The organism is Streptomyces sp. NPDC050610 (assembly GCF_040654875.1).
Classification (GTDB): Bacteria; Actinomycetota; Actinomycetes; order Streptomycetales; family Streptomycetaceae; genus Streptomyces.
The window spans coordinates 1-56,510 of sequence record NZ_JBFAIV010000004.1 but is presented as its reverse complement, the minus strand read 5'-3'; the positions used below and the strand labels follow the sequence as shown (position 1 = coordinate 56,510).

Below are 56,510 nucleotides of genomic sequence, written 5' to 3'. Positions count from 1 at the left end.
TCTTCCCGACGCTGACGCCGGTCAACGCGACGCTCGCCTCGTTCTCCACGTACGCGGTGGCGTTCGCGGCCCGGCCGCTCGGCTCCGTGATCTTCGGCCACTTCGGGGACCGCGTCGGCCGCAAGTCCGTACTCGTCGCGTCGCTGCTGATGATGGGCCTGTCCACGGCCTTCGTCGGGCTGCTGCCCGGCTACTCCACGCTCGGCCTCTGGGCCCCGCTGCTGCTGGTGCTGCTGCGCTTCGTGCAGGGCATCGGGCTCGGCGGCGAGTGGGGCGGGGCGGCCCTGCTGGCCGTGGAGCACGCGCCGCGCGGCAGACGCGGACTGTACGCGGCGTTCCCGCAACTCGGCCCGTCCGTGGGGTTCTTCGCGGCCACCGGAGTCTTCTGGCTGCTGTCGTCGGCGCTGAGCGACGCCGCGTTCCGCTCGTGGGGGTGGCGCGTCCCCTTCCTGCTGTCGTTCCTGCTCGTGGGGGTCGGCCTGTTCGTCCGGCTGAAGATCAGCGAGACGCCGGTGTTCGCGCGGGTCATGGCGGATCAGGAGGCCAGCAAGGTCCCCACCCTGGACGTGCTGCGCCGGCACTGGCGCGAACTCCTGCTCGGCGCGGGCGGCATGATCATCGCGTACGGCCTCTTCTACACCGCCACCACCTACTGCCTCGCCTACACCACCAAGAACCTCGGCATCGCCCGTTCCACCATGCTCGGCCTGTCGATGGTCGCGTGCCTCTTCCTCGCCGCCGGCACCTGGCTCGCCTCGACCCGCTCCGACGCCTGCGGCCGCCGGAAGGTCGTCCTGACGGGAACCGGCCTGGCGGCGGTCTGGGGCCTGGTCCTCTTCCCGCTGCTGGACACCGAGCAGCCGGTGCTGATCGCCCTGGCCATCGGCGGCGCGCTGTTCTGCATGGGCGTCGTCTACGGCCCGATGGGCGCCTACCTCCCCGAACTCTTCGGCCCCCGCGTCCGCTACTCCGGCGCCTCCCTCGCCTACAACCTCGGCGGCGTCCTCGGCGGCGCCGTCTCCCCCTTGATCGCCACCCGCCTCCAGCCCGCCTGGGGCTCCGCGTCGGTGGGCTGGTACGTGAGCGCCATGGCCGTGGTCTCGCTCCTGTGCGTACTGGCCCTCCCGGAGACGCGCGAACGCGAACTGGGCTGAGAGGACCTGGGCCGAGGGGACGCGGGCTGGGCGGCCGGGAGGGTTCGTATTCGGCCACTGCCCGCCGGGGGACGGGGCCGGCGCAGCCGCCGACGGGGCTCGTGTTCGCCCTCCGTACGCCGTGCGCGCCCGGCATACTGGGGCGCGGCGGACATCGCCACCGCTCGCCCGCCCGCCCCGCCCGCTCGCCGTGTTCGCGAAAGGACGCCGAGGACGCCATGGGAATCACCGCTCCCCTCTACGCCCTGTACGCGAACCGGTTGCGCCGGCAGGTGGTGCAGGGCGGGAAGCTGCCCGAGCACATCGGGCTGATCATGGACGGCAACCGCCGCTGGGCGCGGCAGATGGGGATGGCCGATCCGAGCCAGGGCCATCAGCGCGGCGCCGAGCACGTCGAGGATGTGCTGTCCTGGTGCGAGGCGCTGGGGATCAAGCACATCACGGTGTTCGTCTGCTCCACCGAGAATCTGCGGCGGCGCGAGGACACCGAGGTCGCCTTCCTCATGAAGCTGATCGAGCAGGTCGCCCACGACAAGCTGTGCCGGCCGGACGCGCGCTGGCAGGTGCACATCGCGGGGACGCTCGACGTGCTGCCCGACAGCACGTCGCACGCCCTCAAGGACGCGGTCGAGGCGACCCGTTCCTGCCCCACCGGGGCGCATGTCACGCTCGCGATCGGCTACGGCGGCCGGCAGGAAGTCATCGACGCCCTGCGCGAGTTGATGACCGAGCGCGCGGCCCAGGGTCAGTCGCTGACCGAGCTGGCGGCCGCCCTGACCGTGGACGACATCGCCCAGCACCTCTACACGGCCGGGCGCCCCGACCCCGACCTCGTCATCCGCACCAGCGGCGAGCAGCGGATGTCGAACTTCCTGCTGTGGCAGAGCGCGTACTCCGAGCTGTACTTCTGCGAGGCGTACTGGCCCGCCTTCCGGGAGATCGACTTCCTGCGGGCGCTGCGCAGCTTCTCGGCGCGGGAGCGCCGGTACGGCGGCTGAGCGGGCGGCCGGGGCGCGGCGTACGGCCTCGTACGGCCTCGTACGGCCTCGTACGGACGTAGGCGCCGCCCGCGCGAGGCGGGCTCCGGCGGAGCCGCCACCGGTCTCCCCCCGCAATTCACTTCCCCGGCGTATGGCCGGACCCCCCGTGCGGCGGGAGGATGCGGCACATCGGACCGCTGAGGGGAACCGCTATGGCCGGATTCAGTGTGCAGCCGTTCTGGGAGCTGACGTTCGACGCCGACGGGGATGTGAACACCGGCCAGCGTGACGCGCTGACGCGGGACGTCGCCCGCGCGGACCTCACCGACCTGGTGCTGTTCGCGCACGGCTGGAACAACGACCGGTCGATGGCGACCCGGCTGTACGACCGGTTCTTCGCCCCCTTCCCCGAGTTGCTCGCCGGGGCCGAGGGGGTGCGCGTCGGCTACGCCGGGGTGTTCTGGCCGTCGATGCGCTTCACGGACGAGCCCATCCCCGACTTCCCGTCCCACACCGCGGCGGCGACCGCCTCCGCCGCCCGTACCGGGACCGGGCTCGACAAGGACACCCGGCTCGCGCTCAACACCGTCTTCCCGGGCCGCGTCATGACCGTGGCACGCCTGGCGGAACTGCTCGAAAAGCAGCCGGACAGCCGGTCGCGCCTCGAAGAGTTCGCCTCGCTGGTACGCCAGTTGGCGGAGGCGCCGTCGGGCAGCCCGGCGGCGAGGTTCGCGGCGGACACGGACCACGACGGGCCGGGCAGCGGCGTGCCCACGATGCTCACGGACGACCCGGTGAAGGTCTGCGAGCGGTTCACCAGCGCGCTGGCGGAGGCCGGCGACGCCCGGCCGGAACTGTTCGGCGGCGGGCTGAAGCGGCTGTGGAACGGGGCCCGCGAGATGCTGCGCCAGGCCTCGTACTACGGCATGAAGCGACGGGCCGGCACCGTCGGCCAGCTCGGCCTAGGACCGGTACTGGGCCTGCTGGCCCACTCCTCCCCCACGCTGCGCGTACACCTGATCGGCCACAGCTTCGGCGGCCGCCTGATGTCCTTCGCCCTGCGCGGCCTGCCGGAGGGCGTCGACAGCGTCAAGTCCCTGACACTCCTCCAAGGCGCCTTCTCCCACTACGCGTTCGCCGAGAGCCTGCCGCACGCCGCCGGGCGGGGCGGGGCGCTGCGCGGGGCGCAGAGCCGGGTGGACGGCCCGGTGGTGGCCTGCCACTCCAGCCATGACACGGCGCTGAGCGTGCTGTACCCGGCCGCGTCCCAGCTCGCCGACGACGCCGAGTCGGTCCTGGGCATCGGCGACAAGCGCTGGGGCGCGGTGGGGTTCGACGGCATCAAGGCCGTGGACGCGTGCGAGAAGCTGACCCTGGCGGAAGCGCTCCGCGGCCCGTTCCCCGCCACCGGCTGCGTCAGCGTCGACGCCTCGGCAGTAGTCGCCCGCGGCTTCCCGCCCGCCGGCGCGCACAGCGACATCTGCCACAAGGAACTCGCCCGCGTAGCCCTGACAGCAGGCCGCGTCATCCACTGAACGAGCCCCCGCGCCCGCGCCAGCGCGAACACGGCCGGGCGGCCCGTGCCACCACTCCAGTGGTACGAGCCGCCCGTTCCCCTCCTCGTGCCCCGGTGTCAGCGATGTGCCGGGAATTCCACCACCTGCTGGTAGGTCGGCCTGTTCTGCCAGGTGATGGACTTGTGGGTGAGGCCGCCGACCGCGCGTTGGATGATCGAGTCGGCGCACCACTGGTCGCCCGCCTTGCAGCTGTCGTCGCCCGGGTAGACCTTGGCGGCGGGTTGGGCGGCGGCTTGGCGGAGGGTGTCGAGGAGGGCGGAGCGGCAGGTGGAGAGGTCGCCGTTGCCGCAGAACTGTTTGGCGAGGCCGCCCTTGACCGGTTCGCCCAGGACGGAGCGGAGGTCCTTGTCGACGTAGCTCCACCAGCCGGTGAGGAAGGCGGAGCCGGCGTGGGAGCCGGTGGGGCCGTGGCCGGCCGAGGGGGATTCGTCGATGGTGGCGTTGGCCTGGAGGGCTTGGTAGAGGTCGCCGCCGAGCCCTGGTTCGTACTCGGCCTTCACCAGCAGCGGCCACCAGGCGTCCATGGTGCGTACGGCGTCGGCGTGCGCGTAGGCGTGCGAGCCGGGCGCGGTCTCGCGGCGCTGCGCGCCGTCCGCGCGCCAGGACTCCAACTGCTGGACCGCCGCGGAGAGTCGCGGGTCGGTGATGGGCTGCGAGCGCAGCACCTTGAGCAGGTCGGGCAGTACGTCCTCGCCCCGCAGGTCGGTGACGGCGGCGTCCTCCATGGCGCGGGTGAGGGACGCGCGCGTCACCCCGCCCTCGGCCACCAGTTCGCGCACCCGGTCGTCGAGGAGGTTGGCGCGGTGCACCGAGCCCGCCGCGAAGTTGGCGGAGGTGTAGTCGTCCGCCTGCTTGTTGTTCCAGGAGATGTAGTAGTTCTGGTCGATGTCGTTGGGGTGTTCGGTCGCCGGGGTGTAGTCGGCCGTGTTGCCGGCCGGGTCGTACCCCTTCCACTCGTACGCCTTGTCCGCCGTGATGGGCAGCGACGGGTCCACGTCCGGGTTACGCACCGGGTTCAGGCCGCTGTTGAAGTAGGCGGTGTGCTGGGCGTCCGCGTAGAACCAGTTGAAGGCGTAGCCGATGTGGTCGGCCGCGCTCTGGAAGGTCTTGGGGTCCCGTACGTAGCCGGGGTCGTTCAGCATCTGGAAGCCGATGATGGAGTCGGCCTCGTGCCGGTAGGTGGAGCGCAGCGCGGTGTAGGCGACGGGTTTGCCGCCGACGGTCGCGCGGTGGGTGACCGTGCCGTACTCGGTGCGCAGCACCTGCATGCGGTACGAGCCGGCGGCGCTGGAGTCCGCGACGGTGGGCTTCCAGGAGTTGGTGCGCTCCAGCTTCTCCATAGGAAGGCACTTGCCGCGGAAGAGGTAGTGCTCGGAGCTCTCGGTGGGTTTGCCGCCGTTCGGCTCGCAGAGGTCGACGGCGTACGTGTCGGTGATGTCCTGGCCGGCGGAGGTCGCGCTCCACGCGTAGTCCGCGCCGCGCCCGAGCTCGACGTACATGCTCACGCCCGCGAAGGACGCGCCGCGCGCGCTGATGCCGGGGCCCTGGATCTCCTGGAGCATCAGCAGTTGCGGGGCGAAGTAGCCGGTCTGGGGGCCGAAGACGGCGACGGGGTGGCCGCTCGCGGTGTGTTTGCCGGAGACGAGCAGGGCGTTGGACATGCCGTGCTTCTTGCTGAACAGGTCGCCGGGGAGCACGCCCTTGTCGAACATGCCCTGCGCGGGCTTCAGTTTCTTCGGCGCGTCGACCGGGGTCTTCGCGGGCTTCTTGGCGGCCGCCGCGCCCGTACGGTCGTAGACCAGCGGTTCTTCCTTGACCGACCCGGCGTCGGGCAGCGCGACGCCCTTGGCGTTCTTCGGCTTGCCCGCGTACGGGAAGCTCTGGCCGTCGTGCAGGGTCTGCACGGCCTCGGGGTCGTCGCGCTCGCGGAAGGACTCCCACACCTTGGTGCCCTCGGCCGTGCCGTACCGCTTCTGCGCGGCGAGCAGGGAGAGCGCGGCCTGGACCTCGCCCCCGCCGCCGTTGCCGAAGAGGCCGCCCACCACGGAGGCGAGGGCGATGAGGTCGGTGAGTTTGAAGGGGGCGATCTCGCCCTTGTTGGTGATGGCGTCGATGTGGCCGGTGAGGACGTATTCGCCGGGGAAGTACCGGCCGTCCTTGGACTGCTGCCGGTAGGCGTTGATGCCGTCGACGTACGCCTGCGCGTCCTTCATGGCCTGTTCGCCGCGCGAGCCGCTTGCGGCGATCTTGTCGACCTGCGCCTGGAGGTCCTTCTCGGTATACGGGGCGGTGCGCCAGAACTGCTGCTCAAGCCCCTGGTTGGCGGCGGCGCCGCCCGCGAAGGAGGTGAGTTCGCCGCGGCCGATGTGGCGGAAGAGGTCCATGAGCCAGAGCCGGTCCTGGCCCGCCGCGTAGCCCGCGCCGTACTCGGTTCCGTACCGCGTGGTGCCCTGGATGTGCGGGACGCCGGTCTGCTTGTCGCGGGTGATCGTGACGTCGTCGCGGGGCTTGTCGACCTTGGCGACGTTCTCCTTGGCCACGCCGAAGGAGGAGTCGTTGAAGAAGTCGCGCAGCTTGTCGTCGGTCAGCGACCGGTAGCCGCCGGCCAGGTCGCCGTACGGGCCGAGCTGGTCGGTGCTGTGCTCGGGGTGGGTGCCGAAGGCGCGGTTGCCGAGGATCTGGACGAGGGTGGCGTTGCCGTTCTCGCCGGGCGGCAGGATGTCGCCGCACTGGCCACGGCAGTAGTCGTCGGCGGAGGCGGGGGCCGTCGTGTTCGCCGGCCGGCCCGGCTGGGCCGCTCGGTTCGGGACCGCCTGCGCCGCCGGGGCGACGAGGGCCGCGCCGAGCGCCAGCAGCGCCGCGGTCGCGGTAGTTCTGAGTCTGCCGATGCGCCGTCGCATTCCTGCTCCTCCCGGTGACCGTCGCGGCGGACGTTACCGCCGGTACGGGCGCGCCGGAAGATGAGCATCGGTCACCTTTCCAAATCCTCACAACTAAGTGGGGCCAAAGCCGTATGGAACGGATCGGCCTCGGTATACGTCCATTCCACAACGGTCCGAGTCCGCTTGTCGGAGGTGGGATGCATTGGCCGGCTTCAGAGCGCTCGCACGAGAAGTGCGCAATCCACGCAACAGCACGGCGCTGCGACGGACGTCACTGCGTAAATGCCTCGAACGATTCGCCCCCTACGGACACCGGGCCACCTGGCACCACCTGTGCTCCCGTGCCGGGCTGGCCCCCGACGACCGAGGCCCCGACCCGGCCCGGCTGATCGTCGCGCTGGAGGAGCTGGAAGAGGCCCGGGCGGTCTGGCTCGCCTACGAGGCCGAGTTCGCCGCGCGTCGGCGGCGCGAGAAGCACGACGGCATCCGGCAGCCGAGCGCCATCGACGAGTGGCACCGCCGCACATGGGGCGGATGCGACATAGTGCCGTGCGCGACCCCCCTGCACCATCCGACCGCGCGCCTGGCCGAGGTGCTGCGGCGCATGATCGCGGCCATGGAGTCGGGTCCGGGCGACGGCTGCCCGGTCTGCTCGCAGGGGCCCCTCGAATGGCACGACGACTTGGAGCGCTACCCGCTGTCGGGCCCCGTCTGCACGGGGTGCGGCGTGGTGGTGCCGCTGCCGGTCCTCTCGCCGGAGGCGCTGTCCATGGCCAGGCGGCCGCAGTTCGAGAGGCGTTACGCGGGGGTCTGACCGGGGCCGGCCCCCCGTGCCCCGTCGGCCGGAGTCCGGGCGGGTGACGGGCGACGGGTGACGCGAGGGCTGGAACCGATTCTTCGCCCGCCGGGAGGCTCGGGCGGCGGGGCTCCCGGTCGGGGAGCCCCGCCCCGGCCGCCGGGCGCGGCGGGGTGGGGCTCCTTCGTCCGATCCGATGGGTGCGGAGTGCGTCTGCTGCGCTCGGAGCGCGCCCCAGGGAGTACGCGCCGGAGTGCACCCGGAGCGCGTTCGGAGCGCGTTCGGAGCGACAGGCGCGGGGCGGTGGGCCCGGCGGGGGCCTCACGCCCGTACCGAGTTGCGGGCGCCGCCGAGACGGCAGGGCGTGAGGCCCTGAACTCGTCAGGACGCCGGCGCGATCAGGCGCTGCCGATCGCCGAGACCACGATGACGATGATCCCGAGCGCCGCGAACGCGCAGCCGACGATGCCGAGCACGATCCCGGCGACCGCCTGCCCGCGACCGCCCGCCTCGCCCCGGTCCGCCTTGCGCCGCGCGGAGATCCCGAGGCACAGCGCGATGACCGGCAGGATCACGGGCAGGATCAGCAGTCCGAGGATGCCGAGCACCATGGACGCCGTCGCCTGGCCGCTGGGCGGCGGGGCCTGCCAGCCGTATCCGGCTTCGTGGCCGGGCCCGGGCGCGTAATGCGGCAGTGCGCCGGAGTCGCCGTACGGCCGTGCCCCCGGCTGCCCTTGGCTCGGCGCTCCCCAGGGGTCCGCGGGCGCGCCCTGCTGCCCCGTTGTGCTGCTGGGCTTGCCTGGCTCGTCAGCCATGTCTTCTTCTCTCCGTCTTCTCTCTGTCTTCAAGGCTTCGGAACGAAACGGACTTCCGGGCCGGGTGTCGCGCCTCCTCCGCCACGGCGGACCCGGGGCAACGCCCAGTAGCCCTGCGCCCGGCGGCGACGGCGGCCCGGCCAGGCGGTTCCGCGCGTTCTGTCGTCGGGTGCCCGCCGTCGGGATATTGATGCGAGTCCATACGGGCGGGGTACGGCCGCGCCCGGCGAAAGTGCGGCAAAGCCGGTTGCCGTTCCGGGGAATTCACGCGTTGACAGGGGAGCGCCCGCGAACCATGCTGAGCAAGCGCTTAGACATCATAGGTACCTCAGCGACGCGACAGCGCCGCACCGCATCAGCGACATCACAGTCCGCACGACTCCTCATGACTGCTCATGACTGCTTGGGAGGCCACGACATGGCAGAGCCCCGGATCTTCACCTCGCTCGACGAACTGCGTGCCGCCGTCGGCGAGGAGCTGGGCACCAGCGACTGGCTGGAGATCGACCAGAAGCGGATCGACCTGTTCGCGGAGGCGACGGGCGACCACCAGTGGATTCACGTGGATCCGGAGCGGGCCGCCGCCGGCCCGTTCGGCGCCACCATCGCGCACGGCTATCTGACGCTGGCGCTGCTGCCCGCGCTCGTACCGCAGGTGATGCGCGTCGAGAACATCAAGATGGGTGTCAACTACGGCACCAACAAGGTGCGTTTCCCCTCCCCCGTACCGGTCGGCTCCCGGCTGCGCGCCTCCGCGCGCGTCGCGGAGGTGACCGAGGTGCCCGGCGGCGTGCAGCTGACCACGACGGTGACGGTCGAGCGCGAGGGCGGCGAGAAGCCGGCCTGCGTCGCGGAGACCGTCAGCCGCTTCTACCTCTAGGTCCTCTAGGTCCTCTGGGTCTTCTGGGGCCTCCGGGGCCGCTTGGGCCTCCAGGGCCGTCGACTCTGGGGGCTCCCCCCTCCGTAACCACTCGCCCGGATCGGGCCGGGCTCACCGGTCGGCCGCGACCGCGCCGACCATCCGCAGCGCGAGGCCCGCGTAGAGCGCGCCGACCTCGTCCGGGGTGCGTCGGCCGTCGGCGTTGAACCAGCGGGCGACGTCGATGCAGAGCGAGAGCACCGCGAGCGCCGTGCCGGGGATGTCCGGCACGTCGAAGTCGCCCGTCCGCACGCCGTCCTCGATGATCGAGCGGACCGCGCCGTCGCTGCCCCGGCGCATGGCGACGATCTCGGCGTAGTGGTCCTCGGCCAGTGCGCCCAGCTCGTACTGCACGACGCGGGCGGTGGTGTGGTGCTCGGCGTGCCAGCGGACGAAGGCCCGTACGGCCTCGGTGAGCCGCTCTACGGGCGTGCCGTCGCCGTCCCGCGCGGCGGTGAGGATGTCGAGGGCGAGCCGGTGGCCGACGCTGCTGATCCGGTAGAGCAGCTGTTCCTTGGTCTTGTAGTGGATGTAGAGCGCGGCCGGGCTCATGCCGGCGCGGCCGGCGATGTCACGGGTGGTCGTCGCGTGGTAGCCGCGTTCGGCGAACGCCTCGACGGCGGCGGTCACCAGCCGCCGGGCCGCGTCGGGCGTGATATCGGCCCACTCCTCGCCCCACTGCGCCGCCGCGTTCATCGCTCGCCCCGCTTCCCCGTCCGGCCGGGGACCCTCCACCGGCCGGACGGACACCATACCTCGAAGCTGAGCAAGCGCTTAGGTGTCCGACGGGCGACCGGCACCGCGCCCGAGGTCCCGACACCCACCGGTCGCTCCGGCAGTACCTCCCCAAGGGCGCCGGCCTCCGCCGGCCTCCGTACGGCCTCCGCCGGCCTCCGTACGGCCTCCGCCGGCCTCCGTACGTTCGGCCAGGCCCTCCGGGTTCAGGCGTAGGCGTCCTCGACGGCGGCTCGGCGCACTGTGCGCAGCGTCGCCCGGAGACTGTCCAGATCGGTCGAGCCCAGGGCCAGGCGGATCGCCTGTGGTGTGTGCGTCGAGGTGGTGAACGGCTCCGCCGTGGTGACCGAGATGTGTCGGCGCGCGAGGGTCGCGGTCAGGCGGTCGGCGCGTGCGTCGTCGGGCAGCGGCAGCCAGGTGAAGTAGGACGAGGGGTGGCCGATGAGCGGGAGGCCCGCCAGCTCTTGCCTCGCTAGTGCCTGGCGGGCCTTGGCGTCGTCCCGTTTCCGCGCTTCCAAGTGGTCGACCGTGCCGTCGTCGAGCCAGCGGCAGGCGATGGCGGTGGTGAGGGCGGGGGTGTTCCAGGTGGTCGCCCGGATGGCGCGTTCGAGCGAGGGCACCACGGGTGGCGGGGCGAGGACGAAGCCGACCCGCAGGCCGGTGGCGATGTTCTTGGACAGTCCCGAGACGTAGACGGTGATGTCCGGCGCGGTCGCGGCCAGCGGCGGTGGCGGGTCCTCGACCAGGTAGGCGTACGAGGCGTCCTCGATGATGAGCGGACCGTACTGTCGCGCGATCCTGATCAGGCGGGTGCGGTCGGTTGCCTGCATGACCCAGCCCAGAGGGTTGTGCAGGGTGGGCATGGTGTAGATCGCGCGCACCGGGCGGGTCGCGCACAGTGTCTCCAGGGCGTCGAGATCCGGTCCATCGACGGTGGTGGGGATGGGTTCCAGGTCGAGATGGAGGGCGTGCGCGAGCACCTTGAAACCCGGGTAGGTGAGCGCGTCGACCGCGACGACGTCGCCGACGCCCAGCGTGGCCATGATGGTGATGGCCAGGCCGTGCTGGGCGCCGTTGGCGATGAGGATCTGATCCGCGTCGGCGGTGACTCCCCGGCGTCCGAGGTGTCGTGCGATGGAGGCTCTGTCCTGTGGACGCCCTCGATGCGGCTGGTAGCGCAGCAGCGAGTCGAGGTCACCGGAGGTGGCCACCTCACGCAGGGCCTGCCGCAGGAGATCGGCCTGGCCGGGCAGCGACGGGTAATTGAAGTTGAGGTCGACCGCGTCCGCGGCGACGGCCTGCTGATCGATGCCGTGGCCGGCGGGGACCGCGATGTCGCGCACGAACGTGCCGCGGCCCTGCTCCCGGCTCACCAGGCCCATCGCTTCCAGCTCGGCGTAAACCCGGGTCGCGGTCACCACGGCGATGCCCTCGCGGACGGCGAGGGCGCGGTGGGTCGGCAGCCGCGTCCCCGGGGCGAGGCGCCCGGTCCGGATGTCGGATGCGAGCGCGTCGACCAGGTTTTTGTATCGCGGGGCTGCCATGCGCCGGATTGTATCCATGACAATTCTTTGACTGTCCTGCTCGTGGGTCCTTACCGTCGAGTCCCATTCCTCCGGAAAGGACAGCCGTCGTGCACATAGCCATCCTCACCTTCGAGGGCTACAACGAGCTCGACTCCCTGATCGCGCTCGGTGTGCTCAACCGCGTCAGGACCGACGACTGGCGCGTCACCATCGCGGCCCCCAGCCCCAAGGTGACGTCGATGAACGGGGTGGTCATCGAGCAGATGTCCACGCTTGAGGAGGCGTGCGCCGCTGACGCCGTCATCGTCGGCAGCGGCATCGCCACCCGCGAGGTCACCGAAGACCCGGCGATCATGAACGTCCTGCGGGGCCTGGACCCCTCGCGCCAGCTCATCGCGGCGCAGTGCTCCGGCGCGCTCGTACTGGCCAGGCTCGGCCTGCTCGGCTCCATCCCCGCCTGCACCGACCTGACCTCCAAGCCGTGGGTCGTCGCCGCCGGCGTCGAGGTGCTCGACCAGCCCTTCTACGCCCAGGACAACATCGCCACCGCAGGCGGCTGCCTGGCCTCGCACTATCTCGCCGCCTGGATCATCGCCCGCCTTGAAGGCAACGGCGCCGCCGAAGGCGCGCTGCGCTATGTCGCCCCGGTCGGCGAGAAGGAGGAGTACGTCGAGCGCGCCTGGCGCAACATCGCCCCCTACCTGCCCGCTCCCGCACCGGCGCTCGTCTGACCGACCACTCGTCCGACCGGCCACGGGTCCGACCAGCCAGTCGCGAGCGACGGCCGGCCAGGAAGACGCGATCTTCGCGACCTCCGTCTTCCACGCGGTTCCGTCGATCCTCCGGTCCGGTCCGTTCGAGCGTGCCGACCGGTCGACCGATTCACTGCCCCATACACGCACTTTCCGGGGGCGGTCGCGGGACCGTCATGATCGTCCGGTATGAAAGGAGTCGCGCGCCGCGATCCCACGGCGGACCACTCCTCGTAACGCCGGAGAGAGAACGTGCAGCAAACAGCCGAAGCAGGCCGGGTGCCGACTCCCCCGTACCGGTTCCTTACCGAAGTCCTCAAGGGCCAGGGCCAGGTCACCTTCATGCCGAGCGCCGTCACCGGCCTCTTCTTCGCCGCCGCGCTCTTCGCCGCCGGCTGGGAGTACGGGCTCTACGGACTGCTGGGAACCGCCGTCGGCACCGCCACCGCCCGGCTGCTGGGCGTGGACCGGGGGCGGGTGGAAGCGGGGCTAGAAGGGTTCAACGCCTGCCTGGTCTCGACCGGTTGCGCCGTCTTCCTGGGCGCCGACCGGATCTCGTCCGTACTCCTGGCCATCGGCGGCGCCGTCGTCGTGACGGTCGTCACCGGGGCGCTGACCAACGTGCTCGCCTCCTGGAACCTGCCGACCTTCACCCTCCCGTTCTGCCTCGTGGCGAGCGCTACGACGATGGCCGCGCCGGGCTTCCACCGGGTCTGGGAGGGGGCCGCGGGCACCACCGCGCTCACCCACCCGGCGACCGGGACGACGTCGCTCACCTGGACCGAGCTGTGGCATGCCTTCTTCGCCGACATCGGTCAGATCTTCTTCATGCCGCAGTGGTACGTGGGGCTGCTGTTCCTGCTGGGCATCTTCGCCGCCAGTCGCTCCGCGGGTTTGGTGGCCTGTTTCGGCAGCGTGGTGGGCATCGGCACCGCCTGGGCGCTGGGCTCGCCGGCGGATGGGATCGCGCAGGGGCTGATGGGGTACAACGCCGTGCTCACGGCGATGGCGGTGTGCGGCGTCTTCATCGTGGCCGACCGCTGGAGCGTCGGCTACGCCGTGGTCGCGGGGGCGGCGGCCACGGCTCTGACGACTGCCGTGACGTCGTTCTTCGCGCCGTCGGGCGGGCATACGTTCACGTGGCCGTTCGTGTTGACGTCGCTGGTGTTCGTGGCCGCCGTGCCATCGTTTTCGCGCCTGCGGAGGACGTGACCGGGGCGCTGCCCCGGGCCCTGGTCCTCAAGCGCCGGACGGGCTGGGTGGTGCGGGCTGGACTGCCGGGCGCGGCAGGGCGCTTTGTTCTCAAACGCCGGACGGGCTGGATGCCGTGCCCCCGCACGCCCAATGGGCGTACAGGCTGTCCTCAAGCGCCGGACGGGCTGGGTGGTGCGGGCCGGGCTGCCGGGCGCGGCAGGGCGCTTTGTCCTCAAACGCCGGACGGGCTGGATGACGTGCCCCCGCACGCCCAGCAGGCGGACGGGCTGAGTGATACAGGTTCAAGCGTCCTCAAGCGCCGGACCGGCCGCAGTGCGGACTGGGGGATTCAGGCCGTCCGGCGGTTGAGAGCGATCTGTTCGGCTGGTGGTCGGGGTCGGTCAGAACTGGAGTGACTTGGTCTGGAGGTATTCGGTCAGGCCGTGGGCGCCCAGTTCACGCCCTACGCCCGAGCGCTTGTAGCCGCCGAAAGGCGCGAGGATGTTGAAGCGGCCGCCGTTGATGTCGACTTGGCCGGCGTCCAGGCGGCGGGCGAAGGCGGTGGCGGTGGCCTCGTCGGCGGCCCAGACGGCGCTCGCTAGGCCGTAGTCGGTGCCGTTGGCGATGCGGACGGCGTCGTCCTCGTCCTCGTACTTGAGGATCGATACGACCGGGCCGAAGATCTCCTCCTGGGCGATGGTCATGTCCGGGGTGACGTCCGCGAAGACCGTGGGGCTGACGTAGTAGCCGCTCTTCTGTCCCTCGGGGGCCTCGGCGCCGCCCGTGACCAGGCGGGCGCCCTCCTCGACGCCCTTGGCGATGTAGCCGCGGACCCGGTCCCGCTGCTTGGCGTTGACGAGCGGGCCCAGCCGGCTCTCCCCGTCGCGCGGGTCGCCGGGTACGTACGTACGCGCCGCCTCGGCCGCGAGCGCGACGGCCTCCTCGTACTGGTCGCGGTGGACGAGCATGCGGGTGAGGGCGTTGCAGGACTGCCCGGAGTTGCGTACGACGTCGGCGACGTTGACGGCCACGGCCTTCGGCAGGTCGGCGCCGGGCAGGATGACGTTGGCGGACTTGCCGCCGAGTTCGAGCGCAACGCGCTTGACGGCGGCTCCGGCGATGGCGCCGATCTTCCTGCCGACGGCGGTGGAGCCGGTGAAGGAGACCAGGTCCACGCCCGGGTGCTCGGCGAGCGCCTGGCCGGCGACCGTGCCGAGGCCGGTGACGAGGTTGAAGACCCCGGCCGGCAGGCCGGCCTCGGCCGCGCACTCGGCGAAGAGCTGGGCGGTGAGCGGGGTGTCCTCGGCGGGTTTGACGACGATGGTGCAGCCGGCGGCCAGCGCGGGGGCGACCTTGTTGGTGATCTGGTGCAGCGGGTAGTTCCAGGGGGTGATCGCGCCGACCACGCCGACCGGTTCGAGCAGGACCGTCGAGTTGCCGACCCTCTCCTCGAAGGCGTAATTGGCGGCGAGTTCGGCGTACGAGCCGGTGACCGCGACCGGCACGCCGACCTGTACCGCCTTGCTGAACGCGAGCGTCGAGCCGAGTTCGGCGGTGATCGTCCCGGCGATCTCGTCGGCGCGGGCGACCAGCCGGTCGCGGAGCGCGGCCAGTCGCTCGCCGCGCTCGGCCGGGGCGGTGGCGGCCCAGCCGGGGAGGGCGGCGCGGGCGGCTCGTACGGCCGTGTCCACGTCCGCCGCGGTGCCGGCCGGTACGGCCCCGATCTCCTGCTCGTCGGCCGGGTTGACGACGGCGATGGTGTCCTCCCCCGCCGCCGGACGCCAGGCCCCGTCGATGTACATGCCGTCGTGTGCCTTCATTGCGTCGACCTCCCGTGGAGTCTGCGGGTGCGCGGGCCGGGCGGCGCGCCCCGCGGACCGTCGGAACCGGTGCGCGGGGCGTACGCCCACGACGAGGGTGCCACGCGCCGCCGCGCCGGGGAGCGGCGCGGTCCGGCCCCGGGGCCGCCGCGCCGCGCTGCCCCATGAACTCGGCGCCGCGGGCCCGGCCGCCCTCCTCGACCGCGCCGAACCGGCGGACGCGCGGGGCCGGTAGAGGCCGGTCCAAGCGGAGTTCAGTCGAGGGTGCGGGCCAGGTACGCGCGCAGCAGTTCCTTGGTCTCCGCCACGATCGCCGGGTCCCCGGCCGGGTCGAGGCGGAAGGCGAGGCGCAGCAGGGCGTCCGCGCTCTCGACGGCGACGAGGAAGGCGACGCGCAGCCGGCCGTCGTCCGGGTCGAGGTCCAGCCGGTCGGCGAGCAGGGCGCGCAGCCGGTCGGCGACCAGGTGGTTGGGCTGGTCGGGGACGGCCGTGGCGGGGACCGGCATGCCGAACTCGACGAGGGCGAAGCCGGGGGCGCCGCGCTTCATGGCGAGGTACTCGTCGACGACGACATCCATGGCGTGCCGCCACCCGCCCTCGCGGCCGGGCTCGGCGAAGCGGTCGGCGATGCGCGCCGCGTACACGTCGAGGTTGCGGTGGGCGAGCGCCTCGGCCATGGCGCGCTTGTTGGGGAAGAAGCGGTAGACGGAACCGATGGGGACCTCGGCGCGGGCGGCGACCGCGCGGGTACTGAGCTCGTCGTAGCCGCTCTCGTCGAGGAGTTCGGCGCAGGCGTCGAGGATGCGGCCGAGCCGCTCGGCGCTGCGCCGCTGTATCGGGGTGCGGCGGAGTGGTGAGGTGGACACGCGCCCATCCTGCCGCCACCCGCGTGCGGAAGCGGAACCGGAAACGGAACCAGAGCCGGACCCGAACCGCGTACGGGCCGGAACCGCGTACGGGCCGCCGGTGCCCGGCCGCCGCCGCCCCGGCCGCCGCGCGCCCCGATGGGCCGCTCAATGTCATTGACGCGCCCGGCCCGCATTCCTATGGTCTTGCACAGGAATCGTTGAGCGTCGGGAGCACACGATGAGCGGTACGGACAACGAGCGGGCCAGGAAGACGGCCGAAGGGCTGGCGTACTCGCCCGGGTTCGGTAACGAGCACAGCAGCGAAGCCGTTCCCGGTGCGCTGCCGCACGGCCGCAACTCCCCCCAGCGCGCGCCCCTCGGACTGTACGCGGAGCAGCTCAGCGGCACCGCGTTCACGGAGCCCCGGCGCAGCAACCGCCGGTCGTGGCTGTACCGCGTCCGGCCGTCGGCGGCGCACCCGCCGTTCTCGCGGATCGACAACGGCGCGCTGCGCGGCGCCCCCTTCACCGAAGTGGAGGCGGACCCCAACCGGCTGCGCTGGGACCCGCTGCCCGAACCGGCCGCGGGCACCGACTTCCTGGCCGGGCTGTGGACGCTCGGCGGCAACGGCGACGCGACACAGCGCACCGGCATGGCCATCCACCTCTACGCCGCCAATGCCTCGATGAAGGACCGGGTGTTCAGCGACGCGGACGGCGAGCTGCTGATCGTCCCGGAGCGCGGCGCGCTGCTGCTGCGCACGGAGTTCGGGCTGCTGCACGCCGCTCCGGGCCAGGTCGCGCTGGTCCCGCGCGGGGTGCGGTTCCGCGTGGAGCTGCTGGAGGAGAGCGCCCGCGGGTACGTGTGCGAGAACTACGGGCAGCCGTTCACGCTCCCCGACCTCGGCCCGATCGGCGCCAACGGGCTCGCGAACGCGCGGGACTTCCTCGCGCCCGTCGCCGCGTACGAGGACGTCGAGGGCCCGGTCCAGGTCGTCAACAAGTTCTGCGGCAACCTCTGGTCGGCGACGTACGGACACTCGCCGCTGGACGTCGTCGCCTGGCACGGCAACCACGTTCCGTACGTCTACGACCTGCGGCGCTTCAACGTGATGGGGTCGATCAGCTACGACCACCCCGACCCGTCGATCTTCACGGTGCTGACCTCGCCCTCGGACACCCCGGGGCTCGCGGGCGTCGACTTCGTGGTGTTCGCGCCGCGCTGGCTGGTGGGCGAGGACACGTTCCGGCCGCCGTACTTCCACCGCAACGTGATGAGCGAGTACATGGGGCTGATCGAGGGCGCGTACGACGCGAAGACCGCCGGGAAGGGCGGCTTCGTGCCGGGCGGCGGCTCGCTGCACAACATGATGTCGGCGCACGGTCCGGACCGAGACACCTTCGAGGCGGCGAGCGCCGCGGAGCTCGCCCCGCAGAAGGTGTCCGACGGGCTGGCCTTCATGTTCGAGACGCGCTGGCCGGTCACCGCCACCGCGCAGGCCCTGGCGGCGGACCACCTGCAGAGCGGGTACGACACGGTGTGGCAGGGTCTGGAGCGCCACTTCCGCAGCTGACCGGAGCCGATGTGACCACCTTCGCCCCCGACTCCCTCGCGCTCAACCGCAAGCTGCCGCTCTGGTATCAGGTCTCGCAGTCGCTGCGGGCCTCGATACTGGGCCGCAGCCCGCAGGACCCGCTGCGGCTGCCCACCGAGGACCGGCTCGCCGAGCACTACGGCGTCAGCGTCCTGACCATGCGCCAGGCCCTCAAGGAGCTGGAGGCGGAGGGGCTGATCAGCCGCCACCGGCGGCGCGGCACCTTCATCGAGCCGAGCGCCCGGCGCACCTCGCCGGTGCGGCTGCTCGGCTCGGTGGACGCCATCGTCGCCCAGCAGTCCGGCGAGCGCACCACGCTGCTCGGATACGGCCCGGCCCCGGTGCCGACCGGGCTCGCCGAGTACTTCCCCGGCGTCGAGGAGACGGTCCGCTACCGGCGGCTGCGCTGCGCGGAGGGATCGGGCGAGCCGACGAACTGGGCGGAGAACTACCTGCGCCCCGACATCGCCGCCCGCCTCGACCCCGCGGACCTCGCCCGCTGGCCGATGACGAAGGTACTGCGGGACGCGGTCGGGGTGCGGATCAGCCGCATCACCGACACGGTGGAGGCACGCCTCGCGGACCCCGAGACGGCCCGGCTCCTGGAGGTGCCGCTGCTCAGCCCGATCCTGCACTACACGGGCGTCACCTACGACGAGGACGGCGCGGTGGTGGACGTGGTGCTCATCCACTACCGGGGCGACCGCTTCTCGTTCACCGTCACCATGGAGGCGCGCTGAGAGCGCCCCCGCTCCTGGCCGTTGTGCGTACGGCGTGCCGAGCGCTGCGGGGCAGCGGGACGGCGGGGCAGAGGCCAGACACCGCACAGGGCGGAAGGCGCACCGAGGGCCTACCCCGGGGCGGCGCGAACGGGGCGCAGAGGGCTCCGCGCCCCGGAACGGGCGTATGAGGCCCGCCGCAGGCCACACCCGCCGGGGCGGCACGAAAAGCACGCCGCACGCCCCGCGCCGCGCCGCACCGGCGCGAACGGGGCGCAGAGGACCGCGGCCCCGGAGCGGGCGGCGAGGCTCGCCGCGCCTCCCGTCCCCGGACCGGCACGGACCGCACATTGAGGACCGCGCCGGGAAGGTCGCAGGCAGAGCTCCAAGGGCCGGCCCCGGTCCGGCCGGAAGGACATCCGATCCCGGACGGATGGACACATCGCATCCCGCCCCGGACCGGCACCTATGGCGCCCCGAGCAACGCGTCCCCGCCCCTAACCGGAAGGCCCGTAGAGCGCCTCGCCCTCCCACCGGACCTCGGGGCGCCGAGGACCGCGGCCCCGGAGTGGGCGGCGAGGCTCGCCGCCCGTCCCGCCCCCGGACCGGCACGGACCGCACATTGAGGACCGCGCCGGGAAGGCCGCAGGCGGCGCTCCAAGGGCCGGCCCCGGCCCGGCCGGAAGGACATCCGATCCCGGACGGAGGGACACATCGCATCCCGCCCCGGACCGGCACCTATGGCGCCCCGAGCACCGCGTCCCCGCCCCGAACCGGAAGGCCCGTAGAGCGCCTCGCCCTCCCGCCGGACCCGCGCCAGGCCCGCGAACCGGGCCCCTCCCCCGCCGGAGGCACTGGGTAGCATGCGTGCGGTGAGCGACGACGTGCCTCTCCTGAGCGACCTCATGCCCTGGTCCGTCGGCCCGCTGCGGCTCGGACGCGGCTGGGTCCTGGGGCCCGATCCGGCGGCGCTCGAAGCGCGTTGGGACGCGCTCGCGGGCGCCGGGAGCGAGGCGGAGCGCAGTGCGCTGTTCCGGCCGACCCGGGCCCGTACGCTGCACAGTTCGGTGCCCCAGCTGCCCGGCCGGCCCGCGTCGACGGGGCGGCTGGCGCGCGAGCCGGGGCCGTGCCCGGAGCCGGTGCGGGTGCTGCACGGGCCGTTCGACCAGCAGTGGCTGCTGCCGGACCACCGGCTCATCGACGTGGCCCGGCCCGAGCTGTGGCGGGTCGCCGACGACCGGCAGCTCTTCGCCGTCGCGCAGCCGCGGCTGCCGGGGACGCCCGGCCCCGCGCTGGTCTTCTCGGCGCTGCTGCCCGACGGGTACGCCCCGGCCGGGCGGCCCGGCCGCGTCCATCCGCTGTACCGGCGCCCCGGCGGCGCGGAGCCGAACCTCGCGCCGGGGCTGCTGGACCACCTCTCCCACCGCCTCGAACTGCCGGTGTCCGCGGCCGACTTCCTCGCCTGGACCGCCGCCGCGGCCCGCCACTCCCCCGCCGGCTGCGCGGTGCCGCTCACCGCGGCCCCGGACGTCTGGGCGGAGGGCGTGGAGCTGGGCCGCCGCGTCCTGTGGCTGCACACCCGCGGCGCGCGCGACGGCGAGCGGCCCCGGATGCCGGGCGGGCGGCGGCCGTACGTACGGGCCGCCCCGCCGTCCGCCGTGCCGCCGGGCGCCCTGTCGTACGACCCGGACGGGGAGGCGCTGCTGCTGGACGAGGGCCGGATCGCGCCCGTACCGGCGGCGGCGTGGGAGTTCCACGCGGGCGGGGCGCGGGTCCTGGAGAGCTGGTTCGCGAGCCGTACGGACCCGGCCGAGCCCGGCACGCTGGCGGCGGTGCGCCGGCCCGGCTGGCGGCGGGAGTGGACGTCCGAGCTGCTGGAGCTGGTCACGGTGATGGCGCTGCTGGCCGAGCTGCGGCCGCGGTGCGCGCGGCTCGGCGAGCGGGTCGACGCGGGGCCGTGCGTCGGGGCGGCCGGGCTGCGGGGCGCGGGCGTGCTGCCCGCGCCGGAGGGGGCCCGGCGGCCGGCGTCCGTGCTGGATCACCACGAGGAGGGCCCGGAGGGGCAGTTCGCGCTGCTGTGAGCGGGCGCCAGGTCATACCTTGGTCCCCCTGAAGCGTTACGCCTCCTGGTTCCCGCCCTCCGCCGCGAACCCGGCGAAGATGCGGCGCAGGGCGCGCTCGAAGAGCGCGTCCTGGTCGGCCGGGCCCGCCGCGCTCTCGAACGTACGGGCCATCCGCGGGTACCGTCCGCTGGCCAACTCCCGTGCGAGGTAGGCCGAACGCGCCGCGCGCTCCTGCTCGGGCGAGTGCGGCGAGGTGCGGTTGCGTTCGGCGGCGGTCAGCTCGCTGCCGACGAAGGAGGTGACGACAGCGGTGATCATGGCGAGCAGTTCCATCTTGGCGCCGTCGTCGACGTCGAGCCCGTCCAGCGCCCACAGGACGTACTCGAAGTAGCGCAGCGCGTTCGGGCTGAAGCCGTAGACGGGTGACATCAGCCCCGGCATCCAGGGGTGACGGTGCATCATCGCGCGGGTCTGCCGGGCGAGTGCGAGCAGGTCGGCGCGCCAGTCGCCGGAGGGCCGCTCGGGCAGCTCGTACTCGGCGGCGGCCGCGTCCACCATCAGCTCGTACAGGTCCTCCTTGCGCGGCACGTAGTTGTAGAGCGACATCGTGCCGCAGCCGATCTCGGCCGCCACCCGCCGCATGGAGACGGCGTCGATGCCCTCGGCGTCGGCGATGCGCACCGCCGCCGCCGCGATCTCGGCGCGGGTGTGCGCGGGGCGGGGGCCGCGTCCGGCGCGCTCGGGCCGCGCCCAGATCACCTCGGGTCCGGCCGTACGACCGCTGGCTGCCATGGATCATCACCTCGGCCCCCATCCTAGTTACGTACGCCGTACGTAGTGCGGTACGGTGTGCCGCATGACAACTACGTACGCTGTACTGAGTGAGGGGTTGCACAAGCGCTACGGCGAGGTGCACGCGCTGCGCGGACTGGATCTGGCCGTGCCCGAGGGCACCGTCTGCGGCCTGCTCGGACCCAACGGCGCGGGCAAGACGACCGCGGTCCACATCCTCTCGACGCTCCGCGCCCCCGACTCCGGCACCGCCCGCGTCGCGGGCCACGACGTCACCGCCGACCCGCGGGCCGTACGCCGGAGCATCGCCCTCACCGGCCAGTTCGCCTCGGTGGACGGTGACTTGACGGGCCGTGAGAACTTGCGACTGTTCGCCCGCCTCCAGCGGCTGCGGCCGCACGCCGCCACACGCCGGGCGGACGAGCTGCTGGACCGGTTCGGCCTCGCCGAACTCGCCGGACGCCCCGCCCGCACCTACTCCGGCGGCCAGCGGCGCCGGCTCGACCTGGCCGCGTGCCTGCTCACCGACGTCCCCGTGCTCTTCCTCGACGAGCCCACCACCGGTCTCGACCCGCGCAGCCGCGGCGACATCTGGGACGCCGTCCGCGAGCTGGCCGCGGGCGGCACGACCGTGCTGCTCACCACGCAGTACCTGGAGGAGGCGGACCGACTGGCCGACGACATCGTCGTCATCGACCACGGCCGGGTCAGCGCCACCGGCACCCCCGAGGAGCTGAAGGCGACCATCGGCTCGTACGTCGAGGTCGTCGTCGGCGACGCGAGCGAACTCGCCGGGGCGGCCGTCGCGCTCGGCCGGCTGACCGGCGCACAGCCCGCGGTCGACCCCGAGCGGCGCACCGTCGGCTCCGCCTGCGCCGACCCGACCCTCACCCTGCCCCACGTCGTACGGGAACTGGACGCCGCCGGCATCGGCCTGGCCGACGTGTCCGTACGGCAGCCCACCCTCGACGAGGTCTTTCTGCGCCTCACCGCCGACGGCGGGACCGACACCACTGCGAAAGAGGACGCGGCATGAGCGACACCTCCCTGACCTGGGCCGCCCGCGACGCGTCGGCCATGATCGGCCGGCAGACAACCAGGCTGCGGCACGCCCCCGGCCTGCTGGCCATGACGCTGACGGCGCCGCTGCTGATGCTGGTGCTCTTCGGCTATCTCTTCGGCAGCGCCATCGACGTGCCCGGCGGCGGCAACTACCGCGAGTACCTGGTGCCCGGCCTGCTCGTCTCCGTCTCCACGCTCGGCATCTTCACCGGGACCCTCCAGGCCGTGCAGGACCGGCAGCGCGGCGTCATGGACCGCTTCCGCACGCTGCCCATGAGCCGCTCGGCCGTGCCGGTCGGCCAGGCGGTCGCGGAGGTGCTGCTCGCCGCCGTGGGGCTCGTACCGCTCGCCCTCATCGGGCTCGCGATGGGCTGGCGGATCCGGAACGGGGTGGGGCCCGCGCTCGGCGCGATCGGCCTGCTGCTGCTCTTCCGGCTGGCCACGGCGTGGATCGGCCAGTATCTGGGGACGGTCGTCAAGAACGAGGAGGCCGCGGGGCAGCTGGCCGCACTGACCTTCGTCCTGCCGATGCTCTCCAACACCTACGTGCCGACCGCCGGAATGCCCGGCTGGCTGCGCTTCCTGGCCGAGTGGAACCCGATCAGCGCGGTCGTCGGCGCCTGCCGCGACCTCTTCGGCAACACGGCCGCCTCGGCCGCCGCCGCGCACCCCTCCTGGCCCGCGGCGCATCCCGTCGCGGCCTCGCTGCTGTGGTCGGCACTGCTGCTCGCCGTCTTCGTACTGCTCACCATCCGCCGGTACGTGCGCGACGGGCGCTGAGCCGGGGGTGCTGGACCGGGGGGGCACTGAGTCGGGGGGGCGCGCTGAGCGGGGGGCCGGTGCCGCTCGTACACGGCTGCCGCTCGTACGCGGCCTGGCGCTCGTACGTGGCCTGGCCGCTCGTACGCGGCCGACGCTCGTACGGCGGCTGTCTCTCGTATGACGGGCGGCGGCCCGGCGGACACACCGAAGCGCTCCCCGAGCGCCCCGGGGATAACGGGCTCTCAGGTCTCAGCGCTGTGCCGGGTCGGTGTGGCCGCCGGGCCTCGGGTGTCCGCCCGCCGTCAGTGGCGGCTGCCGAACAGCGAGCGCCGCAGCCGCCGCAGCGGCGCGAAGAGCGACACCCTGGCGGTCCGGCTCTGCTTGGCGCGCGAGTGGTCGCGCGCCGTCAGCTCGCGCATCAGCACGGTCGCCGACTCCGTCTCGCGCTGCGGCACGGCAGGGCCGCCCAGCACCGCGAGATGGCGGTCGAGGCGCGCGCTGGACGCGCCGCTCCCGCAGCTGATGGCAGGCACTCGCGGCCTGCTGCGCATTGCTATCTGCTCCATGAGACTCCCCACCCGTACGAGATACCCGGCCCGGGCAGAGTAACCCTACCGCCCCTTCACGTCACCCGCGCATCCGCGGGCCGGATTCACCACTCCGTCAAGGGCGTTGACGCGACTGGCGCGAACCCGTCGCGGCAGAGGGCCAGTTGACCGATACGGCCCCCTCCTGACAGGGGGCGATCACGCTGCGTCGCGGTACATTCACTGACGTTCGCCTCGCGTCGGCGGCCCCCGCTCCGCGCGGACCCGCATGTTCTCTTCGAGGCGGGGGGATTCTCCCCCGGAGAGAACACGGCGGTGGATCGCTCTCTCGCGGGAGGGGCTCGTCGATGAGCGGAATTCCTTCGGATGAGCGCGGCGGCGGCGCGCGGCCCGGCCGCGTACTGGCGGGCCGCTACCGGCTGCTGGGCGAGCTGGGCCGCGGCGGCATGGGCGTGGTCTGGCGCGCGCGGGACGAGGTGCTGGGCCGCGAGGTGGCCGTCAAGGAGGTGCGCGCGCCCTCCGGACTGCTCGACCGCGAGGTGCGGCAGCTGTACGCGCGCCTGGAGCGCGAGGGCCGGGCCGCGGGCGCCGTCTCGCACCCCAATGTCGTCACCGTCCACGACGTGGTGTCCGAGGACGGCCGCCCGTGGATCGTAATGGAGCTGATACGCGGGCTGTCGCTGGCGGAGGTGCTGGACGCGGAGCGGACGCTCTCCCCCGCGCGGGCGGCCCGCGTCGGCGTGGAGGTGCTGGCCGCGCTGCGGGCGGCACACATCGCGGGGGTGCTGCACCGGGATGTGAAGCCCGGCAATGTGCTCCTCACCAACGACGGCCGGGTGGTCCTCACCGATTTCGGCATCGCGATGGTCGAGGGCAGCACGGCGCTGACCATGACCGGGGAGCTGGTGGGCTCCCCGGAGTTCCTGGCCCCCGAGCGCGTACTGGGCGAGCAGCCCGGCCCGGCCTCGGATCTGTGGTCGCTCGGCGTGACGCTGTACGCGGCCGTGGAGGGGGCCTCCCCGTTCCGCCGGGAGACACCGCTCTCCACGATGCGGGCCGTGGTCGACGAGGCGCTGCCGCCGCCGCGCCGCGCGGGTCCGCTCGCCCCGGTGCTGGAGGGGCTGCTGCGCAAGGACCCCGTACTGCGGGCGGACGCCGCCGCGACGGAGCCGATGCTGCGCACGGCGGCGGCCGGGGGCACGCCGAGGGCGGCTCCGCCGCCGACGGTCCCGGCGGCGGCCCCGCCCAGGACGACGACCGGGGCCGGGGGCGGCGGTGTGGGTGGCGGGGCCGGGCGCTCGCCGCAGTCCCCGCACTCCCCGCAGGACGCGCCGGGCGGCGACGCACGGCCGCCCGCGGCCGGGCGCGTGTCGCGCCGGACCGCCGTGGCGGCAGGGGTGTTGGCGGCCGTGCTCGTGGCGGGCGGCGTCACCTGGGCGCTGCTGGCCCATGACGGCTCGGGAGGCGGGTCGGACGGCGGATCCGGCAACGGGTCGTCGTCGAGCGGCGGGACGTCCGGCGACAAGGGCGCCGCGTCCAACGGCTCGGGCTCGGGCTCTGATTCCGGCTCAGGCTCGGGGTCCGGCTCAGGTTCCGGCTCGGGCAGTACGCCCGGGGGCGCGAAGTCCGGTTCCGTGGCGGTATCGGTGACGGCGGCGCGCGACCGGTACACCGGCGCGTGCCCGCCGTCCGCCGCCGAGGCCCCGTACTTCGTGGCGACGCTCACCGTGGACGGCACTCCGGCGCAGGTCTCGTACCGGTGGGTCACGGGGAGCGGGAAGGTCACCGACGGCGGCTGGAAGTCCGTGCGGATCGCCGGCGCGAAGTCCCGGACGGTCGGCCACACGGAGCTGAACTACCACTCGGGGGCCACGGACGACGACTGGATCGCGCTGGAGGTCAGGGCCCCGGAGCGGGTCGTCTCGCGCCGGGTCCCCTTCAGCGTGTCGTGCGAGCAGACCCCGACGGGCGGGACCTCCGCCACGGCCTCCGCCACGGCCGACGCCGGGTCGGCCACTGGCGGCTGACCCGGCGTCGGTCACGGCCCGGCGGGCGCGTCGGGCGGTGGATCGGGGAGCGGGTACGGAGGCGGGTCAGGCGGCTGACGAGAAGGCGGGCAGGTAGCCCTTGGCCTGGCCGTCCGCGGTGGGGTGGTAGGACTCGTCGACGGGCAGCGTCACGCTGTGCAGCCAGGCGTCGTCGGAGCAGATCTCGTGCCCGGTGAACGGGGCGCCGACGTCGCTGAACGCGAAGCCGTGGTCGGCGGCGCGCTTGGCGGTGACGGTGTTGATCTCGTCGGCGGCGCCGTTGATCGCGGTGCGGGACTTCTCGCTGAGGCCCACCGAGCAGCTGCCGCCGAGCTTGTAGAACCGCGGGTAGCCGACCACGACGACGTGTGCGGAGGGGGCCTTCGACGTGATCGCGTTGTAGACCTTGTCGAGCTGGGCGGGGAGGGTCTTGTCGATGTACGAGCGGGCCTTGGCCACCCCGCTCAGGCAGGCGGCCTCGCCCTTGAGGACGCAGGTGGACATGGTGTCGGCGAAGCCCGCGTCGTTGCCGCCGACGCTGATGCTGACGAGTCCGGTGGAGGATTTGAGCGAGCCCAGCTGTCCGCTGAGCACGTCGCCCGTACGCGCACCCGAGCAGGCGGCGAAGGTGAAGCTGGCCGGCGCGTGGGCGGCTGCCCAGAGGGCGGGGTACGCCTTGGTGCTGCGCTTGCAGGCGCCGCTCGCGCCGTCGTAGCCGCCCGCCCCGACTCCGGCCGAGTAGGAGTCACCGAGCGCCGTGTAGGCGGGCGTTGCGTTCTTCTCTCCGGCATGCGCGGCGCCCGCCCCGGTGAGGGCGAGCGCGGTGGTGAGGGTGGTTGCGGAGACGAAGCTCGCAATTCTGGACAGTTTCATGAAACCTCCCGTTAGCAGGATCTCTGCCTATATCCGTAGTACCAGGCCACATGCGTAACGGGAAGTGTCCATGCCAAGGACAACGGCGACCGTAACCGACAGGTTGTGATTCCCTGTCACATTCGTAACTTCTCGCTGGTGGGCCGGTCGCGGGGGCGTGCGCCCCGGCGCACGGCGCCGCGGAAGGCCGCGTGCCACATACTGACGGAACGTCAACTGTGGGCGGGGGAAAGGCGAATGAACGGTCAACCGCCGGTAACCGGAGGCCGTTTGCACACCCTTCACATCTTGACGCGCATCCGCCGATTGCGCGACATTGAAGCCCGGCATCCGGCGCTTCGGGGGGCAAAGTCGCCAATGCAGAACATCACTGGAAAGAGCGACACCGGCGGGAGAAGCGACACCAGCGGGAGATCCGTGCTCGGGGGATCGCTCCCCGCCGTCGCGGGCGCGGCCGCCGCCGTCGGAGGGGTCGGCGCCGCGCTGGCGCTCGGCGATGTGGTCTCGCCGCTGCGCGCGCCGTTCGCGTTCTTCTTCCTCTTCGCCGCGCCCGCGTGCGCCGTGGCGGCCGTGCTGCGCGGCCTCGACCCGCTCAGCAGGTGGGTGGTGGCGGCGGGCGGCGCCATCGCGATCGATCTGCTGATCGCCCAGGCCATGCTCGCGCTGCACATCTGGTCGGTCACCGGCGGCGTCGTCGCCGTGGCGGCCGTGAGCCTCGCCCTCTGCGCTCCACCCCTGCTGGCATACGCGCGGCAGCACCGCGACCGCGCGGCGAGAAGTCGGACCTCTTGACGTGAGCATCAGCGTGTACCGCCCCGGCGAGCTGACGGCCGGGGACCGTGCGGCGTGGACCGCCATCCAGTCGCAGTCCTTCGAGAACGGCACGCCCCAGCTCGCCAACCCCTTCCTCGCCCCGGAGTTCACCCTCGCCGTCGGCCGCTGCCGGCGCGGGGTGCGGATCGCGGTGGCCCGGGAGGAGGGCGAGCCGGTGGCCTTCCTGCCGTTCCAGCGCTCCGCGACGGGGGTGGGCCGGGCGGTCGGGCTGGGCGTCTCGGACGCCCAGGGCCTGGTGCACCGGCCGGGGTTTCAGTGGGACGCGCGGGAGCTGCTGTCCGCGTGCTCCCTGTCGGTGTGGGAGTTCGACCACCTGGTGGAGGGGCAGAAGCCGTTCGAGGTGGGGGCCGTCCGCGCGTACGCCTCCCCGGTGATCGACGTCGAGCAGGGGTACGAGGCGTATCTGGCGCAGTTGCGCAAGCAGGCGGGGAAGTTCGCCCGCACCACTCTGGCGAAGGAGCGCAAGCTCGGCCGGGACGTCGGCGAGGTGCGGTACGAGCACGATGAGCGCGATCCGGCCGTCCTCGCGGCGCTGATCGGCTGGAAGTCCGCGCAGTACCGGAGAACGGGGCGCAGCGACCGCTTCGCCCATGCCTGGATCGCGCACCTCGTCGAGCAGCTCTTCCACACCAGCACCCCCTCCTTCGCCGGCCTGCTGTCGGTGCTCTACGCGGGCGGCCGGCCGATCGCGGCGCACTTCGGACTGCGGTCGGAGCGGGTGCTGGCCTGCTGGTTTCCCGCGTACGACCCGGCGTTCGCGAAGTTCTCGCCCGGCCTCGTGCTGCATCTGCGGATGGCCGAGGGGGCCGCCGCGCAGGGCATGGCCTATCTGGATCTCGGGCGCGGCGAGAAGGAGTACAAGGACTCCCTCAAGACACGGGAGCTGACCGTGTCCGAGGGCTGGGTGACCCGCCGTCATCCGGTGGCGCTGGCGCATCGCGCTCGGCGCGCCCCGGTGCGGGCGCTGCGCAATACGGTTCTCTCCCGCCCCGAGCTCTTCGATCCGGCAGATCGACTGCTGAAGCGAATGGGCCGTTTTCGGTCGGGCGACTGAGGAACAAAGGGCTCCGAATGCGCCATCGAAATCCGGCGTAAAAAACATAGAAGGAGGGGGCTCGGCTCAAGGTCTTGCCTTAGAGTCTCAACCGTCAATACCGTCGTACATCCACCCGCATCGGCCCATCACGCAAGGCAGCGCTAGGGGAGGGCTCAAGCGCCGCGATGGATACCGGCGCGGGGCGCGGTGGGGGGGCACCGTACCGGCCGAGCCAGTCGTGCCGAGCTACGGGCCGCGCGGCCAGCACCACACGCCAACTCGTCCTGCCCGTAAGGCGATCCACGCCGTCGGACACGGAGCGAGGACCCCCCTTTCGAACCGGAAAACCAACGGACCGCTCTGGGCGGGCGGTCCACCGGACGAGAGGGAAAAAGACTCATGAGTTCAGTTCTGCGTCCTGCGGCAACCAGCCAAGATCAATTAATTCCGGGCCAATACAGGCCCGTGACCTCGGATTTCGCAATAGCTCCGCCGGTGAGCGTCGTCATACCGGCGATGAACGAGGCGGAGAATCTTCCTTACGTCTTCAAGACACTCCCGGACTGGATACACGAAGTGGTCCTGGTCGACGGGAATTCAACGGACGACACGGTCCGCGTCGCCCGTGAACTGTGGCCGGAGGTCAAAGTCGTCGAACAGCGCGGCAAGGGCAAGGGGGACGCGCTGATCACCGGATTCGCCGCCTGCACGGGCGAGATCATCGTCATGGTGGACGCCGACGGCTCCGCGGACGGCGGCGAGATCGTCTCCTACGTCTCCGCGCTGGTGGGGGGCGCGGACTTCGCGAAGGGCTCGCGGTTCGCCAACGGCGGCGGCACGGACGACATGACGCCGATCCGCAAGCTCGGCAACCGGGTGCTGACCTCGGTGGTCAACCACAAGTTCGGCGCCCGCTACACCGACCTGTGCTACGGCTACAACGCCTTCTGGAAGCGGTGCCTGGACGAGATCGCGCTGGACTGCGCCGGGTTCGAGATCGAGACCCTGATGAACATCCGGGTCGTCAAGGCCGGGTTACGGGTCCAGGAGGTGCCGAGCCACGAGTTCGAGCGCATCCACGGCGTCAGCAACCTGCGGGCGGTCCACGACGGGCTGCGGGTGCTGAGAGTGATACTGCGCGAGCGGTCCGGGCGGCAGCGCGGACAGCGGACCGCGGCCATGGCGCCGGGCGCGAGCCGCGGGGAGGTGTCTTGAACCAGTCCCCCGGGCCGGGCGCACCGGCGTCCGGCCCGCCGGCCGTCTCGGTGATCGTCTGCGTCTACACCGAGGACCGCTGGGAGGACATCCTGGCCGCCGTCGCCTCGGTGCGCGACCAGTCGGCGCCGGCCCACGAGACGCTGCTGGTGGTCGACCACAACGCCGCGCTGCTGCGCCGGCTCGCCAAGCACTACGGCGACGACGGCGCGGGCGCCGCGGCCGGCCCCGGCGAGGTGCGGGTGCTCGCCAACGCCGGGCCCCGCGGCCTCTCCGCGGGCCGCAACACCGGCGTCGCCGAGTCCACCGGCGAGATCATCGCCTTCCTCGACGACGACGCCGTCGCCGAGCGGGACTGGCTGCGCCGCTTCGCCGACGCGTACGCGGACCCGCGCGTGATGGCCGTCGGCGGCCGCACCGCGCCCGTATGGGAGTCGCGCCGCCGGCCGGCCTGGTTCCCCGAGGAGTTCGACTGGGTCGTGGGCTGCACGTACCGGGGGCTGCCGCCCGGCCGGGTCCGGGTCCGCAACGTGCTGGGCGGCAACTCGTCGTTCCGGCGGACCGCGTTCGAGGCGGTCGGCGGGTTCGCCTGCGGCATCGGACGGGACGGCGACCGGCTGCCGCTGGGCTGCGAGGAGACCGAGCTGTGCATCCGGCTCTCCCGCGCGATGCCGGGCGCGGTCCTGCTCATCGACGACCGGGCGGTGATCCACCACCGGGTGCCGGCGGCCCGCGAACGGTTCCGCTACTTCCGTACCCGCGCGTACGCCGAGGGCCTGTCCAAGGCGCTGGTCGCCGGCAGCGTGGGACAGCGGGAGGGGCTGGCCACGGAGCGCCGCTATGTGACGCGGGTGCTGCCCGCGGGCGTCGCGCGAGGCGTGCGCGACGCACTGCTGGCGCGCCCCGGTGGGGCGGGGCGCGCCGGCGCCATCGTGGCCGGGGTGGCCGCCGCGGCGGGCGGGTACGCGCTCGGCAGCGTACGGGCGCGGCGCGGAGCCGGCCGGTTCGTGATCCCGCCGGCGGTCGCGCCGCCTGGCCCGCCGGAGCCGCCGGCGGACGGGGCGCACGACGTGGAACAGGAGCGGCACCGGTCGCGGGGAGGCGAGCGGACATGAACGGCGCGGTCAGAGGCACGGCCGTGAACGGCGCGGCGGGAAAGAGCGGACCGAACGGCCCGGCGAGGGACACCGGCCCGGTGCCGATCCTGATGTACCACGCGGTGGCGCACGCCCCCGCGCGGGCGGCGCAGGGGCTGTCGGTGTCGCCGAACGCCTTCGCCGAGCAGCTGGAGCTGCTCGCCGAGCGCGGCTGCACGCCGCTCACGGCCGGGCAGTTGGCCGGGGCGTGGCGGGACGGCGACCGGCTGCCGCCGCGGCCCGTGCTGATCACCTTCGACGACGGCTACGAGGGCGTGCACCGGCACGCCCTCCCCCTCCTCGCCCGGCACGGCTTCGCGGCGACCCTGTTCGCGTCCACGGGGTGGCTGCGCGGCGCGCACGAGGGCAAGGGAGCGCCGGACCTGATGCTCCACTGGGACCAGGTGCGGGAACTGGCGGCCGCCGGGATGGAGATCGGCGGGCACAGCCACACGCATCCGCAGATGGACCAACTCACCGACGAACGGCTGCGGTTCGAGGTGGAGCGCTGCCGGGAGATCCTGGCCCTGGAACTCGACGCCCCGCCGGTCTCCTTCGCCTACCCGTACGGCTACTCCAGCCGCCGGGTGCGGCACGCGGTACGGGAAGCCGGGTTCGGGGTGTCGCTGGCGGTCGGCAACGCCCTCGCCGCACGCCGGCAGGGCCCGTACGCCCTGGAGCGGGTCACGGTGCGCCGCTCCACGGACATCGGCGAGTTCGAGCGGCTCGTCGAGGGCCGGGCGCTGGGCCGCAACTTCGCCCGGGACCACGCCCTGACCAAAGGGTACGCAGTCGTCCGCAGGGCCCGCCGGGCCGCCCGGCGCTGTTTCCCCGGGGGGTGAAGCGCGACCGCGGCCGAGGAGCGGTACGAGCGGCACGACCCCGTACGAGCGGCGGTCTCCGGCCCGCCCGGAGCCCCAGCGTGAGGCAATCTTCGAGGAAGGCAGCCGAAGCCCGTGTCTGACACGACCACCCGGACCGAGGAGCGCCAGGAGCAGCGGCCGGCGGGCCGCATACTGCGGCTGCGGGGGCGGGGCGGCGGCTCGCCGCTCTTCCGCAACGCGTACGCGCTGATGCTCAACACGGGCATCAGCGCGAGCCTCGGCATGGGCTACTGGCTGGTCGCCGCCCGCTACTACTCGGCGGACTCGGTGGGCCAGGGTTCGGCGGCCATCGCCGCGATGAAGCTCCTCGCCGGGCTGACCGCGGTGACCCTGACGGGGGCGCTGGCCCGCTTCATCCCGATCGCGGGGCGGGCGACGGCACGGCTCGTCTTCCGCACGTACGCGGGGAGTTCGGTCGTCGTGGCGGTCGCGGCGTCCGTCTTCCTGCTGACGCTGAACCTGTGGGGGCCGTCCTACCGGTTCCTGCACGGGCCGCTGCACGGCTTCGGCTTCATCATCGCCGTCGTCGCCTGGTCGCTGCTCACCCTCCAGGACGGGGTGCTGACCGGGCTGCGCAGCGCGCTGTGGGTACCGGTGGGCAACACCGTCTTCTCGGCGGTGAAGCTGGCGCTGCTGGTGGGGCTCTCGGCGGCCATCCCGGCCACCGGGGTCTTCGTCTCCTGGATCGCCGCCATCGCGGTGTCGGTGCTCCCACTGGGCTGGCTGGTCTTCCGGCGGCTGGTGCCGCGCCATGTGGAGCGCACCAAGGAGTCGGCGCGGCCGGTCTCGTACCGGGAGATGGGGCGCTTCCTGGCCGGCGACTACACCGGCTCGCTGTTCTCGCTGGCCGTGGTCTACCTGGTGCCGGTGATCGTCGCCGCGCAGGTCAGCTCCGCGGACAACGCGTACTTCTACATCACCACCACCATCGGCGGCACCGTCAACCTGCTCGCGATCAACATGGGCGCGTCGCTGACGGTGGAGGGCTCGCACGACCCGGCGCGGCTGGCGGAGAACTGCCGGGCCGCGCTGCGCCGGATGGCCCGGATCATGCTCCCGGTCTGCCTGCTCCTCTTCTTCCTGGCCCCGTACATCCTCAAGGTCTTCGGCGCGGGGTACGCCCAGGCGGCGACGCCGCTGCTGCGCTGGTTCGCGGTGGGCGCGGCGCTGCGCGTGGTGATGGAGGTCTACTTCGCGGTGCTGCGCGCGCAGAGCCGCACCTCCGGACTGGCCTACCTCCAGGGGCTGCTGTGCGCCCTGGTGCTGGGGCTCACGCTGTTGCTGCTGCCGCGCATGGGGCTCACGGGCGCGGGCGTCGCGGAGATCTCCAGCCTGGCCGTGATCGTCTCCATCGCGACGGTCAAACTCCGCAGAATCCTCGCCGCGCACCCATCCGCCCCGCCCGTCAAGATCACGGCGGAGGTGGCCGCACCCGACGGCGACCTCGCGGACCTGGCCGCGGACGGCGACAAGGGGGACGCGGCCACGGTCGTCCGGCCCCGGCCCGGTACGGGCGAGGAGAAGACCGGCGCGTACGGCACGCGGTGGGCGCTGCGCCAGGCGCTGGACGCCGACACGGTGCCGCTCGGGGTCCGGCTGGACTTCGACCATCCGGAGCGGCGGCCGGATGTGCGGCACACCCCCGAGGGCATCAACGAGCCCCCTCCGGAGGACCGCCCCCGGCCGGGCCCGGCGGCGATCCCCTCGCAGCAGGACGGCGGGCCGCGGTGGGCGCACACGCTGCGCTCGACGCTGCCGCTGGGGACGAACCCTTGGCGGTGGTCCGCCGCGCCGCCGGAGAAGCCTGAGGCGGTGGGGAAGTCTGAGGTGCCGAAGAAGCCTGAGACGCCGGGGAAGCCTGATGCACCAGGGAAAGCCGAGCGGTCGGAGCGGGAGGAGCGGCTGGAGAAGGCGGAGCAGTCGGAAAAGGCGGAGAAGACAGAAAAGGCAGAAAAGGCAGAAAAGGCAGAAAAGCCCGAGCGGCTGAAGTGGCCCGAGATGCGGATGCCCGCCGCGCCGTTGCCGGCCGCCGCACCGACCCCTCCCGCCCCCGCTCCCGCTCCCCCGCCCCCCGTGCCACCCGCCGTGCCCGCCGCCGCGCGGCGCGTCGCCTCGGCCGCCGCCGGTCGCGTGCCGTCGTGGATGCGGGCGCCGGAGCCGGGGATCTGGCTGCTGCTCGCCGCAGCGCTCGGCCTGTACTGGCTGCCGCTGCGGACGCTGGGCGATGTGTCGCTGGACGACATGGGCGGGCTCGGGCTGATCTCGGTGCTGCCGGGGGCGACGCTGCTGGGGGCCGCGCTGCTGGTCCTCGCGTTCGCCTCCGCGCTCTGGCTGGGGCGGCCGAGTCGCGGGCTGCTGCTGGCGATCGTGCTGCTGACGGTGGTGTCGCTGCACGCGGTGCCCGCGGTGCTGGAGAGCGAGCCGAGGTTCGCGACGGCGTGGCAGCACGTCGGTTTCCTGGACTTCATCGACCGGACCGGCACGGCGGCGCCCGATCTGGACGCCCGCTGGAGCTGGCCGGGGTTCTTCGCGGCCGCGGCGTTCGTCGCCCGGGCGTGCGGCGTGGACGACCTGTCCGGGGTCTTGCGCTGGTGGCCGCTGGCGGTCCAGTTGCTGTATCTGGCCCCGTTCATGCTGCTGCTGAAGGCGGTACGGGCGGGCTGGCGGGCGAAGTGGACGGCGGCCTGGCTGTTCGCGCTGTGCGGCTGGGTCGGCCAGGACTACTTCTCGCCGCAGGCCCTGAACTACCTGATCTATCTGCTGTTCGTGGCCGTGCTGCTGGTGTGGTTCCGCTGGCCGCGCCCGCTGCGCGGCAGGCGGCTGCCGGGCGAGAGCGAGGTCGATCCGGTCGGGCGCAGGGAGCGGGCGGTGCTGCTGGCGGTGCTCATCGGCCTGTTCGCGGCCTCGGTCGCGAGCCATCAGCTGACGCCGTTCGTGATGCTGGGCGTGCTGACCGTACTGGTCCTGGTGCGCCGCTCGACGCTGCGCGGACTGCCGCTGCTGTGCTGCGTGATGCTGGTGGTGTGGGTGGGGTTCCTCGCGGAGCCGTACTGGTCCGGCCACTTCGACGAGCTGTTCGGCGGGCTCGGCTCGCTCGGCGGCAACCTCGACTCCTCGGTCTCCGGCCGCATCCAGGGCGGCAGCAGCACCCACAAGCTGGTGCTGTACACACGGGTCGCGCTCGCGGCCGGCATGCTGGCCTTCGCCGGGTACGGCTGGCTGCGGCGGCGCAAGGCCGGGCTGAGCGACGTGTCGCTGGTGGTGCTCACGGCGGTGCCGTTCCTCGCCTTCGGGATGCAGTCGTACGGCGGCGAGGTCGCGCTGCGCGTCTTCCTGTTCGCGCTGCCCGGCGCCTGCGTCCTGGCCGCGCTCGCGATCTTCCCGCGGACCGGCGGCGGGCGCGGCGCGCTCGGCCCGATCGCCGCGCTGCTGGCCGGGCTCGTCCTCATCTTCGGCTTCCTGGTGGCCCGTTGGGGCAACGAGCAGTTCGAGCGGGTGCGGCCCGGCGAGGTCGCCGCGATGGACTACGTGTACGCGCACGACAAGCCGACCGCGCAGGTGTTGTGGCCGAGCAGCGACCCGGTCAACAGCGTCACGCCCGCCATGCCGTGGGGCGCCCGCGACATGGAGCGCGTGAACTACCGGGCGACGCAGGCCCCCCGCGACCCGGTGGTCGTGGACGACCTCGTCGAAGCGCTGCGGGACGCCGGCCCCAACGGGTACCTGATGGTCAACCGCAGCCAGGCGGTGTCCCTCCAGCTCGACTCGGGGTACGCGCCGACCTGGGAGGCGCGGCTGCTGCGCGCCCTGGACGCGCGGCCCGAGCTGCGCCGGGCGCTGTCCAACGCCGACGCCACGGTCTACGAGCTGGCGCGGCGCCCGGAGGGCCGGGCCGCGGAGCCGGCCCCCGGACCGGTCGGGCCGAAGGTCACCTGGACGCCGATGTCGGTGGTGGGCGGGCTCGCGGCCGTAGCGCTGCTGGCCCTGCTCTCGGCGCGCGAGCTGGTACGCGTGGGCATGCGGTCTGGAGTGCGGCAACTGCGGTGGCTCCAGGGCAGCTTCTGGTTCTCGCTGCCGCTGCTGGCGGTGCTGCTGGCCTCGCTGGTCCACCGGCTCTGGACCATGTCGTAGGGGCCCGGTGCGCCCGTACGGACCGCTCCCGGGTCCGTACGGGCTCCGCCCGGTACTGCCGACTCCAGCCGGGACTACCGACTCCGGCCGGGACTGCCGACTCCAGCCGGGGCTAGCGCTTCAGCCAGCGCACGCCGTACGCGTCCATGTCGAAGCTCCGGCCGTCGACCGACGCCTTGATCCCGCGGTCGAGGGTGTTGACGACCAGCACGTCCTTGTCGGAGGCGACGGTCAGCACATTGGGCCGGTCGTCGGCGGCGACGTCGACCTGGCGCAGCCGGGTGCCGGGCGGGAACGCCTTCTCGAAGCGGGACAGCAGCTCCATCATCGGCAATTCCTTGCCCCCGCCGCCCAGTTCGGTGGAGCGCCACAGGCAGCCGGGGCAGGCGGCGCCGGTGTTCTGCGGGTTCCAGTAGAAGGCGGCGGCCACGCCCGCGCGGGCCATCCGCAGCAGCGCGGCGGCCTGCACGGCGGTGCGGTGCTCCTCGGTCCAGCCCTTGCGGTCGTCGTTGGCGTCGGGGGGCTCCACGTACCACTCGGCCCACCAGACGGGCAGGTGGGTGGTCCGCCGCAGCCAGGTGGTGACGTCGGCGAACTTCTGGGTGGCGGCGAACTCGTCGGGGATGAGCCGGTCGTCCTCGCGGGTGTAGCTGGAGCCGTCCACCGCGACGAAGTCGGCGCCTTCCTTGTGCCGGTTCCAGTACTCGACGGCGTCGAGGGAGCGCTGGTCGATGACGCCCCAGGGGCCGCTCAGCGTCGAGGCGTTGGTGGCGTCGCCCGGCGGGTCGCTGTCCATCACCGCGTAGGGACCGCCGACCTGGTTGTCCGGGTTCCGCTTCTTGAGCTCCTGGTAGACGAGGTTGTAGAGCTCGGTGTAGCCCTCGTAGTCCCAGCGGTTCTTGTCGTTGTCGTAGAACCCCTTGAGCTCGTTCCAGACGATGAAGTGGCGGATGTCCGGGTAACGTTCGGCGATCTTCCCGACGAGGTCCGCGAAGTCCTGGTAGTGCTCGGGCTCGGGGGCCTTCTCCAGGGACTTCCTCGACCAGTCCGTGTCGCCCTCGGAGCCGCCCTTCATCCAGTCGGGGGCGCAGCACAGCGTGAGTACGGGCGTCGCGCCGGTCTTGCGCATCAGCTCGACGCGCCGGTCGAGGTCGCTGAAGTCGTACGTGCCGGGCTCGGGCTCGGGGTTGTCCGCGCCCCAACCCATGATGTGCTGGTTCTGCGGCATGGGGTCGGCGGACAGCAGCTCGTCGGCGGACTTCTTGGCGGCGCTCCCGCCGTGGTCGGCGCTGTACTGGGTGTGGGTGAACCCCCATCCCAGCTCGGTCGTCGAGGAGCCGCCGGGCTTCTTCGGGGTGCCGTACACCCCGGTGCTGGTGGAGGACCCCGGTTCGGCGCCGCCGCCCGGCCAGCCGCTGCACAGCGTGAAGACCACCGCGAGCGCCACGGCGCCGGCCCCCATCAGGGTGAGGATGCGCCACCGCGCCCTCACCCGCGCCCGTAACCCCGCCCGTCCCCCACCATGACGCCCCATAAAGGGCAAGGGTATCGGCGGGCGCACCGCTTCCGGGGGCTTCTGTCCGAACAGTTCGCCAACTCCCCGGCGCGCCCCTCGTGGGCTGCGCGGGAAGGGGAAAATCTGTGTACGCCGGGGCGTTACGTGCCGGATCATGGGGGCATGTGCGCCGAGAACCACCCCGCGACCAGGAGGCAGACCCTGCCCACGCCCCCCGCCGAAGCCGTCCTCCCCATCCGGCTGAACATGGACGACAGCGATTCCTGTTCCGATGTCGTCGACGCCCTGTTCCTGGGCCGGTTCACGACCGGCGAGCAGCCGTACGCCCGCAGCCACTCCGTCGACCGCGTCAGGTCCGGCGCGACGCTGCTGCCCCCCGCGGCGAAGGTGGTGCGCTCGGCGCGCGACGACGACCGCAGCGCGACCCTCGCCGAGGGCGACGGCTGGACGCTGCTGGTCTCCCGCTGGAACCGCGGCGCGGACGTCACCGTGACGGCCACCACCGACGAGCTGGCCGAGCGCGTGCTGGGCCAGGCGGTCGACGGCGCGGAGGACGAGCCGGAGCCGCAGCCCGACCACGTCACGATGGGCTTCTGGTACGTCTCCCCGCGGCGCGGGCCGCACCGCACGACGCGGCGGATCTCCGCCGGCACGTGGGACGAGATCCGCCCCAACTACACCGCGCCGGTCGCGGACGCCATGGGCCGGCTGATGAAGGTCACCCCGGACGACATCGCGGGCCGGCTGCTGCTCCTGCACGGCCCGCCCGGTACGGGCAAGACCTCGGCGCTGCGCACGCTGGCCCGCTCGTGGCGGGACTGGTGCCAAGTGGACTGCGTGCTGGACCCGGAGCGGCTCTTCAACGACGTCGGCTATCTGATGGACATCGCGATCGGCGAGGACGAGGGCACGCCGAAGGGCCGGTGGCGGCTGCTGCTCCTGGAGGACTGCGACGAGCTGATCCGCGGCGAGGCGAAGCACACCGCGGGCCAGGCGCTGTCCCGGCTGCTGAACCTCACCGACGGGCTGCTCGGCCAGGGCCGCAACGTCCTGGTCGGCGTCACCACCAACGAGGACCTGGAGCGGCTGCACCCCGCGGTCGTACGGCCGGGCCGCTGCCTGGCCCGGATCGAGGTCGGCTCGCTGACCCGCAAGGAGTCGGTGGCCTGGCTCGGCCACGAGGACGGCGTCGGCCGCGACGGCGCGACGCTGGCCGAGCTGTTCGCGCTGCGCCGCGGTACGGGGCCGGCCTCGGTCCCGGCGCAGCACGAGGGCGCGGACGCGGGCCTGTACCTCTGACGGCCCCTATCAGAGCTGTCAGTTCTGCCAGCTCTGGCACCCTGACATCCGGTAAGCCCCGGAACCTCTGAACAGCGGGAGGCAAGCGGTGAGTTCGGCCTCGGTGAACGGCATAACGGTCGGCTATGACGACGAGGGCGGCGGCGCGCCGCTGCTGCTCGTGCACGGCCATCCCTTCGACCGCTCGATGTGGGGGCCGCAGGCCGCCGCGTTCGCGAGCGCGTCGCGGCGGGTGATCGCCCCGGATCTGCGCGGCTACGGCGAGTCGAGCGTCGTGCCGGGCGTGACGCCGCTGTCCGTGTTCGCACAGGACCTCGCCGCGCTCCTCGACCATCTGGAGATCGAGAGCGCGGTGATCGGCGGCCTGTCGATGGGCGGTCCCAACACTCCTGACTACCAGTTCTGAGCATACGCGCACGTCAGGGAACACAGAAGCCCCGCCCGGCGCGTGGCCGAACGGGGCTGGTGGCGCTGTCTGCGGGGAGCGCTATGGGCGCGTGCGGAGTTCTGCGCGGGTCGTCATGCCTAGCTCGACGCCGTAAATGTGGTCGGGGCAGACGTACAGGGTGTGTCCGGGGCCGCTCGCGGTCTCTATGTAGCGGACGGCTATCGGTGCGCTGGTGAGCGTGCGGCAGACGCAGCAGGTGGCAACCACGGCGGGCGGGACGGGCCGGAACAGCTCTTCGGCGGTCATGCGGCCACCGCCCGACGCACGGGGGTGATGTTGGTCGTGGGGTGATCGAAATCCGAACCGAGTTCCGCGAACGCGAGTGCCCACCATCGTTCCTGCTGTTCGAGGGTGAGGTGTTCGACTTCTTTGGCCTTGAAGATCGCTTGTGCCTGCGCGGAGGTCGGTCCAGTGCCCCATGACTTGCGCCAGGTGGGCATGGTGTCGGTCTCGGTGGTCGGCGTGGTCTCGATGGGGGCCGGTGCGCTGTGTCGCCCTCGGGCGGGAAGCAGCACGCGGAGTATCCACGTGAGGGCACGGCGAACGATAGGGTCACGCATACGTCGTTCAGCTCCTAGTCAAGCTGTTCGGTGAGCCCCGATGGACCGGGCCTAATCGGTCTGTCGGGGCGCTTTCATGTTCGACGGTAGGGCAACTGGTCTACCTTCGTCTATAGAGATACATGTACGTATAGGGAAGAGCCTCCACATGGCCAGTTGTCTACTGTCCTTCTATGACTGCATCCGAGATTGATCACGAGTCCCCGACGCCGGTCTATCGGCAAATCGCAGCGTTGGTCATCGCTGACATTCAGAGCGGGGCTCTGCCTGCGAACCGACGGATCCCCTCGGAAGCTTCCTTGGTGCAACGCTTCGGGGTAGCTCGCGAGACCGTCCGCAATGCCGTGCGGTTCCTCCGCGAAGAAGGCCACGTGTTCACCGTTCCGCAGCGCGGTACGTACGTGTGCGAGAGGGGCGGTGGTGGCGACAACTAGTGAGTCTGAGCGCAGAGCCCCGCCCCGGCCGACCCCGCTTCACGGGAAGAGGCGTGCGACCGGGACGGGAGTCTCATTCACTCACGTGGTCCGTGGTGTCCAGCCGGAGCCCGAGCGGGGCGTAGATGTCGACCCGCCCCGTCCCGCAGGTCGTATAGCGCCACTCGCCGGCGTTCCTGACCCACCGACCCACGCGATCACACAGGGGCATCATGTCGCCAAGTCCCGCGACCGTGCCGCGCGTTGGAACATGTGCGTACCCAAATTCCGTAGCGGTACGGCGAGTGGTCATCATGACCCTTCCCTCGATACCGGGCTGTGCTTCGACGCCTTGCAGCGCGCAATGCGAACACGACAGTCCGAAACCGCACTCGCGTCACGCGCGTTCCGCGCTTGGACCAATGCCTTTATCTGCGCTCGGCAGTAGGCACAGGACGGGAGAGGTTCTTCAATCATTTGCCTGGCCTTTCCGGACACCGGCAAGGGCCCCTGTCCGGTGTGTGGGGCCGCCGCCCCGCCGACTCCTCGGGGGGTAGCCGACAGGGCGGGGCATCTAGGGGTGGCGGGACGCGATCACGGCCAAGAGCCAGAGCGATACCACCACTGCGACCACGAGCCCGGTCGCCAAGAGGGCGACGGCGACCCGTTCGCGGGTCATGCCGCGTCGCCCCCAGTAGGCAGCGCGCGGGGCTGAATGACTTCGCCAGAGACCACGCGCACCCCACCCGGAGGTTCCAGCGTCACGTAGTCGCCGAAGTTCCGGCGGTAGCGGGTGTGCCCGGTGTCCTGCGTGTGGCGGCGCATCCACTCCTCGACCCATTCCGCGCCACCGGAGCGGATCATCTCCCCGCAGTCCTTTTCCTCGCCCGTGACGCACACGGCGCTGTACTCCGGGTACGTGGTCGCGTCCTGTTCGAATGTCCACGTCATGTACCGGAAAGTGCGGTTCACTTCCCTCTCCTCATGATCAGTTCATCGTCGGGGCCGAGGATTTCCCGCAGTAGCGGGCTGTCGTCGGGTGCACCGCGTGACTCCTCGGCATCTTTGATCCGCAGGGCAAGCCGCATGATCCGCGCCTCGTGCGCACGCGACTCGACCGGGCGATAGATCGAGGTCACGGCCGCGTAGGCTTGGCGCCGGTGGGGTGCGACAGCTCGCACAGGAAAAGAGAACTGGCCGTACAGCGACCACCAGTCGCAGACGGCACCGTAGGCGCGCTGGAGCCGCTTCACGGTCCGCTCGCCTGATCCTCGTTGGTGCGCCCGGCTCTTCATGAGAACACCCACATCATCCGGCCCAACTCGGTTCGGACACGGGCAAGTACGGCCCGGTCGGTGCGGTACTCGCTCGCGGGAAGCCACCACGCCGGAGCTATGCGCCACGCGCCACCCGCCCGGATCACCGCGTCAACCACCGTGTCCTTGTAGTCGGTTCGGGGTACGGAATGCTTGCGCGTGGTCATACCGGGCCTTCCTCGGGGCTTTCGCTCACCTAGACTTCAAGGATCGGTACGTTTGCGCACGCTCGACAGGGCCGGGCCCTTAACACTCCGAAAGTTAAGACACCAAGATCACGGAGGAAGGTCGTACATCCGTGCCAATGGAAGACGACAACGGGCAACCAGCAGCATCTACAAGCCTCTTGGGCTTCTTTGGCTCACGAGTACTCAAACTCCGTAATGCCCATGGCTGGTCTCAAACGGAGCTAGCGAAGAAGGCGCACACAACTGGGGCAATGATTAGCTATGTGGAACACGCGAAACGTGTGCCATCCTTCGATGTAGCTTGTGATCTCGATACTGCATTTGGCGTCGACTTCTTCGCCGACCTGCACCCTTTGGTCATCCGATATGCATACCCGAAGTGGTTTCTTCCGTACGTCGAATTGGAGGAACAGGCCACCTCAATTTGTGTATTCGACAGTCAGGTTGTGTCTGGACTGCTACAGACGGAAGACTACGCACGGGCACTACTGGAGAGCGGACGGCCCGACAAGGTGAGTGACCTGGTCGCGGCCCGCATGACCCGTCAGGCGGTCTTCGAGCGGGAAGACGAGCCGCGATGTTGGATCATCATGGACGAGAACGCACTCGAACGCCCCCTCGGGGGGCCGGAGGTGATGCGCGCCCAGCTCGACCGACTCCTGGAAGCAGGCGGCCAGCCACGCACCGTCATTCAGGTAATCCCCCGTTCCGTAGTCTCCCACCCCGGACTAGCTGGGCCCTTCACGCTCCTGGGCTTTGACCAAGAGGGCGGCGTGAAGACAGGAACTCACCCACCACACGATGTGTTGTACGTAGACGGCTTCTCTCAAGGACGCATGGCGCTCGACCACGATGAAGTTGCCGCCGCCACACACGCATATGATCTGCTTAGGGGCTACGCCCTGTCGCCCCAAGAGTCGGCCGAACTGATCCGGCGGCACATGGAGGAGCTAGCGAAATGATCGTCCACCCCGAGCGTATCGACTGGATCAAGTCCAGCTACAGCAGCAACAACGGCGGCCAGTGCGTCGAGTGGTCGCCCGGCATAGCGTCCACTACCGGCGTCGTCCCCGTCCGTGACAGCAAGAACCCCCACGGGCCGATACTCACGGTCTCGCCGGCCGCGTGGGCATCGTTCGTCGGCTTCGCTGCCCATCACGACGCCTGAGCATCCCCCGCGGGCAATAACACAAAAGAACCCCGTACCCGTCACCCAGCCAGGGGAGACGAGTACGGGGCTCTTTGATGGCGTCAGCCGTTAAGTACACCAGTGAGACGCGCAGCGGCCTTGCCGCCGAACACTCCTATGCCGCAGTAGAACTCGATGCGGGTTCGGTAGACAGGCATTGACTTGATCTGGCCGAGGTCATCGGCCTGTACGCCGCCGTTGGTGAGTCCGGTAACAGCTCGATCTTCTTCGTCCCCGCCAAACCTCACCGCATACATTTCTGAACCGTTCACCGTGGGCGCGAGAATGTCTGCCCCCGTGTTCGTCTGTCCGGCGTCTAGAATCGGGATTCCGTTGTAGCGCGTGACTACCTTTTTCGTTAGGTCCTCTCGAAGCTGGTCAACGCCGCCCACCCTCCGAGCGGCAGAGCGAATTTTCCCGATCACCAGAGCATTGGTGTATATCGCTCCGTTTCCCCCATCGATGCCGGGCACCGAACCCACTAGCTCATCCAGCTTGTCAAAGAACGTCAGCGCGTCTGAACTCCCGTTGCCCACAACTGGAATGTTTGCGGCGAGGATCTGCGAGCCGGCGAGCCGCTTCCGCAGCCCATCAAAAGATTTCGGATCCTTCTTCGTGTCGCCATTGAAGAACGTCTCGTTGAACTTCATCGATGCAGACTTGACCTTCATGCGCGTCTGCTCGACGCGGAGGTTAATCCGGTTGCTTCGGGTTTTCACTTCGAATCTGTCAACATCCGCATCACCACCGAGGATTACCAGCGATTCGAAGAGCTGATTTACGGTTCCAGTCGACTCCCTGTAGGACTCGCCGACGGATCGGAATTCTACTCCGGGTAGTTCGGATTCCTCATTGTAGGCATATGCATTTCCGTTGATCGTGAGCATCGGGATACGGTCCAGGATGCTGGATTGCTCAACGAAAGTCTCTATCACTCCGCGCTGTAGATCGGTCGTGGAAAACTTGGCAGATTCGGCAAGAGACAAAGACACTTTATTCGGTCTCCTTAATGGTTAGGGGGTTCTCGGTGATTTGCGGTCAGTCAAATATTCCGTCGTCGTCCTCATCAGGATCGGGCGGGGTGATGCCGCTACGGGCACTCGGCGACAGCCCCAATTCTCTGATGTAGCGGGCGAGTTGAGATCGATACTGTCCGGCGATCGTGGTTGCGCCGTTCTTCTGCCAGCCGCGCTCACCACGAATGAGCAATCCGTTCGCGGATAGCTCACGCTCGCACTGGTCGATACGAGCGACTGTGATGCAATAGTCCTTAAGCAGCGCCGTATCCACCTCTCCGAGCCCCACAGAAAGCTTCAGTACGGGGACCACGCGTCGCCACTCCTGGGACGCGACATTCCGGCAGCGGGCATTCACCGCGCTCTGTTCGGGGCCGTCCACGCCCTTGAATGTCTCAACCCAATCAGGTTCGGCCAGTTCGGCGGGCGGAACTTTGGCGCTTTCCTGAATGGCGCGTTTTCCGGGGTTTCCTTCGCGGACGACTTGCAGCACCGGCTTTCTGCGCCAAGGGTCGGCCATATGTAATTCCTCTCTTTTGAGGGAGCTTTTTGCAGCTCGCACAAAATACTTTAGTTACGGCGCAAGTTCTCACGCTCCCTGCCGCTCAGCGTGGCGAGGGGAAGGGAGTACCCCCCTGGTCAGAAAGGCGGACGCTCGCCCGACTCACGCCGAGAAATAGCCTCGGCAGCAAAACCACCACGCTGATTACGCGCCGTCTCACGGTTATGGCACGCGACACACAACGGACGAAGATGCTTCGCAGCATCCGGATTCGACTCGCCCCGAGCGATCAACTCACGCCGCGACAAAGGGAAATGGTCCGCGACGTTCGCCGCTCGGCCGCACAGCACGCACCACGGATTGCGGTACAGGTACGCGCGCCGGATGCGCTGCCAACGCGTCGTGTACACAGCACCGCCACGCGACGCACGGTCAGCGTTGGCCTCACGCTCGTGCCGCTCGCAGCGTCCGCCCGCCCTGGTCAACAGGGGGCAACCGGGGATCGAGCAAGGGGGGCTTACGCAGCACAGGGGGCACCTCCGAAAGGGCGGGTGAAGGGCGGGTAGAGGGCGGGAAGGAGGCGGGGGAAAAGACCTGTTCAACGCTGCGCGAGCCGTGATGGCATTGACGCATGACAAAGGCACCTGCACCTGCACCCGTTGTCGAACTCCGCTTTGGTGGACTGCACTTGACGATTCAGCGCGTCCCCAGGTGGCTGGTTACGGCCCTCACCACGGCCGCAGGAAGCGGGCTTGCCGCGTGGTTCACGTCGCGCTAGCCCCGAACTCCGTAGCCGTCTTCAGCCCATGGCACGAGCGGCACAGCACCTGAACGTTCCTGTCCACGTCCTCCCCCCATCGTGAGCGACCACCGATCTCGGGTATCAGTCCGTGTCGGTAATGAACGCCTCCCGTGCGGTCTTGCGCTGTTCTGCCTCGGCCGTGGCAATTCTCCGGGCCTGTTCGTCCGCGAGACGCGTCAGGTCCCCAATCAAATCTGCCTCACCGACCGTCACGTTGGGCACGGACATATAGTCGGCACCTGTGTTGACGGCAGCGTTCTGCGCTTCAACCGAGATGTCCCACGCCCGGTAGCGGGCTGCGCGCATCTCTGCCCACGCGGTGAACCAGGGCTGTTCGGCAATCAGCCGCTCAAACCGCGTACGCGGCTCCTCAGAGCTGTTACGCGCGTCCTCGGCCGCAAGGTGCCGGGCATCGAAGGTGCGGGCGTCATACACCTTGCCGCGCTCTTCCCTGCGGGTGTTCTCGGCTTCCTGTGCTGCCGCCAGCTCGGCTTCGGCAGCAGCGAGCGGAGACACGCTCTTTTCGGCGGCGGCACGCAGCTTGGCCACCTTTGCAGACAGGTTCTCGATGTTCACCATGATGATTAGCCGCCCCCAGCCGGCTCACTGGCCCGAGCGGGGACGGCACTCCTTCCTGTTCGTTTCGGGCATGAAAAATCCCCTCCGACAGTTGCTGAGGGGAAGTTCTGGTTTGACTGTTGGGCAACCACGGTCGGCCCCCGCGCCGACGGATAGCAGCGAGAGACAAGGGGTGCCCCCCTGTGGTCCTGGTACTCGTCCTGGCGTTCCTGGCTGCCTCTTGGCGTGGGTGTGCGGTATCTCTCCCCCGTAGTGGAAAGAAGAGGTTTCCCACATCACTCGGCTACCGGCACGGGCTCTCTTTCCTCTTGTTGTAGAGAGCAAGCCTTGCCAGCACAGTGGCGTGGTGGAGGCCCCCGTCCTGTCGGGCAGCCGGCGGGTTCCTGCTCTCGGTACTACGAGAGAGCGAAGGTTTCCCGTGTCTCACAGCCCTTGCGGTGCGGTCCCGCTCCCACTCCTGTGGTGGGTGCGCTGTAACCCGCACGCGCTGCGTCGTAGGGACCAGCGAATTCCTGCCCGCCGTAGCGGACCTGCCTCACCGCCCCTTTCCTCCCGAGTAGTAGGGACCGACGAGTTCCCGCGCTCAGCGCACGATTGAACCGCCGGGTTACCTCGTCCGGGTAGCACGCGGAGTGATCTCGCTCTACTTCTATGGGGAGGGCGAGCCTTGCCCAACGCGACTCGGTGACGCGGTGACGATCGGGGTACCAGTCTCTCTTTCTCTATATTTTTTCTATGTGTTCTAAAAAAGTGGTGTAAACCGTCACTCCATCACCTCTGCTTCTCGCTGTAGGGCAGTCATCGACCGGGCCGGGCCGACGAGTGGTCAGCGAGGTCCCCAAGAAGCCGTGTACGCCTGTCTGCGGGCACGGGAGAGCCCCGGCAGGCAAAGGGAGCTCACCAGGGCTCTTCTCGGGGCTGTACGGGGCCGCTACGCGGCCAGCCCGACCACCGCGGTATCAGTCCGCTTGACTAGCCGTATGCGGCTCATGGGCGTCGGGTCGTTCTCGTCGGTCGCCGTCAGTTCTTCCCGCAGCGCCATGTACTCCTCAATGGCGGGGTCCAACTCTCCCGAGATGGTGAAATCCACGCGTCGTGTGTCGAGCTTGCGCCACCCACCCCGTGTCCCCCTGCGGACGTCGAGCCGTGCCCCTGCCTCGATGAGCATGTGTCGTCGTGTCTCGTTGTCGGCGTCTGCCCACTCGTCGGCGAGCGTGCGGCCGGTCGGTGTCATTTCGCGTGTCTCCGGGCGTGCGGGGGTGGCCTCCAGTAGGGCTAGGCGGTTGTCGAGAGCGTCAGCGCGTTCCTGCCATGCACGCTTCGCTGCGTTGGACTTCTGCCGTCCCTTCTCTTCTTGGTGAGCGGCGAACTCTGCCTGTGTTGCCTCGATTTCCGGCGTCGGGTCGTATCCCGGCGTGATGATTGTCCGGCTGACAGGGATCGGGCCGACCAGCCGTAGGAACTCGGCCGTCACGTACTCATCGACCCAATCACCTCTGATGTTCGCAGGCTTCTCACACTTGAACCCGCGTGAGTACCAGTTGCACTTGTACGTGGTTGTTCGATTCGCCTTAGTTTCCTTGTTCAGGTACATACGTCCACCGCACGAGTCGCAGTGAATCACCCGCAACAGCAACGCGTCTGTATCCTTTCTGTCGCGGTTGTCGATGCTGCGCTTGTCCAGAGCTGAACCAATGCGGTCGAATTCTTCTCGCGTCATGATCGGCGTTTCCGCCTGCATGATCGGGTTGCCCTCGGCATCGCGCACGGGCTTGCCCTTATGCATCTTCCAGCCGAGCAGCGCTTCGTTACGCAACATGCGCGTAATGACCGCTGCGTTCCAAAGGAACGCGTCCTTTACCAGTTTCTCGACTCCTCCGGTCTTTCCGCCCTTCTTGCGTCCCTTTTGCACAGCCCAGTGATCACGCGGGCTCGGAACACTGTCTGCGTTGAGTCCCACAGCAATAGCAGAAACGGTCTTCCCCTCGAACAACTCTCGGACGATCCGCTCAATGACCTCTACGGCTTCCGGATCGGGGACGAGCGTCCAGCCGAAATTGCCGTGTTCCTTGGGCATAGGGGCAGGCATGTAGCCGTACGGAGGGCGTCCTCCGCTCCAACGCAACGGCATTTTGCGCATTGCTGCATGGGCACCGGTAACACGGTCTTTGATGCTCTGGGATTCGACTTGGGCAGCGAAAGCCAACATGAGCATCATGAGTTCGCTCATGGGGTCCATCGGGTTGCGGAAGTCGAACACCAGCCGACCACCGCCGATTCCCTCGGCAAAAACGAGCATCTTTCGATGCTCGCGCGCCCATTTCGCCAGCTCATGCATGTGCCCCATGGATCGGATCGCGCGGTCAAAGCGCCACCAGACAAGCGCGTCGAACTCGTCGGGGCGCGCGAGCCATCCACCTAGCTGCGGACGGTCGAACGGGCCGAACGTGGAAGCGCTGACGTCAAGGTCCACGGCTTCGCGGAACTGGTCACCCTCGCCGAAATCGATATCGAGGGCGGTAGCGGCTATGTCGCCTGCCTCGCGCTGCCGATCGGGGCTGGTGGTCTCGTCGGTCAGTACGGAGAGGCGTACGCATCGCACCCCCCGAAGGGTCTTGGTATAAGCCGTCCCTGCGAGCGGGTTCCGGTGGCCATGTGTTCTTTCCATACCCTCTGGGGAGGGCAGAGGTTTCCTACATTCGGTCTCTTCCATGCTCCCTGTAGGGACCAAGGATTGCCCGCTATCCGACTTGACCAGCCTCGGTGCCACCATTTTTTGCACTCCAGAACATCTAGTTCTGAGTGTTGGGCGGTCAGATCGTCATGGAGTTCTACCGGCTCTTCCCGGACCGGGTGCGGGGGCTGCTGCTCGCGGACACCTTCCCGGCGGCGGAGACCGAGGCCGGGAAGGCGGTGCGGAACGCGATGGCGGACCGGCTGCTGCGCGAGGGCATGGCCGGGTACGCCGACGAGGTGCTGGCGAAGATGGTCGCCCCGGCCAACGTGGCGGAGCTGCCGGAGGTCGCCGCCCACGTGCGCCGGATGATGGCGGGCGCCCCGCCCGAGGGTGCGGCGGCGGCGCTGCGGGGGCGGGCCGAGCGCCCCGACTACAGCGAGCTGCTGACGCGCGTCGCGGTGCCCGCGCTGGTCGTGGTGGGGCGCGACGACGAGTACACGCCGGTCTCGGACGCGGAGGCCATGCACGCGCGGCTGCCGGACTCGGAGCTGGTGGTGATCGAGGGCGCCGCCCATATGCCGAACCTGGAGCGGCCGCTGGAGTTCGACAAGGCGCTGGGCGCGTTCCTCGACCGCGTACAGCCCGTGCGGCCCGTTTAGCCCCGGTTCAGCCGGTGCCGTAGGCGGCGCGCAGGGCGTCGTCCACGGCGGCCCGCGCCGCCCGTTCGTCCAGGCCGAGGCGGTGGGCGCGCCGCGCGTACGCCTCGGCGGCGCTCGCGGCCTCCTTCTCGGCCGAGTCCCCGGCGGCGGCGACGAAGGTGCCGTTGCGGCCGCGGGTCTCGATCACGCCGTCCGCCTCCAGGGCGCGGTACGCCTTGGCGACGGTGTTCGCGGCGAGGCCCAGTTCCTCGGCGAGGCCGCGTACGGTCGGCAGTTTGTAGCCGGTGGGGAGCGCGCCGGAGCGGGCCTGCCCGGCGATCTGGGCGCGGAGCTGTTCGTACGGCGGGTGCTGCGCGCCCGGATCGACGGTGATACGCAAGGCCACGGTGGGACTCCCGGCTGGGGGGTGGTTTGTCGCACTCATTGTGCGCCACGCCCCGCGTGCCGGTCGCCCCGCCGTGGCCGGTCGGCGTGACCCAACGATGTGGCCGACCGCCGTGCCCGGCCGGATGCCCAGCCGGATGCCCGGCCGGTGCGGCTACAGCTCCAGCTCAGCGCCGTAGTCCCGCAGCCAGGTGTCGAGGCCGAGGACGAGTTCCGTGCCGGCCCGGTGCTCGGCGCCGGTGGGGTCGGCGAGGGCCTCAACGACGACGCCGGTGTCGAGCAGCGCCTGCACCGGGGAGTTCTTGTCGGCGGTGACCTGCTTCAGCTCGTCGCGCAGGGCGACCGCGTAGCGCGGGTCCTGGGTGCTCGGGTAGGGGCTCTTGACGCGGTTCGCGACGGCGTCCGGGAGCACGTCGCGGGTGGCCGCGCGCAGCAGGGACTTCTCGCGGCCGTCGAACGTCTTCATCGCCCAGGGGGTGTTGAAGACGTACTGGACGAGGCGGTGGTCGCAGAACGGCACGCGGACCTCTAGGCCCACCGCCATGCTGGCCCGGTCCTTGCGGTCGAGGAGTATCTGCACGAAGCGGGTCAGGTGCAGATAGCTGATCTCGCGCATCCGGCGCTGGAGCCCGGTCTCGCCGTCCAGGTGCGGGACTTCGGTGAGCGCCTCGCGGTAGCGCTGGTGCTCGTAGCCGGCCAGGTCGAGCTTGGCGAGCAGGCTGCGGTCCAACAGCCCCTCGCGGCCGGGGGTGCTGCTCCCGCCGCCGGCGAAGGTGCTCGCGACGCCGGCCGCGATCCAGGGGAAGGCGTCGGCGTTCACGATGTCGGGCTCGTGGAACCAGCGGTAGCCGCCGAACACCTCGTCCGCCGACTCGCCGGACAGCGCGACCGTCGAGTGCTCGCGGATGGCCTTGAAGAGGAGGTAGAGGGAGGTGTCGCCGTCGCCGAAGCCGATGGGGAAGTCGCGGGCGGTCAGTACGGCGCGGCGGTGCGCCCGGCTCATCAGGTCGGCGGTGTCGAGCGTGATGTCGGCGTGGTCGGAGGCCACGTGCTCGGCGAGCGCGTGCGCGTACGGGCCGTCGGGCGTGGGCCGCAGGTCGTTGGCCTTGAAGTTCTCGGTGTAGCCGGTGAAGTCGACGGCGAAGGAGCGGACCGGCCCGGTGCCGGCCTTCTTGAGTCCCTGGGCGGCGAGGGCGGTGATGGCGGAGGAGTCGAGGCCGCCGGAGAGCAGGGTGCACAGCGGGACGTCGGCGATGAGCTGGCGGGCGACGATGTCGTCGAGCAGTTCGCGCACCGTGTGGACGGTGGTGTCCAGGTCGTCGGTGTGCTCGGAGGATTCGAGCGCCCAGTAGCGGTTCACGGTCAGCTGTCCCCGGCGCACCCGCACGGTGTGGCCGGGGCGCACCTCGTGCATGCCCTTGTAGATGGCGTGGCCGGGGGTCTTGGTGAAGGCGATCAGCTCGGAGAGGCCCTCGGCGTCGACGACGGGGCGCACGGAGGGGTGCGCGAGGATCGCTTTGGGCTCGGAGCCGAAGAGGACGCCGTCGGGGGTCGGGTAGTAGTAGAGCGGCTTGATGCCCATGCGGTCGCGGACGAGCAGCAGTTCTTCGGTGCGCGGGTCCCAGAGGGCGAAGGCGTACATGCCGTTGAGGCGCTCGGTGAACGACTCGCCCCATTCGAGGTAGGCGTGCAGCACGACTTCGGTGTCGCTGCTGGTGCGGAAGGCGTGCCCCAGCCCCTCCAACTCGGCTTTCAGCTCGCGGTAGTTGTAGACCTCGCCGCTGTAGGTGGTGGCGAGCAGGGTGCGGCCGTCGCGCTCGACGAGCATCGGCTGCTTGCCGCCCTCGATGTCGATGACGGCGAGGCGGCGGTGGCCGAAGGCCGCGTGGGTGTCCAGCCAGACGCCGGCGGCGTCCGGGCCGCGGCAGCTCATGGTCCGCGTCATCGCGTCGAGCGTCCCGCGCTCGGCGGTCAGGTCGTTGTCGTAGGAGATCCAGCCGGTGATACCGCACATGGTCGCGGTGTCCCCTTTCGGTCGGCCGGCCCGGGAGTACCGGGACGCGGCTCTGCCCCCGTCGGTTACGGTCCGCCACGTCCCGGCGGCTGACCGCGACGCCGACCGTACGCTCCGTTTAGATGCATTCACCATCTATGGTTGGCAAAAACCTGTTGGAACCGGCCATGGCCGACCCATAACCTCCAAGGCCATGACCTTGGTGACCCGAGATTTCGCCCTGCCCGACGCGGAGGCCGCCGCCGCGGTACGGCGTTCGTCCATCCCCTTCATGGCGACCACCGCCGAGTCGGTCGTCTGGGAGGTGGCGAACGCGCCCGCCGCGCAGCGGTACCGGATGCTGGTCGCCGAGTCGGACGGCCGAGTGGTAGGCATCGCACAAGCGGGCCTCTTCCACGACAGCGACGAGCCGGGGCAGGCGTTCGCCCAGCCCTGCGTCCTCCCCGAGGAGCGCGGGCGCGGCGCGGGGCTCGCGCTGCTCCGGGCCGCCGAGGAGTATCTGAGCGGTCTCGGGGCGACCGACGTGTACACCTGGGTGCTGGACGACGGGCACGCGCCCGGCTTCGCCGAGCGGCGCGGGTACCGGCGCCGCCGCCCGAGCCGCTTTCAGCGGCTTGATCTCGACCGTACGCCGCTGCCGGAGCTCTCGCCACCCGCCGGCGTCGAGCTGCGCCCCTTCGCCCACTTCGCCGACGACCCGCGTCCGCTGTACGAGGCGGACGTCGAGGCCGTCGAGGACGAGCCGAGCGACGTGGCGGTCAACGGCGGCACGTACGAGAACTGGCTCCAGCGGACCTGGCGAACCCCCCTCCTCGACCGCGACTTGAGCACGGCGGCCGTCGTGGACGGCGCCGTCGCCGCGTTCACCATCGCCCACACCGACGACGGCGCCCGCTACTTCTCCGGCGGCACCGGCACCCGCCGCGCCTTCCGCGGCCGGGGCCTGTCCAAGCTCGTCAAGGCCCGCTCCCTGCACCTCGCCCGCGCCGCCGGCCGCACCGAGGCGTTCACGGGCAACGACGACGAGAACGCCCCGATGCTCGCCGTCAACAAGTGGTTCGGCTACGAGCGGGCCGCCACCGAATGGCGCTACGTACGCGAACTGGGCTCCAGCGCCACGGCCCGTGACGGGGCGCCGGGTTCGTAACCGATGGAATCCCCGCTCTCGTGCAGATGCAGTACGAACCGCTCCCCGCGCCGGTAGGCGTCCAACGCGGCCCGGCAGTACGCCACCATGTCCTGTGGCAGCGCGTCGAGCGGAAACCAGCCGAGCTGCGAGCACTTGTGCGGCTCGCGGTTGACGGGCTCACCGCAGCCCTCCGCCACATCCGCCTCGAAGAACCACCCGATACGGGCCGCGCCGCCGGGCGCCCGGTGCTGCATGACGAGCGCGACCCGCAGGAGACCGGGGTCGAGAACCACCCCGGTCTCCTCGCGTGCCTCACGTATCACGGCGGCCCGCACGTCCTCGCCGTCCTCAAGATGCCCCGACGGGGCGTGCAGCAGCCCGTCCGCGTAACCGGTGTCCAACCGCCGCCCGAGCAGCACGTCCCCGCCGCGCCGCAGGATCAGATGGACATCGACGATCTCCTTGTGGCGGGTGCGGGGCGCGGGCCGGGCGACCAGGGCGTACCGCTCGTCGGAGACCTGACGGCCCCACAGCAGAGGGTCGTACGCGAGGTGTTCGACCTGGGTGCGGGCGGCGACGGGGGCGATGAGACGCGCCAGTTCGTCGGCGGTGATGCCGACGCGCTCGGACTCGCCCCAGCGGCCCTCGATCAGGACGAGCCGGCCGCCGGGGCGCAGCAGGGCGGCCCAGTTCGCGAGGGCGCGCCCGGGGTCGGGCAGCAGCCACAGCACATGGCGGGCGAGGACGACGTCGAACCGCCGGTCGCCCACCGGTGGTTGGCCCGCGTCGCCGACGAGCACCTCCGCCGTCCCGCCGGCCGCCGCGAGCTTGGCGCGGGCGCGCTCCGCCATGCGCGGCGAGCTGTCGACGCCGGTGACCCGGTGTCCCTGCTCGGCCGCGAGCAGGGACAGGGACCCGGTACCGCAGCCGACGTCGAGCACGTCGGCGGGGTCCCGCGGCAGCCAGGAGCGCAGCCGGGCGGCCCACGCGGCCCGTACGGACGGGTCGCGCAGGCCGTGGTCGGCGGCCTCGTCGAAGTCGGTCGCGGCGGCGTCCCAGTACTCGGTGGTCATGTCCCGATCGTCGCACCCACCACTGACAACGGGGCCGGCGCGACGGCCCGGCCGGTCAGGTCGGGCCAGGCCAAGTCAGGTCAGGTAGTGGAAGGAGGGCGGCGGGTGCATCAGGAAGTCGTGGTGGGAGATGTTCCAGGCGTACGCGCCGGCCATCGCGAAGGCGACGCGGTCGCCGACGCGCAGTTCGGCGACGGGAGCGCGGGCGGCGAGGACGTCCTTGGGGGTGCAGAGCTGGCCCACCAGGGTGACCGGGGTGTCGCGGACGCCGGGGCGGGGCCAGGGGCGGGTCCAGTTCTCGCGGGGGAGGACGGTGAAGGGGTGGCTGTGGCCCTTGGCGGCGGGGGTGCGCATGTGGTGGGTGCCGCCGCGGAGTACGGCGAAGGGTTCGCCGTGGCTGTGCTTGATGTCGAGCACGTCGGTGACGTACCAGCCGCAGTAGGCGGTCAGCGCGCGGCCGGGCTCGACGCGGAGCGTGCGGCGCGGGTGCCGGTCGGCGAGGGCGCGCAGGCCCTCGCCGTACGCGGTCCAGTCGAAGCGCTCGGCGGGGCGCGCGTAGTCGACGGCCATGCCGCCGCCCACGCCGACCTCGGTGAGGTCGAGGCCGTGCCGGGCCTCGACGTCGCGGGTCCAGTCGGCGATCCGGCTGGCCACGGCGAGCTGCGCGGCGGCGTCGAGGCCGCTGGCGAGGTGCGCGTGGATGCCGCGCAGCCGGAGCGGGCCGTCGCCGGCGAACAGGGGCAGGCACGCCTTCACGCGGTCCGGGTCCAGGCCGAACGGGCTGGGGCGGCCGCCCATGGCCAGCGCCGCGCCGCCCAGTTCCGCCGCGTCCAGCGGCAGGTTGACGCGTAGCAGGACCTCGGCGGCGTGCCGGGGCGAGGCCAGGGCGGCCAGCAGCCGCAGCTCCTGTTCGCTCTCCACGTGGAAGCGCTCGACGCCCGCCTCCAGCGCGAGCGCGATCTCCGCCTCCGTCTTGCCGGGTCCGCCGAAGGCGAGCGGCAGCCGGGGAACGGCCTTCCGTACGTGCGCGAGTTCGCCGCCCGAGGACACCTCGAAGCCGCTGACGTGCGGGGCGAGGGCGGTGAGGAGTTCGGGGGCGGGGTTGGCCTTGGCCGCGTAGTACAGCTCCACGCGGTCCGGCAGGGCGGCTCGTACGGCTCGGGCGTGTGCGTCGAGGGACGTCAAGTCGTGTACGTACGCCGGGAGTTCTTCCAGCGTGCGAGCGCGCTCGGCGGCGCGGGCGGTGATCATGTGGCGCTCCGGAGTTCGGTGCGGGCCGCGCCCGACAGCAGGTCGCCGACCAGGGGCGAGGCGATGCGCACATACCCCGCCTCGCGGTCGGCCCGCCGCTCCCACCGCGTCAGCAGATTGGCCTTGGCGGGCAGCGGCACCCCGGCGACCAGCGCGCGCAGCGGCGGCGGGTCGCCGTGCGCGGCGGCACGCTCGGCGAGGACGCGGCGGACGGCCGCCCACAGCAGCGGTTCGAGCGGCGGGTGCCGGTCGGCGAGGGCCGCGAGGAGTTCGGCGAGGTGGTTGACGACCAGGCAGTAGACGACGCGGTCCCAGCCGCGCTCCCGGTCGTACGTCATGGGCCGCGCCACGGCCGGCGGGAGCCCGGCGAGCGGCGCCGCGTGGTGTTCGGGGAGCAGCTTGGCGCCCTCCAAGTCGCGCAGCAGCACCTGGCGGGGCGTGCCGTCGTCGGCGACCCCGACGACGACGTTCTGGAGGTGCGGTTCGAGGACGACGCCGTGGTCGAGGTAGGCGGCGAGCACGGGCGGCACCAGCAGGTCGAGGTAGGCGTCCCACCAGGCCAGGGCCGAGTCGGGGCCCGCGTCGCCCAGCAGTCGGGAGAGCTGCGCGGAGCCGGTCGGGTACTCGTCGGCGACGGCCGCCGCCAGCAGTCCGGTGACGCCGGGCCGCAGCCGGGCACCCAGCCCCTCGCGGACGATCACGCCGAACCCCTCGGCCAGTTCGCGGCTGCCGAGGTCGAGCGTGCGGTAGCCGGGTTCGCGCAGCAGGTCGAAGCCGGGGAAGCGGGCGGCGAGGTCGCGGGCGACCGGCTCCAGGATGCGGGTCAGCACCACGGCCCCGGCCAGCTCGTACTCGGCGTTCTTGCGCAGGCAGTTGGTGATCCGCACGTTGAGGCTGAACTTGAGGAAGTCCCGGCCGTCGTAGAGGGTGCGCACGGACGCGGTGGGCGCGAACTCGGGCCCGCCGGGGCCGAGGTCGAGGACGTCGCCGCGTGCGAGGGCGCGGACCAGCGCCGGGTGGTCGCGGAGCATGGCGTACTGCCAGGGGTGCGCGGGCAGCGGCCGGTAGCCGTCGGGGACGGGGCCCTGCCGGTCGAGGGCGTCGAGGGGGCCGGGCCGGCCCGCGCCCGTACGGACGTGCTCCTCGCGCACGTACCGCTCGCGCACCGCCAGGCGGTGCAGCGGGAAGCGGGCCCGGTTCTCCGGCGCGTACCGCTCCCAGTCCTGGTCGCGGCCGGTACGGGCCTTGGGGGTGGGGTGGAAGCGGTGGCCGAAGAGGAGGGACTGCTCGGAGTCCAGGTACGCGTCCCCGCCGGCCGGGGGGCCGCCGGGGAGCAGGGCGGCGGACACGCCCGCGTGGGTGGCGGCGACCTGGTCGAGGAACTCGTCGTTGCGGACGCCGGTGCGCAGCTCCAGTTCGCGGTGGATGTACTCGGCCAGGGTCTGCCAGGACACCTCCCGCCAGGTCCCGTCGCGCTGTTCGGCGGGCGGCCCGGTGAACCGGTGCGCGCCGATCAGCGAGGTGCGGCGCAGCTCGATCCCCAGCAGCACGCCGCAGCGCGGCATCCGCAGCAGCAGCCGGCCGTCGGTCACGGCCGTCTGGTGCTCGGGTCCCGAGACCTCGCGGAGCAGGCAGTTGAGGAGGGTGTGCGCGACCACGTGGTCGGCGTGCGCCACGGCCGTCACGGCCGTACGGGAGGAGGCGGTTGACATGGAGCGGCTCCAGCGGGTGCGGAGGCGGACGGGGTGCCGGGGGCCGCCGCGAGTGCGGCGGGGGGGGGGGGGGGGGGCGGGGGCCCCCCCCCCGGGGGGGCGGGGGGCC

General features: G+C 71.3%; 48 protein-coding genes and 2 pseudogenes (1 of these 50 running past the window's edge). 26 read left to right on the top strand and 24 right to left on the bottom strand.

Going from position 1 to position 56,510, the window contains the following annotated elements:
* From AB0I22_RS06360 to AB0I22_RS06350, 3 genes are all read left to right on the top strand, one after another.
* Window positions 1-1,154: the 3' portion of an MFS transporter gene (locus AB0I22_RS06360; protein ID WP_363129776.1), read on the top strand. 100 nt of this gene lie to the left of the window's left edge; only the last 1,154 of its 1,254 coding nucleotides appear in the window; its start codon lies off the left edge, out of view; its stop codon occupies window positions 1,152-1,154.
* Between the two features lie 218 nt (window positions 1,155-1,372).
* Window positions 1,373-2,152: a polyprenyl diphosphate synthase gene (gene uppS, locus AB0I22_RS06355; RefSeq protein WP_363129500.1), complete on the top strand. Its 780-nt coding sequence runs from the start codon at window positions 1,373-1,375 to the stop codon at window positions 2,150-2,152.
* Between the two features lie 194 nt (window positions 2,153-2,346).
* Window positions 2,347-3,669: a serine-threonine protein kinase gene (locus tag AB0I22_RS06350; protein ID WP_363129499.1), complete on the top strand. Its 1,323-nt coding sequence runs from the start codon at window positions 2,347-2,349 to the stop codon at window positions 3,667-3,669.
* 98 nt (window positions 3,670-3,767) lie between these two features.
* On the opposite strand, the gene AB0I22_RS06345 is transcribed toward AB0I22_RS06350, so the two are convergent.
* Window positions 3,768-6,611, bottom strand: a complete 2,844-nt coding sequence (locus AB0I22_RS06345) for a penicillin acylase family protein (RefSeq protein ID WP_363129498.1) — start codon at window positions 6,609-6,611, stop codon at window positions 3,768-3,770.
* Between the two features lie 184 nt (window positions 6,612-6,795).
* Here AB0I22_RS06345 and AB0I22_RS06340 point away from each other — a divergent pair, with 184 nt between their 5' ends.
* A complete protein-coding gene (locus AB0I22_RS06340) occupies window positions 6,796-7,407 on the top strand; it encodes a hypothetical protein (protein ID WP_363129497.1) in 612 nt (203 codons plus the stop codon).
* Window positions 7,408-7,787: 380 nt separating this feature from the next.
* Here AB0I22_RS06340 and AB0I22_RS06335 read toward each other — a convergent pair whose 3' ends face one another.
* A complete protein-coding gene (locus AB0I22_RS06335) occupies window positions 7,788-8,204 on the bottom strand; it encodes a DUF4190 domain-containing protein (RefSeq protein WP_363129496.1) in 417 nt (138 codons plus the stop codon).
* Window positions 8,205-8,622: 418 nt separating this feature from the next.
* On the opposite strand from AB0I22_RS06335, the gene AB0I22_RS06330 reads away from it, so the two are divergent.
* A complete protein-coding gene (locus tag AB0I22_RS06330; RefSeq protein ID WP_363129495.1) occupies window positions 8,623-9,084 on the top strand; it encodes a MaoC family dehydratase in 462 nt (153 codons plus the stop codon).
* 111 nt (window positions 9,085-9,195) lie between these two features.
* Here AB0I22_RS06330 and AB0I22_RS06325 read toward each other — a convergent pair whose 3' ends face one another.
* Together AB0I22_RS06325 and AB0I22_RS06320 are read right to left on the bottom strand one after the other, a co-directional pair.
* On the bottom strand, window positions 9,196-9,819 hold the full coding sequence (locus AB0I22_RS06325; RefSeq protein WP_363129494.1) for a TetR/AcrR family transcriptional regulator: 624 nt from the start codon (window positions 9,817-9,819) through the stop codon (window positions 9,196-9,198).
* A 245-nt stretch (window positions 9,820-10,064) separates the two neighbouring features.
* On the bottom strand, window positions 10,065-11,402 hold the full coding sequence (locus AB0I22_RS06320) for a PLP-dependent aminotransferase family protein (RefSeq protein WP_363129493.1): 1,338 nt from the start codon (window positions 11,400-11,402) through the stop codon (window positions 10,065-10,067).
* Window positions 11,403-11,491: 89 nt separating this feature from the next.
* Here AB0I22_RS06320 and AB0I22_RS06315 point away from each other — a divergent pair, with 89 nt between their 5' ends.
* Together AB0I22_RS06315 and AB0I22_RS06310 are read left to right on the top strand one after the other, a co-directional pair.
* Window positions 11,492-12,115: a DJ-1/PfpI family protein gene (locus AB0I22_RS06315; RefSeq protein WP_363129492.1), complete on the top strand. Its 624-nt coding sequence runs from the start codon at window positions 11,492-11,494 to the stop codon at window positions 12,113-12,115.
* Window positions 12,116-12,388: 273 nt separating this feature from the next.
* On the top strand, window positions 12,389-13,348 hold the full coding sequence (locus AB0I22_RS06310) for an urea transporter (protein ID WP_363129491.1): 960 nt from the start codon (window positions 12,389-12,391) through the stop codon (window positions 13,346-13,348).
* Window positions 13,349-13,731: 383 nt separating this feature from the next.
* Here the strand turns inward: AB0I22_RS06310 and AB0I22_RS06305 are convergent, their stop codons facing one another.
* Together AB0I22_RS06305 and AB0I22_RS06300 are read right to left on the bottom strand one after the other, a co-directional pair.
* Window positions 13,732-15,150 (bottom strand): aldehyde dehydrogenase family protein, encoded by a 1,419-nt coding sequence (locus AB0I22_RS06305; RefSeq protein ID WP_363129490.1) that lies wholly within the window; start codon window positions 15,148-15,150, stop codon window positions 13,732-13,734.
* A gap of 254 nt (window positions 15,151-15,404) precedes the next feature.
* Entirely contained in the window at window positions 15,405-16,016 is a 612-nt protein-coding gene (locus tag AB0I22_RS06300) for a TetR/AcrR family transcriptional regulator (protein WP_363129489.1), read from the bottom strand.
* Between the two features lie 220 nt (window positions 16,017-16,236).
* On the opposite strand from AB0I22_RS06300, the gene hmgA reads away from it, so the two are divergent.
* From hmgA to AB0I22_RS06285, 3 genes are all read left to right on the top strand, one after another.
* Window positions 16,237-17,571, top strand: a complete 1,335-nt coding sequence (gene hmgA, locus AB0I22_RS06295; protein ID WP_363129488.1) for a homogentisate 1,2-dioxygenase — start codon at window positions 16,237-16,239, stop codon at window positions 17,569-17,571.
* Between the two features lie 11 nt (window positions 17,572-17,582).
* Window positions 17,583-18,332 (top strand): GntR family transcriptional regulator, encoded by a 750-nt coding sequence (locus AB0I22_RS06290; RefSeq protein ID WP_363129487.1) that lies wholly within the window; start codon window positions 17,583-17,585, stop codon window positions 18,330-18,332.
* An 842-nt stretch (window positions 18,333-19,174) separates the two neighbouring features.
* Window positions 19,175-20,392, top strand: a complete 1,218-nt coding sequence (locus AB0I22_RS06285; RefSeq protein ID WP_363129486.1) for a type ISP restriction/modification enzyme — start codon at window positions 19,175-19,177, stop codon at window positions 20,390-20,392.
* 36 nt (window positions 20,393-20,428) lie between these two features.
* Here AB0I22_RS06285 and AB0I22_RS06280 read toward each other — a convergent pair whose 3' ends face one another.
* Window positions 20,429-21,166 (bottom strand): TetR/AcrR family transcriptional regulator C-terminal domain-containing protein, encoded by a 738-nt coding sequence (locus AB0I22_RS06280; RefSeq protein WP_363129485.1) that lies wholly within the window; start codon window positions 21,164-21,166, stop codon window positions 20,429-20,431.
* Window positions 21,167-21,230: 64 nt separating this feature from the next.
* Between AB0I22_RS06280 and AB0I22_RS06275 the strand changes: the two genes are divergently transcribed.
* Together AB0I22_RS06275 and AB0I22_RS06270 are read left to right on the top strand one after the other, a co-directional pair.
* Complete coding sequence (locus AB0I22_RS06275) at window positions 21,231-22,202, top strand: ATP-binding cassette domain-containing protein (protein WP_363129484.1); 972 nt, start codon at window positions 21,231-21,233, stop codon at window positions 22,200-22,202.
* On the top strand, window positions 22,199-23,008 hold the full coding sequence (locus AB0I22_RS06270; RefSeq protein ID WP_363129483.1) for an ABC transporter permease: 810 nt from the start codon (window positions 22,199-22,201) through the stop codon (window positions 23,006-23,008). Before AB0I22_RS06275 ends, AB0I22_RS06270 begins: the two co-directional genes overlap by 4 nt.
* A gap of 284 nt (window positions 23,009-23,292) precedes the next feature.
* Here the strand turns inward: AB0I22_RS06270 and AB0I22_RS06265 are convergent, their stop codons facing one another.
* Window positions 23,293-23,556 carry a hypothetical protein gene (locus AB0I22_RS06265; protein ID WP_363129482.1) on the bottom strand — a complete coding sequence of 88 codons (264 nt, stop codon included), beginning with the start codon at window positions 23,554-23,556 and terminating at the stop codon, window positions 23,293-23,295.
* A 329-nt stretch (window positions 23,557-23,885) separates the two neighbouring features.
* On the opposite strand from AB0I22_RS06265, the gene AB0I22_RS06260 reads away from it, so the two are divergent.
* Window positions 23,886-25,565 (top strand): serine/threonine-protein kinase, encoded by a 1,680-nt coding sequence (locus tag AB0I22_RS06260; protein WP_363129481.1) that lies wholly within the window; start codon window positions 23,886-23,888, stop codon window positions 25,563-25,565.
* A gap of 66 nt (window positions 25,566-25,631) precedes the next feature.
* Here AB0I22_RS06260 and AB0I22_RS06255 read toward each other — a convergent pair whose 3' ends face one another.
* Window positions 25,632-26,438 carry an SGNH/GDSL hydrolase family protein gene (locus AB0I22_RS06255; protein WP_363129480.1) on the bottom strand — a complete coding sequence of 269 codons (807 nt, stop codon included), beginning with the start codon at window positions 26,436-26,438 and terminating at the stop codon, window positions 25,632-25,634.
* A 357-nt stretch (window positions 26,439-26,795) separates the two neighbouring features.
* Here AB0I22_RS06255 and AB0I22_RS06250 point away from each other — a divergent pair, with 357 nt between their 5' ends.
* From AB0I22_RS06250 to AB0I22_RS06225, 6 genes are all read left to right on the top strand, one after another.
* Entirely contained in the window at window positions 26,796-27,230 is a 435-nt protein-coding gene (locus AB0I22_RS06250) for a hypothetical protein (RefSeq protein ID WP_363129479.1), read from the top strand.
* Window position 27,231: 1 nt separating this feature from the next.
* A complete protein-coding gene (locus tag AB0I22_RS06245; protein WP_363129478.1) occupies window positions 27,232-28,326 on the top strand; it encodes a GNAT family N-acetyltransferase in 1,095 nt (364 codons plus the stop codon).
* Between the two features lie 381 nt (window positions 28,327-28,707).
* The gene (locus AB0I22_RS06240) at window positions 28,708-29,523 is read left to right on the top strand and encodes a glycosyltransferase family 2 protein (RefSeq protein WP_363129477.1); all 816 of its coding nucleotides are present in this window, start codon (window positions 28,708-28,710) and stop codon (window positions 29,521-29,523) included.
* Entirely contained in the window at window positions 29,520-30,638 is a 1,119-nt protein-coding gene (locus tag AB0I22_RS06235; protein ID WP_363129476.1) for a glycosyltransferase family 2 protein, read from the top strand. Before AB0I22_RS06240 ends, AB0I22_RS06235 begins: the two co-directional genes overlap by 4 nt.
* 92 nt (window positions 30,639-30,730) lie before the next feature.
* A complete protein-coding gene (locus AB0I22_RS06230; RefSeq protein ID WP_363129775.1) occupies window positions 30,731-31,501 on the top strand; it encodes a polysaccharide deacetylase family protein in 771 nt (256 codons plus the stop codon).
* 114 nt (window positions 31,502-31,615) lie between these two features.
* Complete coding sequence (locus tag AB0I22_RS06225; RefSeq protein ID WP_363129475.1) at window positions 31,616-35,674, top strand: lipopolysaccharide biosynthesis protein; 4,059 nt, start codon at window positions 31,616-31,618, stop codon at window positions 35,672-35,674.
* A gap of 112 nt (window positions 35,675-35,786) precedes the next feature.
* Here AB0I22_RS06225 and AB0I22_RS06220 read toward each other — a convergent pair whose 3' ends face one another.
* Window positions 35,787-37,136 (bottom strand): xylan 1,4-beta-xylosidase, encoded by a 1,350-nt coding sequence (locus AB0I22_RS06220; protein ID WP_363129474.1) that lies wholly within the window; start codon window positions 37,134-37,136, stop codon window positions 35,787-35,789.
* Between the two features lie 216 nt (window positions 37,137-37,352).
* On the opposite strand from AB0I22_RS06220, the gene AB0I22_RS06215 reads away from it, so the two are divergent.
* A complete protein-coding gene (locus tag AB0I22_RS06215; RefSeq protein ID WP_363129473.1) occupies window positions 37,353-38,489 on the top strand; it encodes a DUF5925 domain-containing protein in 1,137 nt (378 codons plus the stop codon).
* 88 nt (window positions 38,490-38,577) lie between these two features.
* A pseudogene (locus AB0I22_RS06210) lies at window positions 38,578-38,868 on the top strand (alpha/beta hydrolase); the annotation flags it as partial.
* 108 nt (window positions 38,869-38,976) lie between these two features.
* Here the strand turns inward: AB0I22_RS06210 and AB0I22_RS06205 are convergent.
* Together AB0I22_RS06205 and AB0I22_RS06200 are read right to left on the bottom strand one after the other, a co-directional pair.
* Complete coding sequence (locus tag AB0I22_RS06205) at window positions 38,977-39,183, bottom strand: hypothetical protein (RefSeq protein ID WP_363129472.1); 207 nt, start codon at window positions 39,181-39,183, stop codon at window positions 38,977-38,979.
* Window positions 39,180-39,452, bottom strand: coding sequence for a hypothetical protein (locus tag AB0I22_RS06200; RefSeq protein WP_363129471.1), 273 nt, complete (start codon window positions 39,450-39,452; stop codon window positions 39,180-39,182). Before AB0I22_RS06200 ends, AB0I22_RS06205 begins: the two co-directional genes overlap by 4 nt.
* A 218-nt stretch (window positions 39,453-39,670) precedes the next feature.
* Here AB0I22_RS06200 and AB0I22_RS06195 point away from each other — a divergent pair, with 218 nt between their 5' ends.
* Window positions 39,671-39,931, top strand: coding sequence for a GntR family transcriptional regulator (locus AB0I22_RS06195; protein ID WP_363129470.1), 261 nt, complete (start codon window positions 39,671-39,673; stop codon window positions 39,929-39,931).
* A 654-nt stretch (window positions 39,932-40,585) separates the two neighbouring features.
* Here AB0I22_RS06195 and AB0I22_RS06190 read toward each other — a convergent pair.
* From AB0I22_RS06190 to AB0I22_RS06180, 3 genes are read right to left on the bottom strand one after another with little or no spacing between them, the layout of a single operon-like run.
* Window positions 40,586-40,882 (bottom strand): hypothetical protein, encoded by a 297-nt coding sequence (locus AB0I22_RS06190; protein WP_363129469.1) that lies wholly within the window; start codon window positions 40,880-40,882, stop codon window positions 40,586-40,588.
* Window positions 40,879-41,163 carry a hypothetical protein gene (locus AB0I22_RS06185; protein WP_363129468.1) on the bottom strand — a complete coding sequence of 95 codons (285 nt, stop codon included), beginning with the start codon at window positions 41,161-41,163 and terminating at the stop codon, window positions 40,879-40,881. The genes AB0I22_RS06190 and AB0I22_RS06185 overlap by 4 nt, the downstream gene beginning before the upstream one ends.
* Window positions 41,164-41,201: 38 nt before the next feature.
* Window positions 41,202-41,393, bottom strand: a complete 192-nt coding sequence (locus AB0I22_RS06180) for a hypothetical protein (protein WP_363129467.1) — start codon at window positions 41,391-41,393, stop codon at window positions 41,202-41,204.
* Window positions 41,394-41,530: 137 nt separating this feature from the next.
* Here AB0I22_RS06180 and AB0I22_RS06175 point away from each other — a divergent pair, with 137 nt between their 5' ends.
* Both AB0I22_RS06175 and AB0I22_RS06170 read left to right on the top strand, forming a co-directional pair.
* Complete coding sequence (locus AB0I22_RS06175; RefSeq protein WP_363129466.1) at window positions 41,531-42,376, top strand: helix-turn-helix transcriptional regulator; 846 nt, start codon at window positions 41,531-41,533, stop codon at window positions 42,374-42,376.
* Window positions 42,373-42,582, top strand: a complete 210-nt coding sequence (locus AB0I22_RS06170) for a DUF397 domain-containing protein (protein ID WP_363129465.1) — start codon at window positions 42,373-42,375, stop codon at window positions 42,580-42,582. Before AB0I22_RS06175 ends, AB0I22_RS06170 begins: the two co-directional genes overlap by 4 nt.
* Window positions 42,583-42,665: 83 nt before the next feature.
* Here AB0I22_RS06170 and AB0I22_RS06165 read toward each other — a convergent pair whose 3' ends face one another.
* The 4 genes from AB0I22_RS06165 to AB0I22_RS06150 form a co-directional block, all read right to left on the bottom strand.
* The gene (locus tag AB0I22_RS06165) at window positions 42,666-43,595 is read right to left on the bottom strand and encodes a major capsid protein (RefSeq protein WP_363129464.1); all 930 of its coding nucleotides are present in this window, start codon (window positions 43,593-43,595) and stop codon (window positions 42,666-42,668) included.
* Window positions 43,596-43,641: 46 nt separating this feature from the next.
* Window positions 43,642-44,139 (bottom strand): phage terminase small subunit P27 family, encoded by a 498-nt coding sequence (locus AB0I22_RS06160; RefSeq protein WP_363129463.1) that lies wholly within the window; start codon window positions 44,137-44,139, stop codon window positions 43,642-43,644.
* Between the two features lie 865 nt (window positions 44,140-45,004).
* Entirely contained in the window at window positions 45,005-45,502 is a 498-nt protein-coding gene (locus AB0I22_RS06155; RefSeq protein WP_363129462.1) for a hypothetical protein, read from the bottom strand.
* A 931-nt stretch (window positions 45,503-46,433) separates the two neighbouring features.
* The gene (locus AB0I22_RS06150) at window positions 46,434-48,170 is read right to left on the bottom strand and encodes a recombinase family protein (RefSeq protein WP_363129774.1); all 1,737 of its coding nucleotides are present in this window, start codon (window positions 48,168-48,170) and stop codon (window positions 46,434-46,436) included.
* 137 nt (window positions 48,171-48,307) lie between these two features.
* Between AB0I22_RS06150 and AB0I22_RS06145 the strand changes: the two are divergent.
* Window positions 48,308-48,838 (top strand): annotated as a pseudogene (locus AB0I22_RS06145) (alpha/beta hydrolase); the annotation flags it as partial.
* 7 nt (window positions 48,839-48,845) lie between these two features.
* Here the strand turns inward: AB0I22_RS06145 and AB0I22_RS06140 are convergent.
* Both AB0I22_RS06140 and asnB read right to left on the bottom strand, forming a co-directional pair.
* The gene (locus AB0I22_RS06140; protein WP_363129461.1) at window positions 48,846-49,223 is read right to left on the bottom strand and encodes a GntR family transcriptional regulator; all 378 of its coding nucleotides are present in this window, start codon (window positions 49,221-49,223) and stop codon (window positions 48,846-48,848) included.
* Between the two features lie 153 nt (window positions 49,224-49,376).
* Window positions 49,377-51,236, bottom strand: coding sequence for an asparagine synthase (glutamine-hydrolyzing) (asnB, locus tag AB0I22_RS06135; RefSeq protein ID WP_363129460.1), 1,860 nt, complete (start codon window positions 51,234-51,236; stop codon window positions 49,377-49,379).
* Between the two features lie 193 nt (window positions 51,237-51,429).
* On the opposite strand from asnB, the gene AB0I22_RS06130 reads away from it, so the two are divergent.
* Window positions 51,430-52,383 carry a GNAT family N-acetyltransferase gene (locus tag AB0I22_RS06130; protein WP_363129459.1) on the top strand — a complete coding sequence of 318 codons (954 nt, stop codon included), beginning with the start codon at window positions 51,430-51,432 and terminating at the stop codon, window positions 52,381-52,383.
* Here the strand turns inward: AB0I22_RS06130 and AB0I22_RS06125 are convergent.
* The 3 genes from AB0I22_RS06125 to AB0I22_RS06115 all read right to left on the bottom strand — a co-directional run bounded on the left by AB0I22_RS06125 (window position 52,326) and on the right by AB0I22_RS06115 (window position 56,401).
* Window positions 52,326-53,438: a methyltransferase domain-containing protein gene (locus AB0I22_RS06125; RefSeq protein WP_363129458.1), complete on the bottom strand. Its 1,113-nt coding sequence runs from the start codon at window positions 53,436-53,438 to the stop codon at window positions 52,326-52,328. The two genes, AB0I22_RS06130 and AB0I22_RS06125, sit on opposite strands and share 58 nt — an antisense overlap.
* A gap of 75 nt (window positions 53,439-53,513) precedes the next feature.
* Window positions 53,514-54,689, bottom strand: a complete 1,176-nt coding sequence (locus AB0I22_RS06120; protein WP_363129457.1) for a type III PLP-dependent enzyme — start codon at window positions 54,687-54,689, stop codon at window positions 53,514-53,516.
* Window positions 54,686-56,401 carry an IucA/IucC family protein gene (locus AB0I22_RS06115; protein ID WP_363129456.1) on the bottom strand — a complete coding sequence of 572 codons (1,716 nt, stop codon included), beginning with the start codon at window positions 56,399-56,401 and terminating at the stop codon, window positions 54,686-54,688. Before AB0I22_RS06115 ends, AB0I22_RS06120 begins: the two co-directional genes overlap by 4 nt.
* Window positions 56,402-56,510 lie beyond the last annotated feature (109 nt).

Coding starts and splice junctions, on each gene's coding strand:
- uppS (WP_363129500.1), top strand. CDS start 1,373: ATGGGAATCACCGCTCCCCTCTACGCCCTGTACGCGAACCGGTTGCGC.
- AB0I22_RS06350 (WP_363129499.1), top strand. CDS start 2,347: ATGGCCGGATTCAGTGTGCAGCCGTTCTGGGAGCTGACGTTCGACGCC.
- AB0I22_RS06345 (WP_363129498.1), bottom strand. CDS start 6,611: ATGCGACGGCGCATCGGCAGACTCAGAACTACCGCGACCGCGGCGCTG.
- AB0I22_RS06335 (WP_363129496.1), bottom strand. CDS start 8,204: ATGGCTGACGAGCCAGGCAAGCCCAGCAGCACAACGGGGCAGCAGGGC.
- AB0I22_RS06330 (WP_363129495.1), top strand. CDS start 8,623: ATGGCAGAGCCCCGGATCTTCACCTCGCTCGACGAACTGCGTGCCGCC.
- AB0I22_RS06325 (WP_363129494.1), bottom strand. CDS start 9,819: ATGAACGCGGCGGCGCAGTGGGGCGAGGAGTGGGCCGATATCACGCCC.
- AB0I22_RS06320 (WP_363129493.1), bottom strand. CDS start 11,402: ATGGCAGCCCCGCGATACAAAAACCTGGTCGACGCGCTCGCATCCGAC.
- AB0I22_RS06305 (WP_363129490.1), bottom strand. CDS start 15,150: ATGAAGGCACACGACGGCATGTACATCGACGGGGCCTGGCGTCCGGCG.
- hmgA (WP_363129488.1), top strand. CDS start 16,237: ATGAGCGGTACGGACAACGAGCGGGCCAGGAAGACGGCCGAAGGGCTG.
- AB0I22_RS06285 (WP_363129486.1), top strand. CDS start 19,175: ATGCGTGCGGTGAGCGACGACGTGCCTCTCCTGAGCGACCTCATGCCC.
- AB0I22_RS06280 (WP_363129485.1), bottom strand. CDS start 21,166: ATGGCAGCCAGCGGTCGTACGGCCGGACCCGAGGTGATCTGGGCGCGG.
- AB0I22_RS06275 (WP_363129484.1), top strand. CDS start 21,231: ATGACAACTACGTACGCTGTACTGAGTGAGGGGTTGCACAAGCGCTAC.
- AB0I22_RS06270 (WP_363129483.1), top strand. CDS start 22,199: ATGAGCGACACCTCCCTGACCTGGGCCGCCCGCGACGCGTCGGCCATG.
- AB0I22_RS06265 (WP_363129482.1), bottom strand. CDS start 23,556: ATGGAGCAGATAGCAATGCGCAGCAGGCCGCGAGTGCCTGCCATCAGC.
- AB0I22_RS06260 (WP_363129481.1), top strand. CDS start 23,886: ATGAGCGGAATTCCTTCGGATGAGCGCGGCGGCGGCGCGCGGCCCGGC.
- AB0I22_RS06255 (WP_363129480.1), bottom strand. CDS start 26,438: ATGAAACTGTCCAGAATTGCGAGCTTCGTCTCCGCAACCACCCTCACC.
- AB0I22_RS06250 (WP_363129479.1), top strand. CDS start 26,796: ATGCAGAACATCACTGGAAAGAGCGACACCGGCGGGAGAAGCGACACC.
- AB0I22_RS06240 (WP_363129477.1), top strand. CDS start 28,708: ATGAGTTCAGTTCTGCGTCCTGCGGCAACCAGCCAAGATCAATTAATT.
- AB0I22_RS06230 (WP_363129775.1), top strand. CDS start 30,731: ATGTACCACGCGGTGGCGCACGCCCCCGCGCGGGCGGCGCAGGGGCTG.
- AB0I22_RS06220 (WP_363129474.1), bottom strand. CDS start 37,136: ATGGGGGCCGGCGCCGTGGCGCTCGCGGTGGTCTTCACGCTGTGCAGC.
- AB0I22_RS06215 (WP_363129473.1), top strand. CDS start 37,353: ATGTGCGCCGAGAACCACCCCGCGACCAGGAGGCAGACCCTGCCCACG.
- AB0I22_RS06205 (WP_363129472.1), bottom strand. CDS start 39,183: ATGACCGCCGAAGAGCTGTTCCGGCCCGTCCCGCCCGCCGTGGTTGCC.
- AB0I22_RS06195 (WP_363129470.1), top strand. CDS start 39,671: ATGACTGCATCCGAGATTGATCACGAGTCCCCGACGCCGGTCTATCGG.
- AB0I22_RS06180 (WP_363129467.1), bottom strand. CDS start 41,393: ATGACCACGCGCAAGCATTCCGTACCCCGAACCGACTACAAGGACACG.
- AB0I22_RS06175 (WP_363129466.1), top strand. CDS start 41,531: ATGGAAGACGACAACGGGCAACCAGCAGCATCTACAAGCCTCTTGGGC.
- AB0I22_RS06170 (WP_363129465.1), top strand. CDS start 42,373: ATGATCGTCCACCCCGAGCGTATCGACTGGATCAAGTCCAGCTACAGC.
- AB0I22_RS06160 (WP_363129463.1), bottom strand. CDS start 44,139: ATGGCCGACCCTTGGCGCAGAAAGCCGGTGCTGCAAGTCGTCCGCGAA.
- AB0I22_RS06155 (WP_363129462.1), bottom strand. CDS start 45,502: ATGGTGAACATCGAGAACCTGTCTGCAAAGGTGGCCAAGCTGCGTGCC.
- AB0I22_RS06150 (WP_363129774.1), bottom strand. CDS start 48,170: ATGGAAAGAACACATGGCCACCGGAACCCGCTCGCAGGGACGGCTTAT.
- asnB (WP_363129460.1), bottom strand. CDS start 51,236: ATGTGCGGTATCACCGGCTGGATCTCCTACGACAACGACCTGACCGCC.
- AB0I22_RS06130 (WP_363129459.1), top strand. CDS start 51,430: ATGACCTTGGTGACCCGAGATTTCGCCCTGCCCGACGCGGAGGCCGCC.
- AB0I22_RS06125 (WP_363129458.1), bottom strand. CDS start 53,438: ATGACCACCGAGTACTGGGACGCCGCCGCGACCGACTTCGACGAGGCC.
- AB0I22_RS06120 (WP_363129457.1), bottom strand. CDS start 54,689: ATGATCACCGCCCGCGCCGCCGAGCGCGCTCGCACGCTGGAAGAACTC.
- AB0I22_RS06115 (WP_363129456.1), bottom strand. CDS start 56,401: ATGTCAACCGCCTCCTCCCGTACGGCCGTGACGGCCGTGGCGCACGCC.